Source organism: Vibrio sp. SCSIO 43140 (genome assembly GCF_023716585.1).
GTDB lineage: Bacteria > Pseudomonadota > Gammaproteobacteria > Enterobacterales > Vibrionaceae > Vibrio > Vibrio maritimus_B.
This window is the reverse complement of the sequence record NZ_CP071850.1, coordinates 2753505-2811175: the sequence shown is the minus strand read 5'-3', so window position 1 is coordinate 2811175 and position 57671 is coordinate 2753505. Positions and strand designations below refer to the sequence as shown.

Here is a 57671-nt window from a genome sequence, read left to right as displayed (position 1 = left end):
CTTCCTATTCGCACCTCAGTATCACGGTGGTGTGCGCCATGCGATGCCAGTGCGTCAAACGATGAAGACTCGCACCATCTTTAACATCTTAGGCCCTCTAATCAACCCAGCTCGCCCAAACATCGAATTGATGGGTGTTTATGATGCAAAACTGGTTCGTCCTATTGCAGAAACCATGCTACAAATGGGTATGAAGCGCGCGGCTGTGGTTCACGGTAGTGGTTTGGATGAGGTAGCTATTCATGGTGAAACTCTGGTAGCAGAAATCCAAGACGGCAAGATCACCGAATACACCCTAACACCAGCAGACTTCGGTTTAGAGTCTTACCCGCTAGAGGCGATCAAAGGTGGTGAGCCGGAAGAAAACCGCGCCATCATTACCAACATGCTAACGGGCAAAGGATCGGACGCGCAATTAGGCGCTGTAGCGGTAAACGTTGCTCTGCTAATGAAACTATTTGGTCATGAAGACCTCAAAGCTAACGCAGCACAAGCCATCGAGGCAATGAACTCCGGTAAAGCATACGAGCTCGTCCAAAAGCTGGCAGCACACGGCAAGTAACTCGGCGAATCAACAGGAAAAGACAATGGAAACAGTATTAGCAAAAATCGTCGATGATAAGAAGATTTGGGTTGAGGAGCGTAAGCAAACTCAACCACTAGAGAGCTTCAAAGCGGATCTCGTTCCATCCGATCGCAGCTTCTATGGTGCGCTCTCGACAGGTAAGACCGCGTTCATTTTAGAGTGTAAAAAAGCATCACCATCAAAAGGTCTTATCCGTGATGATTTTGACCTCGATTACATTGCCTCGGTTTACAACAATCACGCTAGCGCGATTTCTGTACTGACCGATGAAAAGTACTTCCAAGGAAACTTCGACTTCCTACCTCAAGTGCGCGGCCAAGTTAAGCAGCCAGTACTGTGTAAAGACTTCATGATTGATACCTATCAAGTGTATCTAGCTCGTCATTACAATGCAGATGCTATCTTGCTGATGCTATCAGTGCTTAATGATGAAGAATACCGTGAGCTCGCGGAAGTTGCAGAGTCTCTTGAGCTAGGCATTTTGACCGAAGTGAGCAACGAAGAAGAACTTGAGCGCGCGATTGCGCTTGGCGCAAAGGTAGTCGGGATCAACAACCGCAACCTTCGCGACCTATCGGTTAACCTAGATCGCACCAAGGAGTTGGCACCGAAACTGCCGGAAGGCACCATCATCATTTCGGAGTCTGGTATCTACAACCACCAGCAGGTTCGTGACCTTTGTGCCTATGCAAATGGCTTCCTGATCGGTAGCTCGCTCATGGCAGAAGACAACCTTGAGCTTGCGGTTCGTAAAGTTCTGCTGGGTGAGAACAAGGTCTGTGGTTTAACTCATGCTGACGACGCGGCGAAAGCTTATCAAGCGGGCGCAGTAAAAGGCGGACTGATCTTTGTTGAAAAATCGCCTCGCTTTGTTGATGCCGAATCGGCTCGCATGGTGATGAGCGGCGCACCTCTTGAGTTTGTGGGTGTGTTCCAAAACCACAACCCAGAGTTTGTGGCTAACACGGCTAACGAGTTAAAACTGTCAGCCGTACAGCTTCATGGTGACGAAGACCAAGCCTACATCGATACGCTGACCCCACTTCTGAATGATGACGTAAAAATCTGGAAAGCGCACGGCGTGACCGATGCCATTCCTGACCTCACTGCAATTAAAGCAGACCGTCACCTATTGGATGCCAAGGTTGGCGAGCAATCTGGCGGCACGGGTCAAAGCTTTGACTGGCAACTGTTAAACAACACAAGCGATGTGATGTTGGCAGGCGGCTTGTCTCCAGACAACATCAAGCAAGCCAGTACACTTGGCTGCATCGGACTAGACTTAAACTCAGGCGTTGAGTCAGCACCGGGTAAGAAAGACGCTGACAAGTTAAACCAAGCGTTCGCGCTAATCCGAGACTACTAACCGTCCAGATTAACGACACCCAATGAGTTAAGGTCATACACTAAGAATTATTAAAACTTGCTCGACAACGAATCATCGTTTGTAAAGGCTCGAGCAAGTGGATTATTGAGGAATTAACCATGTCTAAATTAGATGCCTACTTTGGTGAATACGGTGGACAGTTCGTACCACAGATCCTAGTGCCTGCACTGGATCAACTAGAGCAAGCCTTCATCGACGCTCAAGACGACGCTGAGTTCCGCTCAGAGTTCATGGAGCTATTGCAAGAATACGCTGGCCGCCCAACCGCGCTAACGCTGACTCGCAACCTAACAAAAGGCACCAAAACTAAGCTGTACCTAAAGCGTGAAGACCTCCTTCACGGCGGTGCGCACAAAACTAACCAAGTACTTGGTCAAGCACTGCTTGCTAAGCGCATGGGTAAAAAAGAGATCATCGCCGAAACTGGCGCTGGTCAGCACGGCGTAGCAACCGCTCTTGCGTGTGCTCTACTTGACCTTAAGTGTCGCGTTTACATGGGTGCGAAAGACGTTGAACGTCAAAGCCCTAACGTATTCCGTATGCGTCTGATGGGTGCAGAAGTGATTCCTGTACACTCTGGCTCTTCAACATTGAAAGATGCATGTAACGAAGCGCTACGTGACTGGTCAGCAAGCTACGAAGACGCGCACTACCTACTGGGTACTGCGGCAGGTCCTCACCCATTCCCAACTATCGTGCGTGAGTTCCAACGCATGATTGGCGAAGAAACCAAAAACCAAATACTGGCTCGTGAAGGCAAGCTTCCAGATGCCGTCATCGCTTGTGTAGGCGGTGGTTCTAACGCTATCGGTATGTTCGCAGACTTCATCGAAGAAGAATCAGTACGTCTAATTGGTGTGGAGCCAGCAGGTCTTGGTATTGATACTGATCAGCACGGTGCACCGCTAAAACACGGCACAACAGGTATTTTCTTTGGTATGAAAGCGCCATTGATGCAAGACCCTAACGGTCAGATTGAAGAGTCTTACTCTGTTTCGGCTGGTCTAGACTTCCCATCTGTGGGTCCTCAGCACGCACACCTTAACGCGATTGGTCGTGCAGAATACGGCGCAATTACCGATGACGAAGCACTCGATGCATTCCAAGAGCTAGCGAAGCATGAAGGTATTATCCCTGCGCTAGAGTCTTCTCACGCCCTAGCTTACGCGCTTAAAATGGCACGTGAAAACCCAGAAAAAGAGCAGCTTCTTGTCGTGAACCTATCAGGTCGCGGTGACAAAGATATCTTTACTGTACACGACATTCTAAAAGAAAAAGGAGTAATGTAATGAGCCTGAATCAAGATCGTTATAAAGAGATGTTCGCTCGTTTGGGCGAGAAGAATCAGGGCGCATTCGTTCCTTTCGTCACTATGGGTGATCCAAGCCCAGAGCTGTCGCTACAGATCATGGAAACCTTGATTGAGTCTGGTGCAGACGCACTAGAGCTAGGTATGCCGTTTTCAGATCCTCAAGCGGACGGTCCAACAATCCAAGGCGCTAATATCCGTGCGCTGGACGCAAAAACGACCCCTGCTATCTGCTTCGATATGCTCGCGAAGATTCGTGAAAAGTACCCAGAGACGCCTATTGGCCTGCTTATGTACGCTAACCTCGTTTACTCAAAGGGTGTCGATGCGTTTTATAAGCAATGTGCAGATGTCGGTGTGGATTCGGTGCTTATCGCAGACGTTCCAACCAACGAAAGCAAAGAATTCGTAGAAGCAGCACACAAGCACGGTGTACACCCAATCTTCATCGCTCCGCCAACAGCAAGTGAAGAGACCATCGAGCAAGTTGCAAAACTTGGCGGCGGTTACACTTACCTGCTTTCTCGCGCGGGTGTAACGGGTACTGAAACCAAGGCAAACATGCCGATGAACACACAGCTAGAAAAGTTGAACAAGTTCGATGCACCGCCTTCACTGCTTGGCTTTGGTATTTCTGAACCAGAGCAAGTGAAACAAGCTCTAGACGCTGGCGCTGCAGGCGCGATCTCAGGCTCAGCGGTTGTGAAAATCATCGAAAAAAATGTCGATGCACCAGAGACTATGCTGAACGAACTGTCTCAGTTTGTTAAATCTATGAAGGCAGCGACACAGCGTTAATCACTGCTTTACCATCCAAAAAGGTTGCACTTATCGTGCAACCTTTTTTTTACATCTCAATATTCCCCACACCCTAAATATCGATAACCCTGCCCAAAAATCGACCAATAACAATTCACCCGACCAATAGCAAACGTTTGCTTTCGAGTATTTGTTCACCATTCATTCGGTTTTTTCGCAGTTTTTTACATGATTTCGATTTCTGTTGTTGCGCCAAGTGCTAAATAAGTGTAAAAATTGCCACCGAAGATTAGTCTGTTATTTTCCGTTCAAGTAAACGACTATTCTAGGATTTGATAAATAAATAGCACAGGAGTTAAGGAAGTGTTAAAAGAAAAGTTGATGCTAAATAACATTGGCGTCCAAGTTGTGATTGCAATGATCCTCGGTACCCTTATTGGTGCCATGATGGGTGAATCTGCTTCTATGTTTGCTCCACTAGGTACCATCTTCATCAATCTTATCAAGATGTTGGTGATTCCTTTGGTTGCCGTTGCACTGATTTCTGGTGCTGCAGGTCTTGGCAACAGCAGTAACGCCGGTAAAGTTGGCGCGACAACACTCGCCTACTTCGGTCTGACTTCAGCACTTGCGGTTGCACTTGCTCTAGTTATGGGTGAAGTCTTCCAACCAGGCGTAAACATCGATACTGCGGGTATCGAAGGCATGTTCTCATCTGAATACGCTTCAAAAGGTGAACTACCCTCTTTCTGGGCGACCCTAACCGGTATGATCCCAACTAACGTTTTCCAGTCCCTAAATGAAGCAAACATTCTACAGATCCTTGTGTTCTGTCTGTTCTTCGGTATCGGTCTATCTAAGCTTGAGTCTACTCGTCGTGACCCACTACTAAACGGTGTAAACGCGATCGTTGACGTCATGGTATGGATGATCAACAAGGTGATGATCATCGCACCTATCGGTGTATTTGGCCTTATGGCTGAGGCTGTGGGTACATTCGGCTTTGGCGCACTGATGGTCGTGTTCAAGCTGTTCGTTGTCTACATCGCCGCAATCCTTATCTTCGGTTTCGTAGCTTACCCACTGATGATTCAACTGTTCACTAAGACCTCTGCGAAGAAGTTCATCAGTGCGATGAAAAAGCCTCAAGCAGTTGCACTATCAACCGCTTCATCAATGGCAACACTACCAGTGACAATGGACACGGTAGAGAAAGAGCTAGGCGTTAAAAACTCAACGGCATCATTCGTTCTGCCTCTGGGTGCGACGATCAACATGTCTGGTAACGCGATCTACTACGGCCTAGTTGCTATCTTCTTTGCACAGCTATTCAACATCGACCTTTCAATGGGTGCTTACATTGCTATCATCGTGACGTCTACCCTAGGCGCAGTTGGTCAAGCAGGTGTTCCTGGTCCTTCGTTCCTTGTTGTTGCAGTACTACTGGCGGCAGGTATTCCAATCGAAGGTCTACCACTACTGTTCGCTCTTGACCGTATCTTCGACATGATTCGTACAGCACTAAACATCACGGGTGATGCGGCTTGTGCAGTTATCGTTGACGCACTAGTTGAAGAAGAAGCAGCAGAAGAGCAAGCTGAGCTTCAAAAACAACAAGCATAATCTAACGCTTTCAATAGCAAAGGGCTGACACCTATAGGTGCAGCCCTTTTTTGTTGGCAATTGCTTTTCGAAGATAGTCGCTAGTTCAGTGACAGTGTGACACCCGAGTATTCGCGATAGCCTCGCAACATTACATGATAGGTCGTATTCGCTTCAGCGTTGATTGAGCACGTTTCAGAGTTACCGTTGCGATATGGTCGACAATCGTAGCTTGAAGTTGTCGGTTTACTGCCTTTCTTTACGTAGAGGTCGGCATCTCCTGCTCCACCTTCGATAGCAACCGTGACAGTTGCACTACTCTCTAGTTTGAAGGTGTAGTAGTCGGTACTGTTATATGCACCGCTAAGACCCGTAATTGATTGTCCAAGCTTAAGCTCATTGTCTGGCGTTGGCGTTGTTACCCCACAACTCGCATCCACGCCCACTTCAGCAAAGGCTTTTACAACATCGTCGCGTTTAAACGACAAGTCATCCGCAGCTTTTGCCACACCGCAACCACCTTGATCAAAGGTACTGTTCGCGCCCCAATACATTTGGTTAGCCAGAGTAAACACCTGAAAGCCAGATTTGATATCCCAGTTGTATTTGGTGCTCATCAAATAGAAAGCTCGATTGAAGACACCACTCGAATAGTGAACATTAATGCCATCATAGTATTGTGAAGCATCATCAATGCTCTTACCGTCCTTCGAAGGTTGGTCAAAGTAACGAAGACCACCATCGCCTTTGAAGATATCCGCACCCACTATCCAGTCGACGCTGCCACGCATGTAATATTCTGCCGCTTCACCCGCAATGTCCGAGTAAGCTTCATTCATACCGCCTGACATGTCTTTGTAAACCAAGCCTGAGTTCTGCTCGGTGAAGCCATGACTGACTTCATGGGCACTCACGTTAATATCCACCAATGGGTAGAAACGATTCTGGCCATCTCCGAAGGTCATCGATGAGCCATTCCAGAACGCATTCTCGTAGTTACTTCCGTAGTGAACGCGCATAGTCAGTTGAAAGGTCAAGGGGGCTGTTTGCATCCAGTCTTGGAACATATCAAACACCACATTACCGAAGTACTGAGCATCGTTTATTGGCGAGTAGGCACCATTAACTGTCTTGTAATCGTTGTAGTTGGTTGAATCGTTACAGGTATAGCTAAACGCCGTCGAGCCCGAGGTTGCGCCGTTAAGGTTGACCGTTTTTACGTTCTCATTCGACATCGTACAGGTGTTACCCGACTTACTCATTAAAATAGACGGGAAGTCCTGTCCGAAGTAATACGCGCCAGTTTTACTGTTTCCACCGGGTCCCGTTGCATGAGCGTGATTTATGCCATCCCAAGAGTCCAAGATCGCCCCAGACTCTGCATCGACAAACATAAACGGTCGCTCTGGCGACTCACCTGCCACAAAAAAATCGACCAGATACACCATACGTGCAACTTGGTCCTCTCCGACTCTCACCATGAGTTTCGAATGGCGATTTTCAATATCCGGTTTATCGCTGGTCACTGCGCTATGCAGTGTAAAGTGATGACGCTCTGCAAGCTCTAACGCTTCATCGCTTGAAATGTTTGATTTGACCACGGGTATATCACTTGCCAATCCTTGAGCCATCACACCGTATACTTCAGAGATACCCTGCTCTCCTTTGGTCGATGTAATTGTTGCATCATAGACCGGCACCCCCTGATAGAGCTGCTGATATTTCACCTTAGTCTTACCATTTGGCAGGGTGACACGTTTGATCTCTGTGTAAGCATCGGCTTGAGGGACGATACTAAACTGCGCGTCGATAAGCGCTAGTGCCTTAGTCGCATCGGTCATTTCAACAAGCTCTGCTGCATTTACCGACATAGCCATAGCTATACTCGTCACTCCAATAAGCCACCTAGTTTGACGTGTTACATTGTTCATTCTGAAGTCCTTGAATATTATTGATATGATTAATACTTATAATTCAATCAGTTAATCAAAGTCCGATTGAAGTAAAAACATATGCAACATATCTGTAACAAACAAGAATAGAGCAAAAACTCGGTTATTAACATTTCGTAAACATTTACAGGCGCTATTCTATCAATAGCTGCTGCATTCTGGTGCAATTGACGTGCTAGATAATAGTAATAATGAAAACTGTGTTACTGCTTCCAGCCTCCTATTACCGTTTTATGCTGCGAGGACTTTTCGATACACTACAGCGATATTCTATAAAAAGGCTTAGCTCAACCAATGAAGCAACTACTCGACTTTATCCCCCTGATTATTTTCTTCGTCTTGTACAAAATGCAGGATATTTACGTGGCGACAGGGGCGCTTATCGTAGCCACTGCCGTTCAAATAGGTGTGACCTACCTTCTATACAAGAAGGTAGAAAAAATGCAGCTCATTACGTTTGCTATGGTGGCAGTATTCGGCGGCATGACCATCTTCTTCCATGATGACAACTTCATTAAGTGGAAAGTGACCATTGTTTATGCGCTGTTCGCCATCGCACTCGCAGTGACTCATGCAATGGGGCGTGGCTTGATCAAAGGTATGTTAGGCAAAGAGCTAACCTTACCGGATAGTGTCTGGGCAAAAGTGAATTACGCATGGGTCGGCTTCTTCTCATTTTGCGCTGGTCTGAATATTTACGTCGCGTACTCATTGCCACTTGATGTGTGGGTCAACTTCAAAGTGTTTGGGCTGCTCATCGCGACTCTACTTTTTACTGTCTTTACTGGCATTTACATCTATAAGCACATGCCAAAAGAGCAAGCCGACGAAGACTCCAAAAATGAGAACCAAGATCATACGTCTTGATCAGCGCCGGATCTTTTGTATACTCCGCGAACGACTAAGAATCAGCGACCTACGGGTCGCTGTGCTGTTTCTGGAAGATTATAATCATGACAAATACAACATCGAACACTCCCAAAGGTCAACTAATCATTCGAACGTTGGCGATGCCGGAAAACACCAATGCCAATGGTGATATTTTCGGTGGTTGGATCATGTCTCAGCTCGACCTTGCTGGCGGTATCCTAGCGAAAGAGATTTCCCATGGACGTATCGTTACCGTTTCTGTTTCAGGCATCACCTTTAAGCACCCAGTCAAAGTGGGTGACGTAGTGTGCTGCTACGGCGAATGTACTCGCATCGGTAACACATCAATGTCCATCAATCTGGATGTTTGGGTGAAACCAGTCAGCGTAGAAGGTGTTGGTGAGCGCTATCAGGTCTGTGAAGCTACCTTCAATTACGTTGCGATCGATGCAGATGGGCGTCCACGTCCAATTAATCCAAATTAAGCGACACCTAACGATGACTTTTCATCGAAAAAATGACATCTTATAGAACGAATTAAGTTACTGAACTATTTGAAGGATACAAATATGTGGTACGTTATTTTTTCTCAAGATGTCGAGAACTCGCTAGAAAAGCGTCTGAGTGTACGCCCACAGCACCTAGAAAGACTTCAAGCACTACGAGATGAAGGTCGTCTTCTGACCGCAGGTCCAATGCCAGCTATTGATAGTGAGAACCCAGGTGAAGCGGGTTTCACTGGCTCAACCGTAATCGCAGAGTTTGAATCGCTTGCAGCGGCTCAAGCTTGGGCTGATGCTGATCCATACATTGAAGCTGGCGTTTACGAAAATGTCATCGTCAAACCATTCAAGAAAGTACTTTAATAGCGATAAATAGCACAATGAAAAATAAACTAAGTTGGCTAGCAATTGCCGCACTCACGGTGCTGGCGGGTTGTTCGAGCACAGGTGAAGACGAGCGCCGTAAACTCGAACTTTTAGCGCAAAGTCGCGCTAGTGTGATTTCTTCTGGTTTGCCTATTGAGCAAGGCCCGCTGTCAATCATGAAAGCATCAGCAAGCAAAGGCGTGGTTGAAATTATGATGCTCTACAATACTGATGCTAAAGGCGCTTTGTCATTAGATCAGCTTCTTCGCAACAGTATGAACTATTACTGTACAGACCGCGAAGTGAAAGCGAATCTCGATTTAGGGCTCGCTTACCGCATCATGATCCGCAACACACGTGGTCAGTTGATGATAGATCAAATGGTGACTCAACAGTACTGTAGTCAGCCGCTTCCTAACTAAAAGCCATAAGTAGACAAAAGAGGCTTGCATCTGCAAGCCTCTTTTTCCTCTCTAACTCTTCAAACCTGCTCAACTACAGTAAGCGTTCACGTAAATTTTTTGCCGCTTGCACTAGGTTAGTCAACGACGCCTCCGTTTCTTCCCAGTTACGGGTTTTAAGACCACAATCTGGATTCACCCATAGTCTTTCTACTGGAATGCGCTTTGCCGCTTTCTCAATAAGCTGCTCTATCCACTCCACTTTAGGAATGTTTGGTGAGTGGATGTCATACACACCAGGACCAATCTCATTTGGATAGTTAAACTCTTCAAACGCGTTCAGTAGCTCCATGTTTGAACGCGAGGTTTCGATGGTAATCACATCCGCATCCAGCTCAGCGACCGATTCAATAATCTCGTTGAACTCGCTGTAACACATATGAGTGTGGATCTGTGTTTCTGGTCGTGCACTCGCTGCCGATACTTTAAACGCGTTCACTGCCCAATCGAGGTACTCTTTGTGATCTCGTTGTTTTAGAGGCAGACCCTCACGAATCGCTGGCTCATCAATCTGGATGATATTGATGTTTGCGTTTTGCAGTGCATCTACTTCATCTTGCAGCGCGAGTGCCAACTGGTTCGCAATCGTCTCTCGGGTGACATCTTCTCGAGGGAAGGTCCAGCAAAGAATCGTCACGGGGCCTGTCAGCATCCCCTTCATTGGCTTATCAGTCAGAGATTGTGCATACGTCGACCAATCAACGGTAATCGGCTTATCTCGCTCAATATCTGCGACAACAATCGCTGGTTTCACGCAGCGTGAACCATAACTTTGTACCCAACCAAACTCCGTAGTTTGAAAGCCAGATAAGTTTTCAGCAAAGTACTCCACCATGTCGTTGCGCTCCGCTTCACCATGAACCAGCACATCAAGGCCGGTGGCTTCTTGGCGCTCAACAGTATCCTTGATAAAGCCTTTCATTAATGACTCATATTCAGCGACACCGATCTCACCACGCTTGAACGCCGCACGGCTCTTACGCACTTCAGCAGTTTGAGGGAACGAGCCAATAGTCGTCGTTGGCAGCTTAGGAAGTTTTAGCACCTCTTGTTGGTGATGAGCACGCTCAATGTAAGGGGCGCTGCGGTCGCCGCTCGTCGCAGTAAGTGCAGCCACTCGGTTTTGTACTTGCGGCTTGTTTACCCACGTAGAGCGAGCGCGGTCTAGAATTGGCTGACTATATTGGGCGCAGTATTCTATCGCTTCACGGTCACCATCTAGAGCTTTTGCTAGCCACGACACTTCCGATACTTTTTGCTTCGCAAACGAGAACCAGTTTTTCGTGCCTTCTGGAAGCTTAGTTTCATGCTCAACATTCACCGGGCTGTGAAGTAGTGAACAAGACGAAGCAACCCATAGCCTTTCACCCAACTGCTCCTTAATTGGCTTAAGTGTTTGCAGTGCGCTGTGCAGATTAGCACGCCATACATTACGACCATTAATGATACCCGCAGACAACACCCACTCACTTGGTAGCTGTTCCACGACGGAATCTAGCTGTGCTGGCGCTGCAGCGATATCGATATGAAGACCATCAACGTCGAGCTCAATAATCTTATCCAGTGAATCGACGACAGAATCAAAGTAGGTTGCCAGTAGTACTTTCACGTCACTTCGAATCACTTGATAAGCGAGTTTGAAGCTATCTAACCAGACTTTATCCAACTCCAATGCCAAGATAGGCTCATCAACCTGTACCCACTCGATACCCAGTTTTTCAAACTTAGCAAAAATTGCTTGGTAGGCAGTAAGCAGTCTTGGAAGCAGTGACAAACGGTCGAACCCCTCTTCCACCTCTTTGCCCAGATACAAGTAGCTCAGTGGACCTAGTAGAACTGGTTTTACTTTATGCCCTTGCTGCTGAGCCTCGTTAATTTCATCAAATAGCTGTGTCCAGCTCACTTTAAACTGATCATCAGATGAGAACTCAGGAACGATGTAGTGGTAGTTGGTGTTGAACCACTTCGTCATGTCCGACGCTGCTTCACCTGCACAGCCACAATTTGATTGGGACTGACCACGACCGATTCGGAACAGGGTATCTAGGTCCGGGAAACCCTTATTGTGGCGTTTAGGCACGTGACCGAGTAACAAACTCGTACCTAATACATGGTCATACCAAGCAAAGTCCCCTGCTGTTACAAAGTCGAGGCCATCTTGCTGTTGGCGTGCCCAGTTCTCGTTACGGATTGTCGCCGCGACTTCCTTTAAGCCGTTTTGGTCCAGCTCACCGCGCCAGTATTTCTCTAGGGCGAACTTAAGCTCACGTTTTTCACCAATGCGTGGGTAACCAAGAATGTGCGTTGCTGTCATAGTATTGTCCTTTTTTATTCGTTAGCAGTCTGGATGGCTAAAGCATCTCTCAATGGAACAACATGAACAATCGCAATTCATTCACCATAAATATGAAGAATTCTCATGGAAGAAGAATTCTTACTTGGACGTCTAGACGTTTACATATCTTTAAAAGCGCGGTAAGTTAATGAAAAGGGATTAAGGATGAGGGAATTTCATGATTGAGTTAAAGCACTTAAAAACACTCGCGTCGCTGCGGGACACGGGTTCATTAACAGCAACGGCGACTTCATTACACTTGACGCAATCAGCGCTGTCTCACCAATTAAAAGATCTTGAAGCTCGTATCGGCTCCCAACTTTTTATTCGCAAAACTCGTCCAGTGAAGTTTACTTCTGAGGGTGAGATCCTTCTTAACTTAGCCAATGAGGTTCTGCCTAGAATCGCTCAAGCAGAAGGCGACCTTGCGGGGTTAAAAGAGGATGTGAATGGCAGACTTCATATGGCGATAGACTGTCACTCCTGTTTTCAATGGCTCATGCCTGCCCTTAAGGAATACCAACTCGCATGGCCGCATGTCGAACTCGACTTTTCTTCTGGTTTTGGGTTTGAACCACTTCCGGCGTTAGTCGGAGGTGAGTTAGATCTCGTGATCACCTCAGACATCCAACCTCGCTCTGAAGTCCACTATGAGCCACTGTTTGATTTCGAGATGCGCTTGGTTACTTCCCTATCCCATCCATTAGCTGAAAAAGAATACATAGAGCCAGAAGACTTAGCGGACCAAACCCTACTTACCTACCCAGTGCAAAAGCAGCGCTTAGATGTGGTCAAACACTTTCTTACGCCAGCGGGAATTGAACCCAATAAATGGAAGCAAGCGGACAATACATTGATGCTGGTTCAGATGGTCTCCGCGGGTTTAGGGGTTGCAGCGCTGCCGAATTGGGCGGTGAATGAGTTTTCACGTCAGGGATTAATTACTAGTCGGCCGTTGGGTGATGGTTTGTGGCGACGCTTGTTCGCCGCGGTTCGCAATGGTGAAAAAGATAAGCACTATTTACAAGCGTTTTTTGGGACTGCGCGAGCACAGTGTCAGCAGCATTTGGAAGGGATTAAAGTGGCTTAGGCGGCGCGATAGCGAGCCTATCGCTCCTCCCCTTGTTAGCGGGGCGCGTAGCTGGGAGGGGTGAAATGCGGAGGCTGAATCTAGCTTCAGGCACTAACTGTTAGTCCGCTCTACCCCCTCTAGCTCCCCCTATATTAGGGGGAGAACACAAGGCTAGCTCCTATCGTCGCATCGCCTATTAATATGCTGCGCGATAGCGAGCACTGGCTCCCCCTTGTAAGCGGGGCGCGTAGCCGGGAGGCTGGGAGGGGTGGAAACGCGGAGCTTGAACCTAGCTTCAATCGCTAACTGTTAGTCCGCTTTACCCCCTCTAACTCCCCCTTATCAAGGGGGAGAACACAAGGCTAGCTCCTATCGTCGCATCGCCTTTTAATATGCTGCGCGATAGCAAGCGCTGGCTCCTCCCCTTACTAAGGGGAAGCTGGGAGGGGTGAAACGCGGAGGCTGAATCTAGCTTCAGACGCTAACTGTTAGTCCGCTTTACCCCCTCTAGCTCCCCCTATATTAGGGGGAGAACACAAGGCTAGCTCCTATCGTCGCATCGCCTTTTAATATGCTGCGCGATAGCGAGCACTGGCTCCTCCCCTTACTAAGGGGAGGCTGGGAGGGGTGAAACGCGGAGGCTGAATCTAGCTTCAGACGCTAACTGTTAGTCCGCTTTACCCCCTCTAACTCCCCCTTATCAAGGGGGAGAACACAAGGCTAGTTCCCACCTTCGCATCACCCAAACTACGGACTCACAACCCCAAAACAAACCAACACCTCTGGCTCTTCCGGACTATTCTTGTAAACCACTTCTTTCGTACTCTCTACCTCAAACTCTGGCCAGTGACTCGTAAAGTGCGAGAACGCATTCTCACTACACCCAGCACCTTCGGCACCGAGCAAAAATGCACCTTCCGCCTCGATTTGCTCCGCAGAGATATTGCGGTTGTAGATATTCGGCAGCGTCGCGTTATCCCAAGGGTTGGTTACCATAGGGTGAGGCGCGATATAGAAGGTCAGCCATTCCGCCAAACCAGAACCCCCAACCAATTTCAACGGTTTATCAGAATGCTCATACCAATACTGCTCAGCTTCATGGCTTAGTGTCTTAAAGCCCGAGAAATACTGACCCGCATTTCGCACATTAAACACCATCACCGAGCTATAACCGAAGATCATCAAAAGCCCCATAAAGAACAGAACCTTGAAAGCGCGAGACAGCGAGCCAATCACCTCTTTCTTTAAAAAAGCCACCAGCACGGCTGGCGCTGGCATAAAGAACGGGTGAAGCCATTCCACGAGTCGACCACCGGCATGGAACGAAAACCACGCCATAATCACTACAAGGGGTGCAAACAAAACAAAAGTCGTTAGCCACACCTTCTCTGGCACTTGTTTCGTAAAGCGCAAACCACGTTTGCCCAATAGCCCAGCCAAAAGAATCAGCGGATAGAATACCGAAAGCAATGCCAGCCAACTTCCCGGGCTAAGCTGAGCAGCAACTTGGCTCCCTACCCACTTCACCGAAGAAAAGTTGTTTGCAAACATCCAAAAGAAATTTGGAGTGACCAAAGCAAGGAACGCGACAATACCAATATAGAAGTTACGGTCACGCCAAAAACGACGAACACTCGGTACAGTCAGGCTTAAGATAAATACCATGGCTACGGGTGCAAACGTCGAGTACTTCGCCATGGCAGATAAGCCTGCTAATACCCCAAAAGCGATCCACCACCTTGAGTCGTCATACACCGCTTTGACAAACAGCAGCAAGATCCAAGACCAAGAGCCAAACAACAAAAAGTTGTCGTTGTAAGGAATCGCATCAAAGTTGATAACACCAGACAAGTTAAGCGTCAGCATACCAAGCCAGGCAAACGCGACGGAATCTGTTAGCTTGTAAGCAAGGCGATAGCAACCAAGCATGCCCGCTGCGACAACGACAAAGTGTCCAACATACCAATGCGCAGAAGAAAACTCGGGCGAAGGTGACAACAAAAGGATGCGCGCCACAACGCCAACCAACCAAGGGTTCTTTGGACTACCCAACTCACCATTGCTTGCCCAGTTTAATGCCTCGATGGCATCGTAAGGCACAGCAGGATCGAGATTATAGGACACCAACGACCACGCGATTGCGTAGACGAAACACCAGATGGCTGCCGCTCGATGTGAGCGTGCAACATCATTGGTTGACGTTGGATGTTGATCAAAGTGAAGAATGGTAGACAGCATAGACTCCCTTGGACTCGGTCAATTTCAGGGGTTTGGCGGCAAACTCTACTGAGGTTAAGCGGCGCAGAAAAGTCCGCTACGTCAATTCTCTGTAAAATCCCATATAATTCATAAGCTTGAATTATTAGTGCCGATATAGAAAGAAATAGTCTATATATTTAATCCGTCAAGGGGTGTAATGCTTTGTATCGAAAGTGGGGAGTTTGAAGGAGTTCGAGGGAGATGTGCCCCTCGAACTAGACAATCACTTATCGTTTTAGATAGTGCTTGTATGAATAAGTATTCGGTTTGAAGTAGAGTTTGGTGTACTCAAATATACTGCCGTCTTTCAGCTTACCCGTCGAGAGCAATCGAATGATCGGAACATCGGAAGGTATTTCAAATACCTCGCATAAATGGCTATCTGGCATCACGGCTTCAAAATCTTGTAGCGCGCCATCGATCTGTAGGCCGAGATCTTTTTCAAGATACTGATACTTAGAACCTTGTAGCGACATGATGTTCATTTGTGGGAACATCGCAACCGGCATATAGGAGTCTTCATAGATAGATGGCACACCATTAATCAGCTTAAAGCGGCGAATGAAATAGACCTTCTCATCCATACCAATCTTTAGCGCAGCAGCCACATCTTCATCAGGATCTGCCAGGGTAAACTCGACCACCTTGTACTCTAGCGTCGACCCTGCATCACTCATATATTCACTGGTACTGCGTAGGTTCGACATAGAACCTGTCATGGTTTTGCCGATAATTGTCGAGCCTGCGCCCTGACGTTTTTCGACCAAGCCGAGCTTAACCAATTCTTCGATGGCTTTTCGCACCGTGATGCGACTAACGGAATACGCATCGATAAGGTCTCGCTCGGTAGGAAGCGTGTCACCAATGGCAAACTCTTCCGAATCAATGCGGGACTTAAGGTCCTGCATTACCTTTTTATATAACATTTTCTCACCTCGTAGCTGCCAAGCTATCACCACCATAAATACAAATCAATAACCAATTAAGCCATATCCGTCACAACCTCCTCACCACAGACTATAAACATCCTATATAGGTATCTTTTTATGCCTCAAGTCACATATCTGGTGCTTTATTTGTACTCAATCACACTTTATTCATTATATATTTGTCATGTTTATTTTTCAGGCGTAACGTTAATGGTGTCGAAAGACAACGAGAAACAAAAAAGTTATTACATCAATAAATAACAACACCAATAACAAAAAGGACCCTTCCATGTTAAGTGCTATCCAACGCTTAGGTGGAGCAATGTTTACCCCAGTTTTGCTGTTCCCTTTTGTCGGGATTTTAGTGGGACTAACCATTGTTCTAAAAAACCCCATCTTTGTAGGCGACCTCGCCGATAAAGACGGTCTGTACTATCAAATTCTGCAAGTCATTGAAGAAGGTGGCTGGACGATCTTCCGCAACATGGCCCTTCTATTTGCAGTTGGCCTGCCAATCGGTCTTGCAAAAACCGCTCACGCTCGAGCTGTTATGGTCGTCATGGTCTCTTATCTCACCTTCAACTACTTTGTCGGTGCAATGGGTGGATTCTGGGGCCAGTTCTTTGGCGTTGACTTCTCTCAAGCCATTGGCGGTACCTCTGGACTGACTGAAATTGCAGGTATTAAGACACTAGATACCGGTATCTTTGGTGCCATCATTATCTCTGGCTTTGTTACCTGGATTCATAACCGCACGTTTGAAAAACAGCTACCAGCGTACTTAGGTATCTTCCAAGGTGCTTCATTCGTCGCGATGATCTCATTCTTCGCAATGCTACCAGCGGCTTGGCTAACACTTTACATCTGGCCTTCTATCCAGCATGGCATCTTAAACCTACAAGGCTTCTTGGTAAGCTCAGGCTCATTCGGTGTTTGGCTATACACATTCTTAGAACGAATTTTGATTCCAACGGGTCTGCACCACTTTGTTTACGCGCCATTTGTCTACGGTAACGTCGCGACACCAAACGGCATCGTTGTTGACTGGTTTACTAACCTAGAGACCTTTACTCAATCTGCGCAATCGATGAAAGATCTCTTCCCTGCTGGCGGCTTCGCTCTGCACGGCAACTCTAAGATCTTCGGCTGTACAGGTATTGCACTAGCGATGTACCACACTGCGAAACCTGAAAATCGTAAGAAAGTCGCAGCGCTACTTATTCCAGCAACACTTACTGCGGTATTGGTGGGTATTACAGAGCCACTAGAGTTTACCTTTCTATTCATTGCACCTTGGCTGTTCGCAATCCACGCTATTCTGGCAGGTACCATGGCAATGGTGATGTATACCTTTGGCGTTGTCGGCAACATGGGTGGCGGTCTGATTGAGTTCGCAACCGGCAACTGGATTCCACTGCTTGGCAACCACACCAGCATGGTCATTACACAAATTGCTATCGGCCTATGTTTCACAGCCATCTACTACGTAACCTTCAAGTATCTTATCGTCAAGTTCGATGTGCCAATCGCTGGTCGTGGCGAGGCTGAAATGAAGCTACACACCAAGAAAGACTTCAATGAAAAGCACGGTATTACAGGTAAAGGCGCGGCAGCAGGTGCAACACCTCTACAAATCCAAGCTGTAGAGACAATCGAAGGCTTGGGCGGCGTACACAACATCGAAGACCTAAGTAACTGCGCAACAAGACTTCGCGTCACGGTCAAAGACCCAAGCAAAGTGATGTCAGCAGAATACTTTATGGAAACCGGCGCCGTGAACATCGTGAAAAATGGCAAAGCGATTCAAGTGATTATCGGTCTGAATGTCCCACAGCTTAGAGAAGAGTGCGAAAAGATCTACAGCGCTTCAAAGACCGTGGACATGACACTCAGTCCAGCAACCTAAACAACTCCACAACTAACAACGTTTTTAATAATAAAGGGCGGAAAGTTTGCCGCCCTAGTCCAAGTGAGGCATATCATGAAACAAGAATTCTCAGTAGTTATCGCAGGCGGCGGCTCAACTTTCACTCCAGGTATCGTAATGATGCTGCTTGAAAACCAAGAGCGTTTTCCAATCCGCAAGCTGAAATTCTATGACAACTTTGCTCAGCGCCAAGAAACCATCGCTGAGGCATGCAGAATCTTACTGAAAGAACGCGCTCCTCATATCGAGTTCTCTTACACCACTGATCCAGAAGAAGCGTTCACTGACATCGACTTCTGTATGGCACACATTCGCGCAGGTCTTTATGCTATGCGTGAGCAAGACGAGAAAATCCCTCTACGCCATGGCTGTGTTGGTCAAGAAACCTGTGGCGCGGGTGGTGTGGCTTACGGCTTGCGCTCAATCCCTGCTGTGATAGAGATGATCGACTACATGGAGAAATACTCTCCAAACGCATGGATGCTGAACTACTCGAACCCTGCAGCTATCGTTGCTGAAGCGTGCCGTGTGATGCGTCCAAACTCTAAAGTACTAAACATCTGTGACATGCCAATCGGCATCGAGACTCGCATCGCTGAGATCCTTGGTTACGACGACCGCAAACAGTTCGACATTATGTACTACGGCCTAAACCACTTCGGTTGGTGGAAAGAGTTCAAAGATGCGAAGACGGGTGAAGACCTCATGCCACGCATCAAAGAGTACATCAAAGAGAACGGCTACCTACCACCAAGCGCGATGAATGGTGCTCAGCATACTGATGAGTCTTGGAAGGAAACCTTTATCAAGGTTCGCGATGTATACGCACTCGACCCAGAAACCATTCCAAACACGTATCTTAAGTACTACATGTACCCAGACTATGTGGTTGAGCACTCAAACAAAGAGTTCACCCGCGCGAACGAAGTCATGGAAGGTCGTGAGAAAGAAGTATTCACCGAGTGTCACCGCATTATCGCAGCAGGTACAGCCGTGGATACCACTATCGAAGTGGAAGAGCACGCCTCTTACATTGTTGACCTAGCCACTGCTATCGCCTTCAACACCAAAGAGCGCATGCTGCTTATCGTTCCAAACAACGGCGCTATCAGTAACTTCGACCCAACAGCCATGGTAGAAATCCCATGTATCGTTGACAACACAGGTGCGAAACCACTGCAAATCGGCGCGATCCCTGAGTTCCAAAAAGGCATGATGAACCAACAAGTATCGGTTGAGAAGCTTGTCGTGGAAGCACACGTAGAAGGCTCTTACCAAAAACTTTGGCAAGCACTGACTCTATCAGCAACCATTCCAAGCGCGACCGTTGCGAAAGCGATTTTGGATGACCTGATTGAAGCGAACAAAGAGTATTGGGTTGAAATGAAGTAATACGCTTCGCTCTAAATAGGCTAAGACAATGCCCTGTTTATTCAGGGCATTTTACGGAGCAACATCCATGTTGAGTATTACCACACTCGGCTACATCGCAGCGCTGTGCACAACGTGTTCCTTTGTTCCACAAGTGCTGCACATTCTTAAAACCCGTGATACACAATCGATATCACTCGCCATGTATTCCATCTTTGTCACCGGGGTCGCCCTTTGGTTAATCTATGGTCTGCTGGTTGTCGACTTGCCTATCATCATTGCCAATGCGATTACTCTGATACTTGCGTCAATCATCCTGATACTCAAAATCAAAGATGTCACCACCAGCAAACAAAACCGCCTCCCCAAACCCGCGCTTGATAAAGCGTGACCTCCAAGCCAAGCGCCCCCAGCTTGGCTTTTTCATTCTCAAACTCTTGAACTGTACAACAGTTTGTATAGGTCTCATGGCGCTATAGTTTCTGCAATTCAAACACTTATAAAAAACAAGGATACGTCATGTTGTCTTATTCTCTTCGTACCTCTATCTTAGCGATCTCTATCGCCGCCTCCTATAGTGCTATCGCATCTCAGAAAGCGCCCGTGACGCCAGAAGATACCTTTCCGAGCACACAAGCGTGGCTCACACACGCAAAGCAAGGTCTCGCTCCCTACTGGATGCATGAAGCAGCGCAAGGTGTGCCCGTTGGCAACTTTCCAACCTTTCGCTGCGATAACGGAGAGCTATTAGACGTATCCAATGTCTGTCCAGAGCTGCAACACGGCTGGATCACCCCTCACTTTGGACGCGAATACACGCGCATGAAATCACGCCAGACCTACGCTTATGGCGTTCTATTTCACCTTACCGGCAATGTTAAAGCACTCGAACTTGCCAAAGACGGGGCTTACTACCTCATCGACCAGCTTCAAGACACCGAGAACGGTGGGTTTATCTCGTTTACCGAAGACGATAAGCCGGGTCTAAAGTGGACGCAACGCACCTCTCAAGACCAAGCTTACGCCCTTGTGGGTCTTGCAATGTACTACTACCTAACCCGCGATCCTAAGGTAGAAAAAGCACTCATCGAGCAGCAAGCATTCATCTTTGATAAATACAAACTCAACAACGACGTCGGCTTAGCCTGGGTATTGGAAGATGGTGATGAGCAAAGCGCCAAGCAACACGAACTCGTCGCACAGCTTGATCAAATCAATGGCTATATGCTCCTTGTGGCTCCCCTACTTCCTGAGCCTCACAAAACCAAGTGGCTTGCGGACCTCGAGTGGCTAACGCAAGTCTTGGTCAATGATTACCACTCTGATGACGAGCAGAGATTCTACGGAGCCATACACCACAAAGCAGTGATGCAGCCTAACGCCAAACATAATGACTTCGGTCATACGATTAAAGCGTACTGGATGACCTACCTCACCGCTCAGCTACTCGATAAACCGGAATGGGAAACCTTCGCGAAGCAAGGTATGGAAGTGACGCTAGAAAGAGCCCAGTACAACATGCCATTTGAATATGTCGCCGATTACTTCCCCAAAGAGCAGCAAGAAGCGTTAAAAGGAACCACCATCCCAACATGGCAAAGCAGACCTAACAGTGGTGGCGCCTCTTCATGGGAGTGGGCGGAGCTTGACCAAGCGGCTATGACGCTCTCTATGGATGCAGGTAAAGTCAAAGAGCCACTTGGTTATACCACCATAGGCTTTATGGATGTGTGGGTTGACCATAAGTATGGCGGTGTGGGTCTAAACCCTAAGTCGACTAAAGCGTTCCATTGGGGGAATGGCTATCACCAATTTGAACACGCGCTCATTGGCACGTTGGCATCCGGCTCACTCAATCACAATCCAGTGACCCTTTATTACGCGGTTAACGATGAGTCACAACCAAGCTTCACGCCATACTATTACCAAGGTAAAGTGAACAAGACCACATCGCTAAATAATGGCAAGGTTCAGGCGGTGAGCTTCAGTGACATCACACCTTAGCTTTGACACATAAGAGTTGAAGTTATGTAAATAAGGTAAGAAAATCGAAGAAACGGGCAGGAATCACTTGGTTTCAAAGGCATAACCTGCGACAATCCGCCCGTTATTCACCCTTGATTACAGATGGTCAATTATGCAAATCTTAGTACGCAACCTATCTCGCGAAACCACAGAGCACGATGTACGTCTTCAGTTCCGTGAGTACGGTCGAGTTACCGAATGCACACTAGTACTAGACAAAGAGACAGGAAAGTCTAAGGGCTTCGCGTTTGTAACAATGCCAGAAGCAGAAGAAGCAAAGGTAGCAATTAAAGAGCTAAACCTAACCATGTTTGGTGGCAGCAAGATCCGCGTTAAGTTCGCCGGTCACTAATCTTCTAGGTCACGTCGCCTGATATAGCTAGCCAACTCGCCTAGCCATTAAGCTTGAAAACACCAACCATTGCGGTTGGTGTTTTAGCTTGTGGTTGTAGGAATTCAGCATATCTTCAGTGGCTATACGTGAACCGCTCTCTTCTCGCGAGCATCCGCATACGCTTTCTTGATCACATCCGCTACCTTCTCTGCAATCATAATCGTTGGCGCATTGGTATTACCCCCGACCAAGGTTGGCATCACCGACGCATCGACCACTCTTAGGTTTTCTAGTCCATAGACCGATAGTTCATTGTCCACCACAGCTAATGGGTCTTGCTCAGTGCCCATTTTACAGGTGCCAATTGGGTGGTACTGGGTATCAGCGCGATTGCGAATATCTTGCTCTATCGCCTCATCGTCATTTGGGTCGACAGGATAAAAGCAATCCCCGCGAACCTCATCAAACGCTGCGCTGTTGAGCATTAGATATTGCTTTTTCCATCCTTTAATCATGACCGCCATATCGTCAGGGTCTTTAAAGAAAGCGGGATCAATCTGAGGTGCATCATACGGGTCAGCGCTATTGAGCTTCACCGTCCCAGTACTTTTGGGTCTTAGCAAGGTGACATGGGAGCTAAAACCATGGCTGGCATGGATTTTTCGAGCGTGATCGTCCACAACCGCCACCACAAACACAAACTCTAAATCGGGTACCGACACGCTTTCATCTGAGCATAAAAAACCGATGCCCTCAGCAAAGTTACTACTCAGCTTGCCTTCACGCTGTCTGAGCCATTTCGGCAATGCTTTGGACATTTCTGCTGCCATCTGCAGCGAAACCCCAAACGTATCTCGCTTCGCGGTGCATTTATAGCTGTGCACCAAATCGATGTGGTCTTGCAGGTTCTCCCCAACGCCCGGTAGCTCGTGTACCTGCTCAATACCGTGCTCATCGAGTTCTGCTTTCGCGCCCACGCCAGAAAGCTTCAGGATCTGCGGCGAACCAAATGCGCCCGCACTTAAAATCACTTCTCGATCGCAGAAAATCTGAAAGCGCTGATCTTTTAATCCATACTCAACGCCCACTGCACGCTTGCCCTCAAACAAAACCTTGTGGGTGGTCGCTTTGGTCAGCACGGTTAGGTTAGGTCGGTGAAGATTCGGCGTCAGGTAAGCCTTTGCTGCGCTGCATCGCTCGCCATTTCTCTGCGTGACTTGCGTTTGCATCGCACCAAGTTGCTCTGCTCCATTCACATCAGGGTTTCTCGGTACGCCAATAGATTCGCAAGCTTCGAGATAGCGCTCGACCATTTCACTAGGTGAGCGCAGGTTCGCTACATTGAGCGGCCCACCTTGACCGTGATACTCGTCGTTAAAGACTTCGTTGTTCTCAGCCTTTTTAAAATAAGGTAGACATTGCTCATAGTCCCAGCCGCTGTTTCCTAATGACGCCCAAAGGTCATAATCGTAACGGTGCCCACGCGCATACATCATGGCATTGATTGAACTCGAGCCACCAAGTGTTTTGCCTCGCGGTTGATAGCCCTTACGACCATTCAATCCAGGCTGAGGTACGGTCTCAAAACCCCAGTTGTTTATCTTGGTTGGCATCATGACCACACAGCCAACAGGCGTGTGAATAAACGGGCTTGAGTCTTTGCCACCCGCCTCTAGTAAGCAGACTGAAACAGACGGGTCTTCGGATAGACGTGAGGCAAGCACACACCCAGCAGAGCCGCCACCAACAATAATAAAATCATAGCGATCCATTGCTGATCTCCTCTGCAACGGTTTTGACGATATCCAGAGGATGCAACTCTCGCTTGAGGATCTTGCCTGTTGCTGTCATCGGAAGCGATGGGCGAATGAATACGCGACGCGGATATTTGTAGTCTGCTAGTTGGCTTTTACACCATGCGACCAGAGTTTTCCCATCGCAGCTTGAGGTCTCATGGAGCACCACATGCGCGTGTATCTCTTCCCCTAGCCTTTCATCATGCTCCCCGACCACCGCAACCATCTCGACATCGGGATGACACATCAGCACCTCTTCGATTTCTCGCGGATAGACGTTGTAGCCGCCGCGAATGATCATGTCATTGACGCGATCGACAATGAACAAATTACCGTGCTCATCCAAACGTCCAATATCACCCGTTAAAAACCAACCGTCTCGAATCGACTCCACAGTTGCTTCAGCGCGTCCATAGTAGCCCTTCATGACACTTGGACTCTTAATGCAAACCTCTCCTAGCTCACCGCAACCCAACGTGTTGCCCTGCACATCGGTTATCTTGATCATATGACCACACAAAGGCTGTCCAACACTGCCCGGCAGCCTATCGCCATCGATATGATTAAAGGTGGCGACAGGTGCGGTTTCCGACAATCCATAGCCTTCCAAAACAGGCAGTTCAAATCGTGATTCAAACTGGCGAATCACTTCCACTGGCATAGACGCGCCACCCGAAACACCAAGCCTCAAGCTGTGTTTGACCTGCTCAGATTGCTCTGGTGACTGCTCGCCAGCGGTAAGCAGTGCAATGTACATGGTTGGCACCCCAGCAAAGACACTCACCTTATGCGAGATGATCTGCTCGATGACGAACTTGGGCTCAAAGCGCGGGATCAGCACCATAGTCGAGCCGGTTAACACGCTGGCGTTCATCATCACGGTTTGACCAAAACTGTGGAATAAAGGTAGGGTCAACATCGTGGTGTCGCTGTACTCAAGACGCATCAAATACTGTGACGCCATGGCATTGGTCAGCATATTGGTATGAGAAAGCTCTGCCCCCTTGGGTTGCCCTGTGGTACCAGAGGTATAGAGAATAACGGCGGTGTCATCGCCTTGCCTTGCGACGGATTCAAAAGGCTGCGGTGATGCCTCAAGCCAGGTCTCGAGTGCATGCTCAGCATTGGTTGATGCCAGCATGGAAATAAAGTGCTCACAGTGCGGTGCCTGAGCAAAGCCAATGCTTCCATACTGCTCCTCGGCACTGGTTTGCGGCGCTTCAAAACAGAAATACGCTTTGGCATCAGAGTCATTCAAGTGATAAGCAGTTTCTCGACTCTTGAATAAGGTGTTGAGTGGAACCACCACGCATCCAGCTTTCAAAATGCCGTAATACGCAATGGGGAAATAGGTCATATTGGGGCACGATAGCGCCACTTTATCACCCGGTACTAAGCCAAGTTTTACTAAGTGGTGAGCCACAATGTTCGCGTAGTCGTCCAACTGCTGATAACTCACGTCATCGGTGCCCATTTTAAGTGCGGCTTTGGTAGGGAAAAGCGCAGCACTTCGCTCTAGATTAACGGCGAGGTTGTGCATCTTAGGTCTCCTTTTGGGGTGTACGACGCCAGCCCTCGCTGGCGTCTCGAAGATTCTTGTAAGACGAAGGTTTGAATGTGTTATTGGATAAAACTGAGCTGTCGCTAACTGCGTTTGTTCAGACTCGGATCTGGCTTGCCGACAAAGACGCGTACGACCAGCTTCTGAACCCAGGTGCCGTAAGGGGGAGAGAACAGTTGAATCGGGAACCAGCCGCGCATCTGCAATACTGAGCGGGCATGACTTAGCTCTCGAAAGCCCTCTTCGCCATGATAGTTACCGATACCCGAGTTACCCACGCCGCCAAACGGCACCGAGTGGTTAAGCACATGCCAGCCCCAATCATTGATAGTGACACCGCCGCTATGAGTCTGCTCTAACACATGCTCACGCAACGCTTTATCGTGACTAAACAGGTAGCAAGCGAGCGGTCTTGGGCGCTCCGTGATGTACTCAATCACATCATCGATGTCTCGATAGCCATGGACAGGCAGTAGCGGACCAAATATCTCTTCCTGACAAATACGCATGTTGGGCGTTAGATTGGTCGCCACATAAAGCGGTGTTTTGCGCCCTTCACCATCCGGTAAACATTGAGTGATGGTTGCGCCTTTTAGCTTGGCGTCTTCGAGCAGTTCATTGAATCTTTGATGCTGAGCCTCATCCACTAGCGAGGTGTAGTCAGCATTTCCCTTGATGTCACCATACATCGCGACATGGCTCTGCTTTAACGCCTCAACAAACTCGGTCACTTTAGACTCGGGAACAAACGCGTAATCAGGCGCAATACAGATCTGCCCAGAGTTAAAGCCTTTGCCATGAGCAATGCGGCTCGCTACTGTTTGAATATCGTAATCATCAAACACAATAACCGGAGATTTACCGCCGAGCTCAAGCGTGACCGGCGTTAGATTCGCAGCCGCATTGGCCATGATGAGTTTTCCACTGGCTGGTGAGCCAGTGAAAACCAGATGATCGAAAGGAAGGTGCGAGATCTCCATGGCCTCAGGATGAGTACCATCGACGATTCGAACCAGATCCGTTGGGTAGACCTCTGCCAACATGCGTTTCAGCACCTTAGTAGTTGCCGGGCAGTTTGGAGGCATCTTGATCATGCATCGATTACCCGCCGCCAAAGCGGTGATCATAGGACCGAGGGATAGGTAGAGTGGGAAGTTCCAAGGGCAGATAATGCCAACCACGCCTTTAGGCTGATAACGGACCTCTAGCTTGTTACCCTTGAAGAGCCATTCCGTCGGGCGACGCTGCGATTTCATCCAGCCTTTAAGGTGGCTTAGTACGTGTTTGATGTCGAGAACCGGCGCTAACACATCCGCCATGATGGATTCTGTATGGCTGCGTCCGCCAAAATCGTCACTCATTGCCTCTGCCAACACATCTTGATAGCGAGTCAGTTGCGTTTTCAGAGCTTGTAAACGCTGCTTTCTTATCGCAAGACTTGGGTTTGTCTCTTGTTGATATGCCTGTTTAAGCTCGGAAAACCACGTCGATAATTCACTCAACTCTGGAGCATCACATTCAACCAAGTTACTTTTTGACCAATCAATCATTTCGCTCATTTATTTTTCCCGCATGCCATTTTGCTCAATTACAACATTCTGATAACATCAATCACAGGTTGCATAGAGACAAAAAACGGTGATATTCGGACATTCGTCAGACATGACGTGTCCGATTTTGAGCTATGTTGACGCTAACTTATTGAAACTAGGTCAGTTCAGAACGGGAGAATCAGCAATGCAGTACACGGCCGTCTACGAGCCCGATTTACAAGCGTGTGGGATTTTAGATCTTCAGCTTATGACTCGATACCTTGAGGGTAAAATGCCGTGCGAATCCTTGTTTGAAGGTACCCCACTGACCGCCGACCAACTCTACCAACCCGACACTAAGGTGACGATGGCGCAAAAGATGGCGATTTTCAGCAACGCCCTCTCCCACGTTCATGAACCCGGTCTCGGTTTAAAGGTGGGTCAACAAGCAAGATTTAGCGACTTCGGCGTATTGGGTTACGCGGTGTTTAGCAGCAACACCATGTTAGATGCCCTAATGATGGGCTTTAAATACTTACGGCTAGCGGGACCTGTTTTAAAAAAGCAGATGTGGGTTGAAAACAACTTGGGGTATTTTCGAGCAGAGCAGCTCGTCGACCTCAGAGACTTACTGCCCTTCTTTTGCGAATACTGGTTTACTGCAATTCAAAACCTCTGTGAAGAAGTGATGCAGCAACCGTTCTCATCCAAGCTGATCCGGTTTCCTTACCCAGAGCCAGAACACAGCGACCTCTACAAAGAGATATTCCACTGCCCTGTTGAGTTCAATGCCGATTACCTTGAATGGCAGTTTGACGCCACGACACTCTATGACCCACTCCCAGCCGCCAACACCATGACACTGCAAATGTGCCTTAAGTCATGTGATGAGCTGCTCGCGACGGTTCAGGGCTCCACCAGCCTCAATGAGAAGATCACTCAGTTGTTTGTCGAACGACTTGGCAACTATCCATCCATTGAAGCGCTCTCGTCAGAGCTCGGCATGTCATCGCGCACACTGCGCCGCCACCTAAAGAACGAAGGTACCAGCTACCAACAACTGCTTGATGATGTCCGTTATCGCCTAGCAAGGCACTATCTTCTGAACACGCAGATTACGATTGAAGAGATTTCCGATCGTGTCGGCTTTTCTGATAGTGCCAACTTTCGACACGCATTCAAAAAATGGAGTGGCCACTCGCCAAAAGGGTTTAGGAACAATCAAGACATCAGCAGTTAATGAGCGCCTACAGACAATCGCCAAAAGCCATCATCTAACCCACTCATTTTCAAGTGATATCGCCTGTAATCTGAACAATTTGGCTTTGTTCTATGCGATACCGTACAAAACTCACTTTTTTGTATTGCAACGAAGTATTTGCCGTTCTAGCCTATAAACAGTTCAATACACTCAAAAGGAATTCTAGTGTCCCTTCTTCGTACAACTTTTGCACTATCGCTCCTTATGACCGCGACCGCTCACGCAAGCAATGTTCAGTTTCTTGTTGGTGTCGACAACAACAAAGGCTTTACCGGCGGCATCGAAGCCTTGGTCTATGACAACTTCATCATCGGCGGACAAGCCAACCTCGGCTCAACCGATGAAACCCAAACCCAAGGCGGCTCACTCCCGGATGTCGCTGACGCAACATTCACCCAGAAGAAGTCATCCCAAGCCTACTCGCTTTACACTGGCTATCGATTTAAAGAAAACATGCTCGACGGGTTAACCGTAAAACTGGGCATCAGCAAAACCAGCATCAACCTTAACGAAGACGCATACAATTCCTCTGGCGATTCCGCCGTGGTCTATGACATCAACGAAAGCAAATACCAACCTTTCGTCGGTCTTGGCTACCACATCAGCGAGCGCATTTCACTTAATGTGCACGCAAACTTAGCGGGTATTGATACGATTGAGGTCGAAGGTGAGACGGTTAAATCAGGGTTTGAGAGGACGACGTTGAGTTTTTTGGTTGGGTTTACGTTTTAGGTCAATATCTAACGCTCTTTTGCACCAGTAATTGAGCAAAGTATTCTTCAGGCGCAGCCCTAGATTGCTTGGCTCTATTATTATAAAATACGACATACCGTTTATTTATAGGAGAGAAATGCTGATGCTAACCCAAGGCGACCTGTGTCCACATTGTGGTTTAATTATCATGATGCCAACTGACCTAGAACCTATTTGTCTCGGCTGTGGAAAAAGAATCAATGACGCTGAGGAAGATGAATAGCGACTAAGCAAACCATTTCTGCACCTTTACTCCTACAACAATCCCCAGAACAATAAAGCCGATAGCAACGAAACCAGCTAAAGAAAGCGCAGGCAATGCGACAAGCAATTGTGTGTCGTTACCTCCACCAGCTAATACAGCGCCCACTCCCATAAACAAGCCAGCTGCAAAATGCTTAAATAACGACACTAATCGAACCATTTCGAGCTGAAATGATTTGGTGACCAGTGCAGTAACAATCATAGCTAGTACCAAGGCAGCGAATAGCATGAAGCGCTCTATTCTTGGCCACTGCGCATTGTCGGCATCCCAGAACGACAATCCCATAGATTTGAATAAGCCACTGGGTGTCCAGTGAGGCTCATAGATAAATACCAGTCCTCCCATAAACCCAATCGTCAGCATAGAGAACCAGAGCTTTTTAGTCGCTTGTTCACTTCTTACTGCAATAATTATGAGCGGTATTGAGACTAGACCTAAAAACACCAACTGCTGAAATTTCGTGACTTCATAGGACTCACCAGCACTACCACTAAACAAGTTAGAAAAAGCAAACCAAGAAACCAGCCACCCCAAAATGGTGGCGAGCATCACCAGTTGTCCTCTGGCAAGCCTACTGATAGTAGAGACACCACATCCGCTGTTAAATGCAGCCCCTAATCCAAAGATTAAGCCACCCAACGCCGTTATGTATGTAGGGTAATAGGAAGGCATATTAATGGGATGGCCGAACGCGCTTGATACTAGTAGTGCTCCCCAGACAAAGGTTCCACTGAACAGTATCGAAACCAAAAATATTGGCTTCCCTGCTAGCATCTCTTTGACTCCACGCACCATGCAAAGCCCGGTGGTTTGGGCTAAACATCCAAGTATCGCAATGAAGATTATTGAGAGAAGCAACATGAAAGCACCTAAAACTCGTTGAAAGCCACGTTACTAAACTATAGTGCCTACTATTATTAAATTTACATAAGAAAATTCTAGCCTCAGGCTTCAAAGTACCTAGGCATCGTTTGTATCTATCTCTCTAGAATACGATACCCTGATAGTTTCTTATTGTTGTCCTTCAAAATTTGGTCAAAAGTAGCCCTATGTATAATAACTTCCCTGTCGAAGACTATACCGCAAAGCTTAGCTAATCGTTTATCAAAGCTAAGCTGCTTACTGTAAGACTCTTCACTTTCACTCATCAACAGGTGCTTATTCAGCAAAGGCGGCTGTCTGCCCTCATCTATATAATCAAAAAAGTCAATATCCTGATCCGCCATCTTAATTTTGATACGTTCCACTAGTTTAGGAACACTACTAGAGAAATCGTCATAACACATCAAGCTCAGCTTTCCCGACGTAGTATGTACCTTAATTAAATCAACGTTGTCATCAATCTCACCATACATCTGTAGAGCAGACCCAACATAAACTCGAAGTAACAAAGGCAGCTCGTTAATGTAAGATTTGTGGAAAATTAAAGAATGCCCTTCATTAAAAATTGACGCAGGTAACTGCTTACCTGCTTTCGCACTCTGTTGTTCAATTAACTCTGTATCTGCAATGGTAAACAACAACTCTGTAGCTAAGGATAATGCCGCGTTATAGTCACTAAACAGTGCTTTTATATCCCGCTTTAATGTTTCTGGTTGTTGGGTGTACGGCTTACGTTTTTCAAACAACCCCATAGAAAAGAATAAAAGTAGATCTTCTTTTCGTTCTTTCTCTGCAGCTTCAAACATTTTTGTGTCGTACATTTCACTTAATAGACTGAACGTCTTTTTATGAGAACCGACAAGTGAACGAACCTCTTCACTGCGAGAGAACTCATCATTTGCAGGAAGCCGCCCAAGGTCCAAGCATCTATTCCAGAAACCCTCGAACAACTCGGAATTCTGCGAAATCACGAGTTTTGCTTTATCTTTAGCTTCAATAGGTGCGGGAGAAGTAAGCTGCTGCCAAGCATGAGACCTTTTGTATTTATTTTGAAGATAGCTCTGCTCTTCTAGTTTATCCTTAAACACATAGAATATTCCCGGCCCTGCTGCGATTGCATCTTCCTGCAATGAGTGTTCAACATATGCTTTGATTTCAGATTGAGCATAATATTTCTGAAAGGTGTTACGAGAGGTTATCACTCCATCTTTGTATGGCTTGAACTGCGATATATAACTCTCATTTGCAAGCATCACCGAGACCACAAGTACTTTGTCCGCTAAATCCCAAGCTCTAAGCAGTGCTTCTAGCCGTTCGTCGCGGTCTTCAATAACGTTAAGGACAAAACCGAGATTGACAACGTCTGAACGCACTTTTTCATTATCAGGCTGAAAGTTAGGGTCCCAGCCAAGAGCATCAAGTCCATGAGCTTCTAGCTCCCTAAGGTCATCGCCTCGTCCACATCCATAATCGAAGATGGAATAACGTCCATCAAGAAATCCCGACTTAGCCAAAAGCTTCATCGGTGCCGATAACTCATGCCTTACAATTGCTGTACGATGCCGGTCTATTCCTATTTCGTCCAGACTATCGTCCGTTGTAGTAGCAGGATGTAAGCGTCCATCAATGAGCTCATACCCTTTTTTAGCGATCAAGTTTAACCAAGAACGCTTGAATCCTATTGTGCGAGTGTTTTCATAGAGTCCCGCTCGCTCACCTTCCTCGGTTATATTGCGAAAAAGTCCAACATACTCATTGTCTTCAGGTAGCATCGTTTCTTTGCGATGTAATATTGGTGGGTTGTCAGAAGTTCGGTAGCAGGTCACTTTATGGCTAAGTTTAGCGAGATCAACGTTGAGACTTTGCTCCAACGCTGGGTATGAGTCACTGTAAAAGTCTGGGTAATATAAAAGCGATAGGCGGAACTCGTTCTTAAATAGCTTTACAAGGTTCCATTGTTCATCTGGTAGGTTAACGGCTTTGGCGACAGCCGGAATGAACTTTTGTAACACTAGTGGGATTGATGCAATCGCATCTCGATGGAAATATACGGCATCAGGAAGTTGCTTACCTACCGATACCTTTTTTACCTGTAACTTAAACTCTTGAAAATCCATAAACTAACAACGATACCATCTATAAGTGCTCACTAGATAGTATCGTAGTTAGAAGTTGATCGCGTGACAAGGGATTGAGTCCTAATTCATGACCTTGAATGGAGGTAAACTTATGCGGTAGCTTCGACGAGCTTCTTCTTCTGATAAACCTATAGCGCTGAGGACATGAGAAGGTGTGTTGGACATCGCGTTGCAGGCAGAGCCTTGAGAGATGAGCCAATCTTGTTCTTTGATGAATCGCTTTACTTCATCGTCAGTATCAAACGTAATGTTCCAAGTAGTTGCTAGAGCATTGCATCCACCATTGCGTCTAAAGTGATAACCACTGAGAACCTCCTCAAGATGTATTTGTTGCATATCTGCCTGAGAGGGAAAGCTTGCTACTGCCGTACCTAAACCCACAATTAGGGGGGTAGGTGAAGTTCCTCCCCGCAAACCTAATTCCTGACCACCACCGTGAATTAGTGGAACAATACTGGAATCGCGAGCATCCCTGACATAGAGCGCGCCAATACCCTTCGGGCCATAGATCTTATGCCCTGACAAGGAGAGCATGTCTAGATTCATATCATCGACATCGATGTCAAGTTTACAAAAGCTTTGCGCAGCATCTGTGTGGAATGGCACGTTATGGTCAAACGCTACCGCTCCTATCTTTTCAATCGGCTGAACAGTCCCAAGCTCGTTGTTTACATGGTGAATTGTAATAAGTAACGTGTCTGACCTGATTGCATCTTCGACTTGCGCTGGTGATATTAAGCCATTCGCATCGGGTTTGAGGTAGGTTACTTTGAAACCTATTTCTTCTAAATATGCACAAGTGTTCAAGATACATTTATGTTCAATTGTAGAAGTAATCAAGTGCCCTTTTTCGTTCAAGTGCCTAAATGCTAGACCTTTGATCGCTAAATTGTTTGACTCACTCGCACCACTTGTAAAAATAATCTCACTTGGCATAGCTCCAAGTTTTTCAGCAATCAGTATTCGAGACTCTCTAATTGCAGCTTTCGCGGACTCGCCCTCTATATGGGCGGCAGAAGGGTTGGCAAAACTCTCGTTTTGCCATTGAGACATAGAATCTAATACTAGTTGTGAAACTGGTGTAGAGGCTGCGTAATCAAAATAGTTAGTCATTCTCAATTAAAAATTCCAAAGTTTGATTAAACAAGGTGTTAGTAACCAAAGGTTCGCTTATATTTTTCATCAGCCAAGAGTCGATGTATTTTAATCCACCATTACAGTATGCCTCAAAGATACCAATCGCCTTGCGAAGTTGTTCGTTCTTCAATATATCCAGCGAAGGCTCTTTAGCTAACGCGATCAAGTAGATGTAAGAGTCTTTGTCTGTGCTTGCATATGTCTCAAGTAGAATTGAAGAACCTGAGGATTTATCTGTAAGCGGTTCGAACTTGTCAAGTTGATAACCAACAAGAGCAGCAAATACCATTAAGTCTTTAATTGCTCCAAAGGCGTTTGGATCCGTTGAACCTTTGTTCGTGCAAAGTTTAGACTCCAAAGACTCAAAGCATGAATCTCGATAAACTTGAAGTTTACGCCAATCTGTCAATTCAGCCATCAACCGATACCTCTTCAATTGTTACTTTATCAAAATCACTACCGAACCTAACTACATCGTAGGATTTACCCTGAACTGAAAGCTTTGTAGGATAAGACCCTTTGAACTCATCTTCTGTCAAAACAGTATGCTGAACTAAGTTATACTCTTTTCCTACACGGGATCTGATACCCTGATCTGTATGAGACTCAGTCCACTGAGCTTGCGAGAACATAAATATTGCTTGATCAACTTTATCAGCAATATAGCGCACAAGTTCTCGCCCATTATCTGGACCAATGAATGCTAGAATCGAATCGGCAATAAATGGAGCTACGGTTCCCGGCGTAAGAAGGTGTTGCTTGTCACCTGCTCTTTCTTTTGAAAACTCAATTAGAGCGACGATAAACGAAATAGAGAGCATAGCCTGATAGCCGTTTCCAGCGGCGACTCGCTTGCCCTCCTTGTCGACAATTGCCCATGTAAAAGAGTTATTTTTAGCCCCTGTAGTATCTTTTTTAACTGTATATCCATTAAACGCTACTTTGCTAAACAAAGAACGCATCTTCGTCAAAAGCACAACGTCCACACCCTTTTGTGAAGATGAAATAGCTTCTTCGTAAAGCTTAATAATTTCTTGAGTGGCAACAATGAGATTACGAATCTTCTCTGCTCTAGGCTGTGATGAAGATGCCTTAGAGATTTTCAAATCGAAACCATCAATATCTATTTTTCTTTTTCTAATGTTATTTTCTAGTATGGGTATTCTTCGGTTAATAGATTCGAGTACAGTCCACGCTCTATTTTTTTCACTTTCAATATCTTTGATATCATCAATATCTGATTCAACAATCGTAATGCTTAGCTCTTTTATATCTTTATTCAAAGCAAGCAAGTTATCTTCGCAATCATCAAGTTGATCCAAAAGCTCTTGCATCTCTTTTTTCGGAGAGCTTAGTGCACGAAGTGACTTACTTAGAGCTACCACCTGTCGCCAACGTCTCTTTAAATCAGGGTCTACTGCATGCTTTCCAAGCTCTTCGATTAGCGCTGCAGCTTGGCTACTAGCACTAATGTTCGTCCCACAAATACACTCTTGGTTATGTAGTATCTCTTGAAGCAACTGCTTATCTACAGAATATCTCAAAGACTTGTTCAGTTCTTCAGTGTTTATAGCACTAGGATCAAACAATGATAACCTAGAGCTAAAGCAATCGTTCGCGAACTTCAACGTTTCTTTAGATTTTTGTATTTTGAGCTGTTTGAGCTTCCTTTCAAAATCACTTTTAAGCCGTGTTTTCTGACCTCGGAGCTTTATCTTGTCCTCAATAGCAGTCTTATCAAATCGCGCTAACTTAGCTACTTGCTCATCATAAACAACTTGAGCCTCTGATAAAGCTAATCTCTTTTGTTCTAGCTCGGTTTGTTCCTTTAGCATAAGTTCTTGTAATGTTTCTTTGTTAGCTATATGAGTATCAATCTCATTGCTAGTATCAAACTGTCTCAAATCCCTTTGATAATCAGTTTTTATTTTCTCGAGGTGAGAAACTGTTTTGTTCGCTACAGTTAACCCTAAAACTTTATCGATCGCACTTTTAATATGTGAAAAGTCATTTTGACTACTGAGAGTACCAGTCCCCTCACCTTGATAAAAGAAGTACTGCGACATCTCTTTAGGTAAAAATGTGTTAATCAAAGTGTTCGGTGAGTCTTCTTGCTTGTCTGAATAACAACCATCAACGATCTCAAATACTTTTAAATCACTCTTGCTATTGGACTTAGATTGTACTCTTCGAACTTCAAGCAATCGGTTGTCGTGCTCCAACTGAAGAAAAACACTAAAGGTACTAGAACCTTCAGCCTCGGCATGTTTATTCAATAGCTTTTTGGGATCAAGCAGGTTGTCCGTTGTTTCTTCATATAGACACCAACGTAGAGCATTCAGCAAAGCGGTTTTACCACCATTATTTTCGCCATGTATTAGCGTAACGCCTCTTTCCTGCTCAACCGAAAAGTTGATTACTTGCTTTCCATAGAACTGACGAAAGTTATTAACTTCTAACTTAATTAGCTTCATTGACGATATCTTCCGCGTTAATTTCAATTATTTCTTTAATCTTAACGATATGCCGACTTTGAGATACATCACCATAGTAAAGCTCTTTCTCAAACTGCATGACTTGCAGAGCTGCTTTATGAGCTGCCGATTTTTTTGAGTAATCGTCATGAGACACTTTTGTCTCCTCGATCATTTCTTTTAATGAGTCTTTGAATGACTGAAAAATACTCGGATCCATTATATGATACCTAATTCAAATGCTCTTTCTTCCACTTCCCTTGAGTTAAGAGCGGTTAGTTTAAAGTCGTTAACTCGTTCCAGTTCAGCTTTACGTAAATTATCACTAAATGAGCTTCTACTTCCAGGTAATGGAAGTACAACAAAATCAACAATCGAAGCTTGCTCTTTGCCTTCAGACTTACGAAGTACGCGCCCTCGCCTTTGCACATACTGCCTAGGGTTTCTTGTACTTGCTAGTATGTAAGCACTCTTACATACTGGAACGTCAATTCCTTCGTCCAATACCTTCATAGCAACAAGAGCATCTATACTCTTATCTTTAAAGTTGTTCATTATCGTTGCGCGTTCCTTACTCGTTTCAACCGATGTAAATTTCGCTACTTTACAACCTATGCTATGCAGAGCATCAGTAACTTCCGAAATGTAATAGTTGTCACTATCAGACTTACCTTCTCCTACATATATTAATGAGTGGGATAACGTTACTTTCTGTTTGGATTGAAGATAGTTTAATAGCGATGGAAGTTTACCCGAGCAAGTCGCTAGTAACCTCGCTCTAAAACCACACCACTTTGTCAGCGCTCCCCTCTCTTCTCCACTTAAACCACTAGATTTTGCTTTTAGAATAAGCTTTTGAATCTTTAGAGAATAGTCTTCATATTTTTCCTGCTCGTCATCGGTAAGGTAAACAGGTACTAGCTCATACCTGTAAGGAGCAAGAATTTCATCTCTAATCGCGTCACTCAATGAGTATTCAGCCACAATGCCGTTAAAGTAAGATAACAAGTTCTGCTTAGCGGTATCAGGAAACGGAGTCCCCTCGACCTCATCTTCATCGCTTCTAAAAGGAGTAGCAGAAAGACCTATCCTATACTGGGCACATGGGAGAGCTTCATAATAGCCCTGGCTTCCTAAATTATGGCACTCATCTCCAATGACCATTAAACTCGAGACGGGAATTTTACTAATACGCTGCTGAAAAGGCGAATCTGACAAAGTGCGATTTACAACAACCACACATACGAATGGGAGAGAACCTCCTAAAAAGCGGAGAATTTTTTTATCGAGCAATGAAGCCCAAGACTCAAAGCCATCGTAGCACCTAATCGGAGAGACATTGAAGGCAGTTAACTCCTCAACCCACTGATTTGCAAGCTCAATATATGGCACGCTAATCATTACGAATGTGGATTCATTGTTACGCCTACGTTCCTCATATAATTCAACCATCGCACATATTGATGTAAATGTCTTTCCTGACCCTGTCGCGAGTTTGAAAAGTCCCTGATGATCAGCACTCTTCCAACTATTGATTGCTTCGCGTTGATGTGCAAAAAGCTGGAAGGGCTTCCCTTTTATATTTAATGGCGTTCTTGGTAGCATAGACTTAATGTCTATCGCGGAAACTTTTTGGGCCGACTTGGGGAAACTATACGCAAAAAATGGTGAGTGTCTTTCACACTTATCTTCATTAACTTGGTTTATTTCTTCAGGAAATAGTTCACGGTATAAGCTTTCTGGCTCAACACTAGTTTGAATCCTGGCGTATGACTCCGAGTCAAGTTCGATAACTTTCGTCCTCTTACTTGAATCAGACCATAGCTCTTCGAACTTAGTGACTTCATATTTGCCATATTTATCAAAGTGCTCTTTCTCCCAACTAAAATAAGCCGTTATTTCTTCAGCGTTATATTTGGTCAGTCCTCTAATTGTCTCATTTGCCGAACCATTAAAGGTGACCATTTCGTCACCTTTATAAAAAACACCTATTTTTTTATGGAACATTCCTTGGTGAGTAAAAGCAAACTTAATTTCCAAGTGCTTTGTGGCTATTAAGTACTTGAGTATTTTTAAGTTTCTATTATAGGTGTCGTTTAATATCCTTTCTAATGTCTCTGAACGAGAAGCTATTGGATTGATTTTACCCTCCATCACAGCCTCATATTCGCTGTCAGATAGTGGATCACCAATAATTAATCTCATCTGTCCATTAGCTCGAATAAAATGATCCAGGCCTTCACAGACTGATACTAAAACCTCCGATGAGAAATAACCTACAGCTCTATCGTACCTTTCGGCAACGGAAAGCAAAGGATTGTGGAAAGACTCCAAAATGTCATCTTCATCTGAGTCATACTTTCCCTTTAGCTGTAGGTCAGATAACTTCATTACGCTTCCCAATCAAGCCATTCAGTCAGATTCAACCAAGCATTTTTTAACAGAATCTCTGTTCGTTCTTCGATAGCTGTTTTGTTCCAAGATTCAGCCCAAGTTATCTCCAAGAATTTCTTCTCTAGCATTAGCAGCGAAGCGTTCTTTACTGCTTCGGCGGATAACTCCGATTCTGAGTTCAATATCGTCTCAATCTCATCGATAGAATCATTGGAAAGCGCCTCTAACATATGCTGCTTGAGGTCATACCACGATTCTTGAGTTTTCGAAGAAATGCTATTTCTAGCATCCACCAGAACATTACCAAGTTTGTTATATACATCCGGGCTCGATATATCACTATCTCCCCATTTCTTAAACGCACTTTGGGAGCTTCCCTCATAGACCTTTTTAATGCGATCTTTGCTAGACAGTAACTCCCACATCATAGTTGTGAAGTAATCGGTACCATTACTACTCACTCGGTTGAAGCCACCATCTACTAGTTCCAAGTTATGGAATCCGGCTAACAACAAAAACTTAGTATTTTTTGGTTTGTCAAGAAGTTGCTGCTTTGAACATATATCTAGCCACTGTTCAAACTCTAAATTCTGAGGAGAGCCTTTACTTCTAATTTTATCTTTTAGTTCTTCTCTGAAAAACGCCTTAACTTTGTCCACATTTGGGTGCTCAGATGTCAGGTCACTAGATCGGAGCTGATATGGGATACCATCAATACCTTTCTCATGCAGCTTTCGATAAACAGCATCAATACCATCAGCACCACCGCTCATTGCTCGCCAAAGGACACTAAATGCAGTTACCGCCTTCAAAGCAGGTTCAAAGCTTGAAAACTGAGTACCAGTATCTCCACATTTCTTATCTTGTAGAATAAATTGGATCAATAGGCTTTGTGCTATGTCATGTTTTATATCCGCTAGATACCGCAAACAAACATTCGATACTTCCTTACTTTCTGTTGGTACCAGCTCTTTAACGTCAGAGGCAGGTAGCTGCCAATGTTCAAATAAAAAGTCAGCTGAGGTTGCTAAATACTCTAGATATTCATCCTTACGATGGAAACTACAGTCCTCATAGCTCTTCAGCATTGCATCTCTCTGATCTCGAAGAGTGGTAACTTTAACCTTTCCAACGTAAGCTCTAACAAATGCCAGGATCAGTGCTTTCGTTTTGTCATTTTTTTCTTTGTTTTTAATGATATTTTCAAAACGCTCTGTGACACCGTTGAGCAAACTCATCAGTCCTTCAAGGTCTTCTTCCGCCGCACCGTCCTTCCGCTTTCTACCGATGTGCTCAATGACTTTTGGTACAAACGTTTCTATTGCAGTGAGTGGCTCACCAGTGGTGTTTAAAGCTTCAAACATGTCAAACGCATAAGACTCATTATCAACTTGTACAAATGTCAAACATACTCTGTGCAATAAGAACTTTGAGAAAGCTACTAGGTATACTATTTGATCGATCTTATCATTTGCTCTCGAGGCATTGAGAAGATGCTCATCTACCGGAAAATCTAAGCATTTGTCTAACGTTTCGACACCTACAAAGTCTTCAACAGAAAGAGGCTCTTCAACATCCCCCCCAGGTAGCTTGAACTTAAACCCCTTTTCAACGCAATCTAATTGCTTTCGAATTTCTTTGATATTACTTACTACACGCTTTGAACCTTCATCAAAAGAAGAGAGTTCTAAGGGTTTGAAAATAGAACTACTCTCCTGCTCTAGAGTGTGCCTTTGATAGGAGCTCAATAACTGCGAAATTGGGCTCTCATAAATGGCCTTGCGTTCATCTTTACCCCAGCGATCTACTTGGGACCGAATGATTTTTGGTAGAAACTTGTAAAGCTCATGGTCCGCTGTCGTTTCTACTGAATAGTTTGATGTATCTCGTATGAGCTCAGAAACCACTTCACGAAGTTGTTCTAGAGCATCTAGTGATTCCTCATTCTCTTCCTTCTTGATGGCCTTTTTTAATTGAGGTAGTAGTATTCTTAACCTTTCGTTCAAGCACAAAATGATTAACATCAGAGTCGACAGTCTTTGCTGCCCATCAATGATTAGCTTAATCGTTGTTGGTGTATGCCTTTTAGCAATTGGGTAAACGGTGTTACCTTCACTGTCATCGACGCTAAGAACCGAACCAAGGAAAATAATGGCATCTGATGATTCTAATAAGTTTCTAAAAACATTTTCACAATCAGAGAACAAATCTCTAATATGCGTTTCTTCCCAAGAGTAAGGCCGTTGATACGCAGGCATATAAAAGCCTGTTGTTTTCCGATCGCATATGACGTCAAAAACTGACTGAGGCTCTGCCTTGAATATGTCTAAGGACTTTTGCATTTAGATTTCCTAGGTAACTGATACGCCGAATAATTGTCCTTTTATAACATTAAAGCTATTTTATTTCTACCATGTTTAGTATGGTGTACCGTAAATTTCGAATAGATACTATTTTGCTTCTCAAAGGAAGTTTTGCTCCTATGTTGCAAGGCATCTATCTGATACACTCTCAGTTCTGTTTGGATAAAATCTCCAATTACAAATGCAAGGTAAACACATTGAGTATTGAATCTAGCACCCTCAAGTTCTCGGGGCATCAAACCTTCCCTATCCGGTACGGCTGGATTTACAAGATAATTCAAGAAGTTATTCAAGGCAATTCTCTGTCTAGTAAAGAAAACATCGAAGATCAGATGACATCTATGGGTATGGGTAAGAACATGGTGCTATCCGTAAGACACTGGATACGCGCACTTAATCTCGTTGAATGTACTGACAAAAAGAAGCAGACCTACGAACTAACTAAGCTCGCAGAAAAACTCTTTATCGGGAAAGATGCCTTAGATGAATACTTGGATAACATTGGCACTGTGTGGTTACTTCACTGGTTAATGCAATCAATAGATACTCAAAAAGCAGAACTTAATACTGCGCGTTGGTTCTTCAATTACTTCAATGGCGTCAGGATCGATAAGCTTCAACTGGCGAAGGATATTCAATTGTCATTAGAGAATCATGAGAAAGATCTAACGGACGCTACGCTGAAGAAAGATATCGACTGTTTGTTTCAGATGTACGCCGTTAAAACATCGATTTCCGGCAAAGTAAACGAAGATAGCTTTACGTCACCTTTCACTGAGTTAGGCCTCATTACTCAAGAGTCAGCTAAAGACTACAGAGCAGAATTGTCGTTACAAAAATCCTTACCTACACCTGTGTTTGGATATGCTTTAATCGACTATATGCAACGTCACAATATCGACGCAGACGGAAATAAAATAAATAATATCAACACTCTATCTTTCGAATCACTGCTTAACGATGTGGGTTCTCCTGGACGTGTGTTCCGTTTAACAACAAGTGGCCTGAGTGAGAAGCTTGATGAACTGGAAATTCTTAGTGGCGGAAAGATTGCTTGGACGGATACGCAAGGTTTGAGGCAAGTTCAACACAGTTTTGAAGATTTACAAAATGTAGATCCTGCGATGTTCCTAGAAAACTACTATCACGGGGAATAAGACGTGACGCTTAACAAACAATACTCTATTGCAACAAGACAACAACGTTCTACACGTATTGATAGCGATCTTAGCTCGGAATTCTTTCAAGGATTAGTGTATCACGGTACAGCGCAGTCCTCACTAGAAACACTATTTCGCCAATATTCTCAAACAGGTCAACAAGCTTACACTTTGACCGGACCTTATGGATCGGGCAAGTCCACTATCGCTCTGTTGTTGACAGGCTTGTTACACGAGAATTCTGAGTTGCGTGAATCTGCATTAAATGCAATCAATGACGAAAGCAAAAAGCTACTATCGGCGAGCCTCCCATATAACAAAGGGTGGCTTCAAATCCGTGCGGTTGGTGGTGTTCACGGACCTATAGAAACATTTTGGTCCGCAACTATGGTTGCTTTATTAGAGCACCCGAGTACAACCGAGCTGCACCATAAATATCATAAAGTAAACATCAGCAGTGAGTCTCATCTTATCGAAGTATGGGAAGCCTTGTTTGAAGAAGTAGAAAATCTTGTTGATGGCGTTATTATTCTTGCAGACGAGATGGGGAAAAGCCTAGAATTCATTAATAAAAACCGAGGCGAGCTGCACCTGTTTCAAGATTTAGCTGAAGTGCTAAGCCGTATCGATACGCCCGTAATTTTCTTAGGTTTACTGCACCAAGCATTCAGTGAATATGCGAAAGACCGTGGAACAAAGCTTCAAGAAGAATGGGCAAAGATTCAGGGCCGTTATAATGATATTTTATATAACGTTTCAACAGATGAGACAGTTGCCCTGATCGGAAAGTCCATTAATCATGCTGAGTCTATCGACAATTCGGGTGACCGTATCGTTGAGCAAGTACTTGAGGCATTAGGCAACGAAGAATCAGACCGAAAGAAGCAACTAAAACAACGACTCGAGCAGTGTATACCTTTACACCCTTTGACGGCGCTAATGCTCGGCCCTATTTCGAAGCGTCGATTCAGCCAGAATGAACGTAGCACATTTAGTTTTCTAAACTCTCATGAACAGAATAGCTTCCAAATGTTCCTGAAAGAGAATGTGAATCGCGATTCCCGTTATACATTAAAGAACCTTTGGGATTACTTAGAAGTAAACCTAGAGCATGCTATCCTTGGTTCGCCTGATGGTCACGGTTGGGCAGCTGCCACGGAATCCATACGTCAAGCTACTAAAAAACAAGTACCAGAGAAGGCTATAGAAATTCTCAAAGCAATCGCGCTGATAACTTTGTTTGGTAAGCCCGCAAATCTATACGCAACTGAAGACATGTTGCTTGCAGCCTCAGGTATAAACGATAAAGAAGAGCTGGATGAATACCTTCTCGGCCTTAAAAATGCATCGTGCGTCATTTACCGCAAACATCTATCTTCATGGGTCGTTTTCGAAGGCTCAGATTTAGATATACCAAGTTTGATCGAAGAAAAAATTGAACAACAAGGCTCGAGCAAAGAAGCGATTAACCACATTGTCTTCTCGAACCAGATTATAGCAAAAGGTTACTACCATAGAGTGGGCACCTTGCGCTGGGCCGAACAATCTATTTCTCATCATTTCGACAACGACTTTGCAGAGCAGCTTATTACTCAGCGCAAAGGTGAGTTTGCAAATATGGTTTTACTACTAAACCAAACGGATGAAACAAAACTACGAGAAGTCTCTAAACAGCACCCTACCCTCATCTTGGCGAACGCAAAGAGTTCTGATGAGATTATTGCTCTTGCAAAGGAGCTTTATGCTCTAGAGCTAATAAAATCAGACAAAGAGATAGGTGCTACGTTGCAACACGATAATGTTGCTCAAAAGGAGTATAGCGGCCGACTAACGAACGCTGAAATTGCCTTAAATGGCGCGATCGCTGAAGCATTTAGTAATGCTGATTGGTATTGCCTCGGTCAAAAAAGTAAAGCTAATACACTGAGTGCAATAGTAAGCGATACAGCCGATAAGGTGTTTAATGCAACACCAGTAGTAATGAACGAACTTGTAAACCGCAATAAGCTATCAGGGACTGCTGTTTCTGCCCTGAAGAAATTGCTGGAAGCAATGTTAGACCAGGAAGACGAAGAAAACCTTGGTATTACTGGTCACCCACCTGAAATGTCAATGTACATTAGTTGTCTAAAGAACACAGCGATACATACGCCTGAAGCAGAAAATGATCGCCACTGGCATCACGATGCAAACATTGATCCGAAGTTAAAAGCTCTATTTGATGCTGCAAGCAATTACTTAGTAGACAATGCTGGACGCAATGTTCGCTTGTCAGAAATAGTGGCTCTATGGAACAAAGCCCCTTATGGTATTACACAGGGTGTTACACCGATCTTCTTACTGGCATTCTTGAAGTCTCTAGGTCATAACATTGCTTTTTATGAAAAAGACCTTGGCGGTGAATATGCATTTATTGCAGAACCTGATGTTGATTACGTACACAAGCTAATTAAGTCCCCGCAAGATCTTGCAGTTAAGTACATTGTTTTAGATAAGAAAGAACAAGATTGGCTGCACTTTTTAGCGTCATTTACCGCAGCTCAAACCAATAGGAACGTAACAAACAATATTCTGTCTGTTGCTAGCCCACTTGTTACAACAATGCATAACCTACCGAACTGGGTCAAAAATGCACATAACTTTGACGCAGACCTAAATGAGAACAAGAAAATCATTGCTGTTCGAGATCTGTTCCTACAAGCTAATGACCCACACGCTTTGTTGATCGTGGATCTACCTAAGTACCTAGATCCTGAGGGTGAATACACTTTCACACAGAAAATTGATGTGTTGGAACGTCACTTCAAGGTACTTCGGAGCAAGCATGAATTAATGCTTAAGAGTATAAAACAAAAGGTGAAATCGCTCTTCCCTGAAAGCGGTGAAGAACTTACATCAATGTGTCAACTTGTAGAACACAAGGCAGGAGACATTCGCTTAAAAGCGTTTGCCCGTGAGCTCGGGAAAAGTGAAGACGGTCTACTTGAGTGGTTGGAAAGCATGATCCAGATCGTTGTCGGCCGTGGAAAACAAAGCTGGAATGAAGGCTTACTACTTACCGCTTCAACAAAGATCAGTGAATTTGCTCAAGACTTCTTAAGCGTCGTAAAATCATCAGATACTACTCAGAACAAGCATGTTGCTGACGTTAAGACTAAATTAGTCTCCTTAGTGTTAGAAGATAACGACGGTCAACTGAAGTCATATAAAAAAGAAGTCCGTATTATAAAACAGGACAAAGCAGATAAAAAAGTTAAAGATGTGGAGCGCACTCTAACAGAGTTAGAAATGGATGAGTTCGAGCGCATACATGTATTACAGACACTATTGAAACAAGCACTGGAAGCTCAAGGTTAAGTGAATAGGTATTAATCATGAGTCAAACACGAAAAGTTAAACACGTTCTGGGGTTATCTGGTGGTAAGGACAGCGCTGCCCTTGCCGTTTACATGGCAAGAAACTACCCTGAAATAGATATCGACTATTTTTTTACTGACACAGGTAAAGAGCTACCAGAAGTCTATGAGTATTTGGAACAGCTAGAAATTGTATTGGGTAAACCAATTCTTCATATTAATGACAAAAAAGGTTTTGATTACTGGCTAGAGCAGCACAATAACTTTCTGCCAGCAGGACAGCAACGTTGGTGCACTATTCGAATGAAATTGGAACCATTCGAAAAATGGATCAAGCCTTACTTAGATGAAGGATATGAAGTTGTTTCGTATGTAGGTATTCGTGCAGATGAGCCTTGGCGTGATGGCTATCGACCAAATGAAAGTCAAAAATACCTCAAGATTAAGATGCCATTTGCTGATGATGGCATTAAGAAACAAGGTGTTCTCGATATTCTTGATAGCGCGGGCCTTGGTTTGCCAAAGTATTATGAGTGGCGTTCTCGCTCAGGATGCACCTTTTGCTTTTTCCAACGCAAGATAGAATGGGTTCGCTTGATGGAGCGACACCCAGAAGCCTTTGCGGAAGCAAAGTCTTATGAAAAGCGAGCAGAGACTAGTGCAAACGGTGAAACATTCTTCTGGATGGGGCCAAATGAGCCACTAGAGTCTCTAGAAAACCCTGAACGTATTGCTCAGATTAAAGCAAATCACGAAAAGGTTCAGAAACGTTTCGAGAAGAAAAAAGCACGCGAGCGTAAGCGTCGCTTAGGTATGCACGCTATGGTCGATGAAAGCATGCTAATCGATACCCTAGACATGGATGCGATGTACGACCTAGATGAAGGTGGTGGTGCATGTGTAACTTGTTATAAATAAGGGGCTTCAATGTCATCAAACTCATATTTGCAGATGGATGTACCCTTCAACTCAAGGTACATATGTTGGTTTTGTGGCGAACCCTCAATTGGTTACGTTGATTTCCCACAGTCAGCGGAATCTGTTAGTAAACTAGAGCACTCACCAATCGCTATTCCAATGTGCGATGAGTGCTCCAAAGTGAATTATCATAGTGACGTTCATTCTATATGGGCTTTACGCGATCTAGTTAAACATTCGCTGATAACGAAATATGCTAAACATCTGGGCATCGGTGAAAACTGGATAGAGCAAGAACTCAAGGAATCTGAATTTTCAGGTTCCGTTCTTGGTGGATTCGGACAAAGCGCTTGGGAAATGTATGAGATTGCAAAAAGCCGGGTAGCATTCAAAGGCTGGAATGTTTCAATCGATGAAGTACCGTTTGAGGGTTATGATGATACTTCAGGCTTTAGTTATGATGGCGTTCGCTTCCTATCGCTAAATACTTGCATCGATTACTATGTCAAAGCCACTAGCATTGACCGTGAACTAATGGTTCGTTTAATAGATATTCTAACAACTGAGCGCTTCGGGTATGCACTTCGAATTGCACTACTAAACAAAAATATCTCACACTTAGAGCGAGATGAAATTCTAAATGAAATCTCAACTCAAGAATATGAACAGAAAGAAGTTGAATATTTAACGGCTGAAGCCTCATCCAATACATCTTCTCTAGAGGATGTAGCTATTTCTGGCACAATCGCTCCCGCTTTCGCTATTCAGTGGGCAATAAGCAAGAAGATCAAAGATCTTGATGACTTGTGTTCGTTTGAAGATAATTACTTTGATGATTTCGAACACCTTGGAGGTCCGGCTGCATTCTCCTCTTATAACGGCTTGCAGCTTTACCTTGAGGCTCGAGAAGATCCTAATTGGATTGCATCCAATGATCCTAACAAAGCTGCATGGTCAGACTAATGAATGAGCACTTCGATTTTCTATATACAAAACGCGACAATCAACCCTGAGATTGTCGTGCAATTAGAAACTAAGCGGTTGAAGTAATGAAGTCTTGTATTCAGCATCTAGGTTTCTTTGAATGTAATGATAAGCCCGCCAATAATTAAAAATCCCCCCAAGAAAGAACAGAAAGCTCCCAACCAGAAACTGCCAAGTCAGATAATTAGCAAGCTGAATCGACGAGTCAGGCACTCCGCCTTCCCAAAGCCCTGGAAATGAACCAACAGCAAATAGCACACTGCCCACTATAAACGTCACCGCTGTCAAGTTGGTAAGCAGCCCCTCAGTACCACCAGCACTACTGGTATCAGCAACGATGTTGACGCTGGCACCGATAACAAAAAGCGTACTGCCAATAATGAACATTAATGCGCTGAGTGCAGAGTAGCTATCATCGATAAACAAAAACACTCGACCTGCGACAAACATCAACGTGCCAAACAAGTAGATGTAGGAGGCGGTGTATTCCAGCTGTTTTCTCGATACGTCAGAGGATATTTTGCGCCAATAACGGTGGACGTCATAAAGGTCGTGGACATTAACGATCAGGTAACAGAGCGAACCGGCAAAGAAGATCCATTGTCCGAGCATCGAGTAGCTTTGAAAGCTTGGGAACAGTAATACGCTACCAGCTAGGAAGAATAATCCACCAAACTTGTAAAAGACTGCATTCAGCGTTTCCCATTTAAACTGGGTTTTAGCGCTAGCGTCGTTATCCGTCAGATGATGAATTCGTTTGCGGTTGGTGAAAAGGTGCGCCATGTCGTTAGCCAAGTGGTGAGTGTCATACTAATAAGAAGGGTATCACGGCGCTGCATTTCAACTTTATCGGGTTTGTATGATCACTTCCTCAGTTGTGAGGACACGTATAGCGCCAGCTTCGGCTAGTCCTGCCTGCAAGTGAAGGCTTATTCGACTTAAACAAAGAGTGTCTAAACCCGACACGACTACCAATGGAAATTCCCCCCAAACAAGGTACAATCCGTGCTCAATTTTCTATGACCCTACGGCCTTTAATATGCACTCACCCCAACACTGCTTTAACCAATTTGATGTTGCTATCGAAGGCTACGAGTTACCTGAACAATTTACGTTTCCGTTCTACTACACTCCGCACCCACTGTGTGTACTAGCAGCAAACCAGCTCCAGCAGTATCTGCAATCACAAACCGACTTCACTCATGATTTTGGAATAGACGATGAAAGCCAAGGTCGAGGAAAGATGTTCGGTGTTTTATTGGTGCAAAACCCGCAAGGCGAAATCGGATTTTTGAGTGCCTTTTCCGGCAAGATTGCAGACCAGAATCTCTTACCTGGATTTGTGCCACCTGTTTTCGACATGCTCACCGAAGACGGTTTTTTCCGAGAAGAAACTAACGCCATCACCAAAGCACTTGCGAACTACAAAACCTTTGCTAACGCGCCAGAAATCGCAATTCTCAAAGAGCAAATCGCTACCGAGCGCGCAGCTTACCAACAAGAAGAGCAAGCACATCGCGAGATCATGATTCAAGGTCGTGCGATTCGTAAGCAACAGCGAAAAGAAGCGCAGCAAACTCTAAGTGGCGAAGAGCTTCAGACCTTGTTAGAAGAACTTGGCAAGCAAAGCGTCGCAGAAAAAAACACGCTCAAATACCTAAAGCTTAAATGGGAAGATAAACTCGCCGTAAAAGAGCAACGACTAGAAGAGCTTGAGACTAATCTTGCGCAGCTTAGAGAGCACCATAGAGTGCTATCAAACGCTCTACAACACAAACTTCACAAGCAGTATCGCTTTTTAAATCAACATGGCGAGACGCGCGACTTGGTTGATATCTTCGCAGCAACCACAACCCCGATTCCACCAGCCGGTGCAGGCGAATGTGCGGCGCCAAAACTGCTTCAGTATGCCTACAAGCACGGTTTTAGGCCCTTGGCTCTGGCGGAGTTTTGGTGGGGCGCATCGCCAAAGTCAGAGATCCGAAAACACAGCAGTTTTTACCCATCATGCAATAACAAGTGCCAACCTATCTTAGGGCACATGTTGCAAGGTCTAAACGTCGAGCCTAACCCACTTGAACAGAACTGGGCAGAAGACAAAGAACTGGAAATTGTGTTCCAAGATGAAGCTATGGTGGTCATCAATAAACCATCTGGCCTACTTTCAGTGCCAGGCAAGACCATTAAAGACTCAGCCAATACGCGTTTACAAGCTCTATTCCCCGATGTTGAAGGTCCATATGTCATTCACCGCCTAGACATGGCCACATCCGGCTTACTCGTATTCGCCTTAACCAAACGCGCCAACAAGAGCCTGCAAAAGCAGTTCATTACCCGTGGTGTCCAAAAGCGCTATGTCGCAATGTTAGAAGGTGAACTGACTCAGACTGAAGGTGATATTTCACTCCCAATGCGAGGCGATCCTGATGATCGCCCAAGACAACTGGTCTGTTACCAACATGGCAAGCCAGCAGAGACCCATTGGGAGTTGATTGAAGTGCGTGATGGCCGAAGCAAGGTGTACATGTACCCGCGAACAGGTCGAACTCATCAACTACGCGTTCACAGTGCTCATCATCTTGGCTTGAATATGCCAATGGTTGGCGACACGCTTTATGGAGAGAAGGCTGGCCGTTTGCATTTGCATGCTGAGAGATTGGAGCTTGACCATCCTTATACTAAAGAGCGATTGGTGTTTCAGGTTGATAGTGAGTTTTAAGGTGGGTTAGCTATTCTGCCCTAACGATGTGCCTTACATCTTTAGGGCAGCCATTTTGAAGTAAAGACTATACAACGAAAAAGCCCCAGCATTTCTGCTAGGGCTTAAAATTTGGCGGTGAGTGAGATAGCTGTAAAGCCGTTGTAAACCACTAATTTTAAAAAAGAATAATTAACATTAAACTACCGGTATTGCTCTTAGTATTACTTCATTAGTAACAAGCTAATAGTTATTAATTTTTCATTTCAACAAACAACGTATTTGTAGTGTTCAACAAATGCCGGACACTAATTTAAGCCGATTTTCGGCAGTAACTGGCGATAGCCCATCATTTGCTTGATGAGGCCGTTGCCCATTGTAGTAATCCATCAAGTAATAGCTGATATCCCTCTTTGCTTGATTTTGGGTCAGGTATCCCGTTGCTGGTATCCACTCGGTTTTTAGGCTTCTAAATAACCTCTCCATAGGAGCATTGTCCCAGCAGTTACCTCGGCGACTCATGCTCTGAGTGAAGCGATACCGCCAAAGCCTTTGACGGTATTTTAGGCTGCTGTATTGGCTTCCTTGGTCTGAGTGGAACATCACGTCGCTAGGTCGGTCTCGTTGTTCCCAAGCCATATCCAAGGCTTTGCAGGTCAACTCTGCATTGGGTTTGTCTGATAGCGCCCAACCCACGACTCGACGACTCGACGACTCGACGACTAAACAAGTCGAGTACAACCGCTAGATAACTCCACTTTGAACCGGACCAGATGTAAGTAATATCGCCACGCCAAACTTCATTTGGAGTGGAAACAGAAAACTTACGCTTCAACCTATCAGGGATATCTGGTCGCTCTAGCATAGCCTGCTTAAAGCGATGCGAACCTGGTTGTTTGCTTACCAGCTTGGCTTCGTGCATAAGCTTGCGTACTTTGAAGCGTCCGACATCGAAGCCTTCAGACTGCAGCATAGAAGCAAAAGTTCTACTACCAGCAGCGCCACGACTCATGTTAAAAAGCTGCTTAACTCGGCGGACCAACCGAATGCGATTGGCATCCGGCTTTCGTTGTTTAAACTCGTAGTGGCAGGAAGACGAGACATCGAACAGCTCACAAAGAACTTTGACCGGTTTTTGCTCCCTCAACTGGTCGATTAGCGAGAACGTTCGAGTTCGTCCGACATTAAGAGAGCTGTAGCTTTTTTTAGTATGGATTTTTCTCTTTCTGAGCGATTAATCCTAGCTTCTAGCTCCTGGATCTTCTGTTGATCTGGCGTTAGAGCTTTAACCGTTGGAGTTTCTCCGCCACGCTCAATCTTTAGTTGATCGACCCAGCGTCGTAAGGCCGTATCACCGATATCTAGAGAACATGCCGCTTCAGATATCGAGTAACCTTGATCAAGAACCAAGCTTGCGGCATCTACTTTGAACTCTGAAGAAAATGTACGTCGTTGTCGTTTTGTCATTGAACACCTTATTTGTGGTGGAGACTTTACCACCTAATTTGGTGTCCGGGATCATTAAACCACTACAACATGATGAATCGAAATGAGTAATGTATTGTCTCTTATCGCTGACTCAACGAAACTAGCCTCTATAATACCGCTAGAGTTGGACGCTAGATAAGTCACCTCGAAGCCAATCGCCTCCAGAAAAGCACAAGTGTTTAAGATGCACTTGTGTTCAATTGCTGAAGTGATGATATGGCCTTTGTCTGCTAAGTGTTGAAATACAATTCCCTTCATGGCTAGGTTATTAGCCTCGCTTGCACCACTAGTAAAAATTATTTCACTTGGCATCGAACCGATTTTGTCAGCAATAATTTCTCGCACCTGCTCTATTGCCTTGGCAGCTTTCTCTGCTTCATGATGAGCGGCAGATGGGTTTGCAAAGCTCTCGCTTTGCCAGTTGCATAGCCTCCAGTACGGCATCAGAGACTGGAGTGGATGCAGCATAATCGAAGTATTCATTCATTGTTTAAACATCTTTTAATCGTATGACCTGGGACCGAGCCCCAGGTTTGACAATTTCAAAAGTATCAGAAGCAAACAATTCGAGAAAGAGCAGTAAGTTAACTTGTATATCTTTTACTTGCTTACGATACGGTGAAGGATCATCTGCTATTGCATTATGAAGAAGCTTTGCTAGTTCACCAAAGCGAACCTCTCCCCTAAACTCAGAAAAAACGACATTGTATAGCCATTTATAACACTTAGAACGTTTAAATGCAGCTGAACCAGACGATGGGGATAGTGTCATAGCTTTGTATACCAGTGCGAAATCTGAGTCTGGATTAGTTTCATAACTTTCACACGTTTCATAGGGGGGACTGAGAGGAAGATCGACCACAAACAATTCGGTGTATTTCACATCGAACTCCCAATCTGGTATGTCCTCTCCCTCATTACTCTCAATCAAATGCTCATCAAGAATCTTATTCATTCTTTTAATGAGGTCTGAATCAATAACTAATGAATCACGGAAAAACTTATCGATAAATGCTTGATTTTGAGGAGTGCATGGAAGTTCTACAGCAACTTCAGAGTTTGGTGTTGAGCATAACCCAAATCCTTTCGACGTTAAGTTAGCACTTCCTGAAAAAATTGTAGTTCTATCCAACTCATAAACTTTAGCATGCAAGTTTTCCAACATAAAAACTTCATAACCATGTTGAATAGCCATCTCTATGGCTTGCACATTACTGGCACCAGATAAAAAGTCTCGAGGAGCAAACCTACCTATAATTTTTACATTTGAATGTTGTACATTGTCATTCAGCCACTTGATTGCTGGCGAAGTTACGTATGCTGAGACAATTCGTATTTGTTCTGTTTCTCTAAGAAGAGCTGACATCTTTTTTGCCAACTCTTCTCCACTAAAAAGCTGATTATAACTCAAGGAAACTCATGTCCTCTTCAACGGGGCCATCAATAAATTCAGTAACGACTTTACCCCAAGCACGACGAATGTTGTTTAAGAATTGCAAACGTCCTTCTGAATGGCCTTCTTCATTCATTACCCTCGCAAATCCAGCCATTGCTATTTCTAAAATTTGACGTTCTTGTTCAGATACCTTTGCCATGACTTCTTGGTAAAAAACATGGTTAGTGTTAAATAGTACCAGAGTAAGACCAGCTCGAGATGAAACGTCAAAAAAAGCTTCCGAATCCATAGCTTTTGAGTCAATGTGGAATCTTAGTTTCTTTTCAAAAATTTCATCAGCAACTTCTGGAGGCAATCCTATATCATCTATAACTTTTTTAACTTCATCTTTGTTTAGTGGTTCTTCATATCCTTTAGTAGAATTGCCATGTGTTTCACGATAATTTGATCCAACTGTCGCTTTTGCTGCGGGTGAATCCGTGCCGGAGTGATTGTTAGCCGACTTTCTAGGTTCAATACTAATGTTCTTTAAAGCCGCCTCTAGCGCGGACACCATGTCTTTTATTCGGTCTGTTACATGGAAAACAATGGCTAAAGAATCTTCGTTTTCTTCTAGGTCGCGCATATAGTCTGAAAGCAACGGAAAGCCCAATTCATCTGCCATTTTTTCTTTATCATAGGGAATTAAGTTAATTGCATCTTGTTTGTTATTTGTAACACCAAATAGTTCATCAAGACTTGGTGGAAAGCTAACCTCCACGCCCATAAATCGTCCCTTTGACTCTCTTAAACTCTGTGTAAGAAAGCTATCCCTAAGTACCAATTCACGTTTAGCTCTTACGATTGATACCCCAGTGTTTTTCTGGCAATCTTTGCCCCATACAGTCGAACCTAGCCTAGTTGTACTTTCCAATAAAATAGCATTTGATATAGATTTCTTAACAATGGAACCACGAATTAAAACTGTTCCTTTAATTGACTCCCCCTCGTTATTTACGTACTCGATATCAATAGTATCCTCATCAAATAGCTCAAAAAATGCCTCATCTACATACTCACCCGGCAGTGTCGGCAAAGATGTGTTTTTTAACAAATACATCGGGTCATTGGCTTGAAAATCTTTTTTATCCACCTGAGTAAAGGCATTTGAGCCATGGGGTTGGTATGTCCGACTCTCTATTTTGATTTCCTCAGTATGAATGAAATTTCGATACATACGCCCAACAATTTTATCGCAATGAGTAAATATAGATTTCCCAGTTTTCCAATTCAAGCGGTCAAGTTTGCTCCATAAAATAAATGTTCCGGAAGCTGGAAAAGAACTAAAATGAGACTTTTTATACTTTTCTGGTATATCTTGAACCTCTGGCTCTGGAACTTCTTCAAGCTCACCATTAGCCATTTGATCAACGTCTAGGTATGTGTGGTAAGGCGTTTCACCGTTCTGCCATGACCAAATATCAACACGTTTGCACTGAGAAATAGAACTATTTGGTAGGCCCATACCAAACTTGCCCATCCCATCTAAATCATGCCTATGTTCACCACCACCGAATTGCATTGCTGTTCGGAGTGTTTCTGGTGACATCCCAACTCCGTTATCCCATAGGGATATTTCTGAAACTACGAAGTTTTTTCTTTTGCCATTTTTAGCTTGCTCTTCAATGAATCCTAGCTCAACACGAGTAGCTTTAGCCTGAAGACTATTATCAATTAACTCTGCTAGTGCATAAGCCGTATTAGTGTAACCATTATCCCTTAGGGAAGTTATAACAGTTTGAGCGTGTAAAAATCTATTTGATAACATATTATTAACCAACCTCTGCCCACATTTGATCCCAGTGTTCAAATGCTAAATTTATACTTTGAAATTCAGGGATATCATCATGTACGTTATAAATCCAACATTCTTTATTCCCTCCGCTTTTTGTACCTCTCATTGCCCGCCCTGCCATTTGAAGATATTCCACTAATGAATTGGTTGGCTTAGCAATGACAGTTACGCTTGTTTGAGGTGCATCAAAACCAGCAGTTAGCACGTTAAAGTTGGTTAGTACCTGGATATCTCCTTTCTTATATTGAGATATTTTAAATCGTCTGGATTCACTAGTATCTAGTTTGCTGTCAATTGAAGCGCTTGTAATTCCGAGACAGTTCAATGCTGTAGATAAATGCTGAGCATGTGAGACCGAACAAGCAAAAACAATCACTTGCTTACCCGAATCAGCTTCTTTTTTAATAGTTTCTAAGAGAACTTTGTTACGAGACTGGTTATCTGCAAGAGCCTGAAAAGTGCTCCTCGCCCCCTCTCCTTGCAGATTATAGCCAGTTACTTTTGAATGTAAGTAATTCAATGATACAAAATTAGCTTTTGCTAGATAGCCATTGCTAACTAGATAATCAATAGGAGAAACAAACCCAGATACAGCCATCGATATCTTATTAAAATGAAAGAACTTAGCTAACTTATAGTTTTCACTTTCAATAGACTCGCACCCAAACGTACGTCCGGGTGTCGCGGTCAGCCCAATCAACCTTGCATTAAACTTATCACTCTCAACAAAATCCTCAGTAACTGCTTGATAAGTATTTGCAATCGCTTTATGAGCTTCGTCAAAAATAACTAATGTCACCTTTTTTCGTAATTCTTCATAGAGCAGTTGCAGTTTACGCGAGTCCTTATCTCTAATCGAATTTAAAGTATGGAGACCCGCAACGATGAACCCACTATCAATACCGCCTAAGCTCTCACTGCTGGAAGAATAAAAACCATACACAGTAGTATCTCTAACACCACAAAGCCTCCAGGCGTTACCAAACTCATCAAATGCTTGTTGACACAGTTCTTCACGGTCTGCTAGCCACAGTACAAGATTGTTTGGAGAACATCTAAGATGCTCTACTGCTATATTCATAGCTGTTCGAGTTTTCCCAGCCCCTGTAGGTAGATGAATTAATAGACGTTTTTCCGTTTTAAGTTGGGACAACGCTTTATCAGAGATTTTTTTCTGATAAGGGTACATTTTATACTTTGGACTGATTCGACATATACTGCGAACTTTGGTATTCGTCGATTGCATTGCAATCAATTCATCTAATATCCCTAGTTTCTCAGCAAAAAGTAATTGGTTTTCGGGAGTATTTGTCCATTCTATGGCATGCTTATAGTGTTCACTACCTATTTCCCTCTTAGGATTGTCATAACTAGGAAAAATCTTCTTTAACATCTTGGGGGATAGAGTGTTTATCAACTCTTCACGCATTACCTTTTCAGTTACGAAGCGACTAGCACTTGACAGAGCAACTGCATTCACTATCTTATCTCTTAAAAAAGTCTCAGAATCTATCAGACCATCGACAAACTCTGCAGATCCAGGTGGAAGCATTGAGATTAATTGCTCTTCTGACATCTCTTTCAAACATTCAACTAATAATTCCATTTCAAACTAATTCCGCCTAGTTAGTGTTTCGATTTACATAAAGACTACAGTTACATGGCTAATTATCAATTGATTAGTGGCTTAGTTTATTGATGTAGCTCACTATTCGGTAACACATACGAACAGATTGACACTCACGCCCCCTAGACCTTGACTAGATACCCTATAGAATAGCCGTTTGGATAAAATCTCAGATTTAGCAAACAAGGTAACTACATTGAGCATTGAATCGAGTGTAGTGGTCAACAAATGCCGGACACTAATTTAAGCCGATTTTCGGCAGTAACTGGCGATAGCCCATCATTTGCTTGATGAGGCCGTTGCCTATTGTAGTAATCCATCAAGTAATAGCTGATATCCCTCTTTGCTTGATTTTGGGTCAGGTATCCCGTTGCTGGTATCCACTCGGTTTTTAGGCTTCTAAATAACCTCTCCATAGGAGCATTGTCCCAGCAGTTACCTCGGCGACTCATGCTCTGAGTGAAGCGATACCGCCAAAGCCTTTGACGGTATTTTAGGCTGCTGTATTGGCTTCCTTGGTCTGAGTGGAACATCACGTCGCTAGGTCGGTCTTGTTGTTCCCAAGCCATATCCAAGGCTTTGCAGGTCAACTCTGCATTGGGTTTGTCTGATAGCGCCCAACCCACGACTCGACGACTAAACAAGTCGAGTACAACCGCTAGATAACTCCACTTTGAACCGGACCAGATGTAAGTAATATCGCCACGCCAAACTTCATTTGGAGTGGAAACAGAAAACTCACGCTTCAACCTATCAGGGATATCTGGTTGCTCTAGCATAGCCTGCTTAAAGCGATGCGAACCTGGTTGTTTGCTTACCAGCTTGGCTTCGTACATAAGCTTGCGTACTTTGAAGCGTCCGACATCGAAGCCTTCAGACTGCAGCATAGAAGCAAATGTTCTACTACCAGCAGCGCCACGACTCATGTTAAAAAGCTGCTTAACTCGGCGGACCAACCGAATGCGACTGGCATCCGGCTTTCGTTGTTTAAACTCGTAGTGGCAGGAAGACGAGACATCGAACAGCTCACAAAGAACTTTGACCGGTTTATGCTCCCTCAACTGGTCAATTAGCGAGAACGTTCGAGTTCGTCCGACATTAAGAGAGCTGTAGCTTTTTTTAGTATGGATTTTTCTCTTTCTGAGCGATTAATCCTAGCTTCTAGCTCCTGGATCTTGTGTTGCTCTGGCGTTAGAGCTTTAACCGTTGGAGTTTCTCCGCCACGCTCAATCTTTAGTTGATCGACCCAGCGTCGTAAGGCCGTATCACCGATATCTAGAGAACATGCCGCTTCAGATATCGAGTAACCTTGATCAAGAACCAAGCTTGCGGCATCTACTTTGAACTCTGAAGAAAATGTACGTCGTTGTCGTTTTGTCATTGAACACCTCATTTGTGGTGGAGACTTTACCACCTAATTTGGTGTCCGGGATCATTAAACCACTATAAACCGACCTTAAGCTATTGCTATAACTGCTAATTTGCGCTTTCATATCCAGACTAAAATCTATTCTATAAATAATAATTAAGGCTAGTTATGGACGTAAATTTTGACGTTTGGGTGGATAGTGGAAAGGACTTCTCTATTGATATGAACTCTGGGCTGG

Annotated in this window: 45 protein-coding genes and 1 pseudogene (2 of these 46 cut by a window edge); 24 read left to right on the top strand and 22 right to left on the bottom strand. The window is 44.7% G+C overall.

Annotated elements, in window-relative coordinates; translation table 11 throughout:
* From trpD to J4N45_RS13445, 5 genes are all read left to right on the top strand, one after another.
* A protein-coding gene (trpD, locus tag J4N45_RS13465; protein ID WP_234495637.1) for an anthranilate phosphoribosyltransferase crosses the window boundary here: on the top strand, window positions 1–562 show its 3' portion. Its footprint begins 440 nt before the window's first position; only the last 562 of its 1002 coding nucleotides appear in the window; the start codon falls outside the window, past its left edge; its stop codon occupies window positions 560–562.
* Between the two features lie 25 nt (window positions 563–587).
* Window positions 588–1952, top strand: coding sequence for a bifunctional indole-3-glycerol-phosphate synthase TrpC/phosphoribosylanthranilate isomerase TrpF (gene trpCF, locus J4N45_RS13460; RefSeq protein ID WP_252011832.1), 1365 nt, complete (start codon window positions 588–590; stop codon window positions 1950–1952).
* 119 nt (window positions 1953–2071) lie between these two features.
* Window positions 2072–3262 (top strand): tryptophan synthase subunit beta, encoded by a 1191-nt coding sequence (gene trpB / locus J4N45_RS13455; RefSeq protein ID WP_252011830.1) that lies wholly within the window; start codon window positions 2072–2074, stop codon window positions 3260–3262.
* The gene (trpA, locus tag J4N45_RS13450; RefSeq protein WP_252011828.1) at window positions 3262–4080 is read left to right on the top strand and encodes a tryptophan synthase subunit alpha; all 819 of its coding nucleotides are present in this window, start codon (window positions 3262–3264) and stop codon (window positions 4078–4080) included. The genes trpB and trpA overlap by 1 nt, the downstream gene beginning before the upstream one ends.
* A gap of 342 nt (window positions 4081–4422) precedes the next feature.
* A complete protein-coding gene (locus J4N45_RS13445) occupies window positions 4423–5664 on the top strand; it encodes a dicarboxylate/amino acid:cation symporter (protein ID WP_252011826.1) in 1242 nt (413 codons plus the stop codon).
* A gap of 80 nt (window positions 5665–5744) precedes the next feature.
* Here J4N45_RS13445 and J4N45_RS13440 read toward each other — a convergent pair whose 3' ends face one another.
* A complete protein-coding gene (locus J4N45_RS13440; protein ID WP_252011823.1) occupies window positions 5745–7574 on the bottom strand; it encodes a M4 family metallopeptidase in 1830 nt (609 codons plus the stop codon).
* 315 nt (window positions 7575–7889) lie between these two features.
* Between J4N45_RS13440 and J4N45_RS13435 the strand changes: the two genes are divergently transcribed.
* The 4 genes from J4N45_RS13435 to J4N45_RS13420 all read left to right on the top strand — a co-directional run bounded on the left by J4N45_RS13435 (window position 7890) and on the right by J4N45_RS13420 (window position 9756).
* A complete protein-coding gene (locus J4N45_RS13435; RefSeq protein ID WP_252011820.1) occupies window positions 7890–8462 on the top strand; it encodes a septation protein A in 573 nt (190 codons plus the stop codon).
* Window positions 8463–8548: 86 nt separating this feature from the next.
* Complete coding sequence (gene yciA, locus J4N45_RS13430) at window positions 8549–8950, top strand: acyl-CoA thioester hydrolase YciA (protein WP_252011819.1); 402 nt, start codon at window positions 8549–8551, stop codon at window positions 8948–8950.
* 84 nt (window positions 8951–9034) lie between these two features.
* A complete protein-coding gene (locus J4N45_RS13425; RefSeq protein WP_234495630.1) occupies window positions 9035–9331 on the top strand; it encodes a YciI family protein in 297 nt (98 codons plus the stop codon).
* Between the two features lie 17 nt (window positions 9332–9348).
* Window positions 9349–9756, top strand: a complete 408-nt coding sequence (locus tag J4N45_RS13420) for a GspS/AspS pilotin family protein (protein WP_252011817.1) — start codon at window positions 9349–9351, stop codon at window positions 9754–9756.
* A gap of 73 nt (window positions 9757–9829) precedes the next feature.
* Here J4N45_RS13420 and metE read toward each other — a convergent pair whose 3' ends face one another.
* Window positions 9830–12109, bottom strand: a complete 2280-nt coding sequence (gene metE, locus J4N45_RS13415) for a 5-methyltetrahydropteroyltriglutamate--homocysteine S-methyltransferase (RefSeq protein WP_252011816.1) — start codon at window positions 12107–12109, stop codon at window positions 9830–9832.
* A gap of 199 nt (window positions 12110–12308) precedes the next feature.
* Here metE and metR point away from each other — a divergent pair, with 199 nt between their 5' ends.
* A complete protein-coding gene (gene metR, locus J4N45_RS13410; protein WP_252011815.1) occupies window positions 12309–13220 on the top strand; it encodes an HTH-type transcriptional regulator MetR in 912 nt (303 codons plus the stop codon).
* Window positions 13221–13949: 729 nt separating this feature from the next.
* On the opposite strand, the gene J4N45_RS13405 is transcribed toward metR, so the two are convergent.
* Together J4N45_RS13405 and J4N45_RS13400 are read right to left on the bottom strand one after the other, a co-directional pair.
* The gene (locus J4N45_RS13405; protein WP_252011814.1) at window positions 13950–15440 is read right to left on the bottom strand and encodes an ArnT family glycosyltransferase; all 1491 of its coding nucleotides are present in this window, start codon (window positions 15438–15440) and stop codon (window positions 13950–13952) included.
* A 248-nt stretch (window positions 15441–15688) separates the two neighbouring features.
* Entirely contained in the window at window positions 15689–16387 is a 699-nt protein-coding gene (locus tag J4N45_RS13400; RefSeq protein WP_234495624.1) for a GntR family transcriptional regulator, read from the bottom strand.
* Window positions 16388–16679: 292 nt separating this feature from the next.
* Between J4N45_RS13400 and J4N45_RS13395 the strand changes: the two genes are divergently transcribed.
* From J4N45_RS13395 to J4N45_RS13375, 5 genes are all read left to right on the top strand, one after another.
* Complete coding sequence (locus J4N45_RS13395; protein ID WP_252011813.1) at window positions 16680–18296, top strand: alpha-glucoside-specific PTS transporter subunit IIBC; 1617 nt, start codon at window positions 16680–16682, stop codon at window positions 18294–18296.
* Between the two features lie 75 nt (window positions 18297–18371).
* Window positions 18372–19709, top strand: a complete 1338-nt coding sequence (locus J4N45_RS13390; protein ID WP_042472166.1) for a 6-phospho-alpha-glucosidase — start codon at window positions 18372–18374, stop codon at window positions 19707–19709.
* A 67-nt stretch (window positions 19710–19776) separates the two neighbouring features.
* Window positions 19777–20079, top strand: a complete 303-nt coding sequence (locus J4N45_RS13385; RefSeq protein ID WP_252011811.1) for a SemiSWEET transporter — start codon at window positions 19777–19779, stop codon at window positions 20077–20079.
* Between the two features lie 128 nt (window positions 20080–20207).
* Window positions 20208–21692, top strand: coding sequence for an AGE family epimerase/isomerase (locus J4N45_RS13380; protein ID WP_503055301.1), 1485 nt, complete (start codon window positions 20208–20210; stop codon window positions 21690–21692).
* 133 nt (window positions 21693–21825) lie between these two features.
* Window positions 21826–22065 (top strand): RNA recognition motif domain-containing protein, encoded by a 240-nt coding sequence (locus tag J4N45_RS13375; RefSeq protein ID WP_252011809.1) that lies wholly within the window; start codon window positions 21826–21828, stop codon window positions 22063–22065.
* 122 nt (window positions 22066–22187) lie between these two features.
* Here J4N45_RS13375 and J4N45_RS13370 read toward each other — a convergent pair whose 3' ends face one another.
* The 3 genes from J4N45_RS13370 to J4N45_RS13360 all read right to left on the bottom strand — a co-directional run bounded on the left by J4N45_RS13370 (window position 22188) and on the right by J4N45_RS13360 (window position 26963).
* Window positions 22188–23819 (bottom strand): GMC family oxidoreductase, encoded by a 1632-nt coding sequence (locus J4N45_RS13370; protein WP_252011807.1) that lies wholly within the window; start codon window positions 23817–23819, stop codon window positions 22188–22190.
* The gene (locus J4N45_RS13365; RefSeq protein WP_252011806.1) at window positions 23806–25383 is read right to left on the bottom strand and encodes a long-chain-fatty-acid--CoA ligase; all 1578 of its coding nucleotides are present in this window, start codon (window positions 25381–25383) and stop codon (window positions 23806–23808) included. Before J4N45_RS13365 ends, J4N45_RS13370 begins: the two co-directional genes overlap by 14 nt.
* 104 nt (window positions 25384–25487) lie before the next feature.
* Window positions 25488–26963, bottom strand: coding sequence for a coniferyl aldehyde dehydrogenase (locus J4N45_RS13360; protein ID WP_252011805.1), 1476 nt, complete (start codon window positions 26961–26963; stop codon window positions 25488–25490).
* A gap of 178 nt (window positions 26964–27141) precedes the next feature.
* Here J4N45_RS13360 and J4N45_RS13355 point away from each other — a divergent pair, with 178 nt between their 5' ends.
* From J4N45_RS13355 to J4N45_RS27220, 3 genes are all read left to right on the top strand, one after another.
* Window positions 27142–28176, top strand: a complete 1035-nt coding sequence (locus tag J4N45_RS13355) for an AraC family transcriptional regulator (protein ID WP_252014693.1) — start codon at window positions 27142–27144, stop codon at window positions 28174–28176.
* A gap of 186 nt (window positions 28177–28362) precedes the next feature.
* Window positions 28363–28929: an outer membrane beta-barrel protein gene (locus J4N45_RS13350; protein WP_252011804.1), complete on the top strand. Its 567-nt coding sequence runs from the start codon at window positions 28363–28365 to the stop codon at window positions 28927–28929.
* Window positions 28930–29047: 118 nt separating this feature from the next.
* Window positions 29048–29173: a hypothetical protein gene (locus tag J4N45_RS27220; RefSeq protein WP_286036907.1), complete on the top strand. Its 126-nt coding sequence runs from the start codon at window positions 29048–29050 to the stop codon at window positions 29171–29173.
* A 3-nt stretch (window positions 29174–29176) separates the two neighbouring features.
* On the opposite strand, the gene J4N45_RS13345 is transcribed toward J4N45_RS27220, so the two are convergent.
* From J4N45_RS13345 to J4N45_RS13310, 8 genes are all read right to left on the bottom strand, one after another.
* Window positions 29177–30076, bottom strand: coding sequence for a YeeE/YedE thiosulfate transporter family protein (locus J4N45_RS13345; protein ID WP_252011803.1), 900 nt, complete (start codon window positions 30074–30076; stop codon window positions 29177–29179).
* A gap of 116 nt (window positions 30077–30192) precedes the next feature.
* On the bottom strand, window positions 30193–32214 hold the full coding sequence (locus J4N45_RS13340; protein WP_252011802.1) for a DNA phosphorothioation-associated putative methyltransferase: 2022 nt from the start codon (window positions 32212–32214) through the stop codon (window positions 30193–30195).
* A gap of 81 nt (window positions 32215–32295) precedes the next feature.
* Window positions 32296–33348 carry a cysteine desulfurase family protein gene (locus J4N45_RS13335; protein WP_252011801.1) on the bottom strand — a complete coding sequence of 351 codons (1053 nt, stop codon included), beginning with the start codon at window positions 33346–33348 and terminating at the stop codon, window positions 32296–32298.
* Window positions 33341–33790, bottom strand: coding sequence for a DNA phosphorothioation-associated 4-like protein (locus J4N45_RS13330; protein ID WP_252011800.1), 450 nt, complete (start codon window positions 33788–33790; stop codon window positions 33341–33343). The genes J4N45_RS13335 and J4N45_RS13330 overlap by 8 nt, the downstream gene beginning before the upstream one ends.
* Window positions 33783–35846 carry an AAA family ATPase gene (locus J4N45_RS13325; protein WP_252011799.1) on the bottom strand — a complete coding sequence of 688 codons (2064 nt, stop codon included), beginning with the start codon at window positions 35844–35846 and terminating at the stop codon, window positions 33783–33785. The genes J4N45_RS13330 and J4N45_RS13325 overlap by 8 nt, the downstream gene beginning before the upstream one ends.
* Window positions 35833–36066 (bottom strand): CxC ATPase DNA modification system associated small protein, encoded by a 234-nt coding sequence (locus J4N45_RS13320; protein ID WP_252011797.1) that lies wholly within the window; start codon window positions 36064–36066, stop codon window positions 35833–35835. The genes J4N45_RS13325 and J4N45_RS13320 overlap by 14 nt, the downstream gene beginning before the upstream one ends.
* On the bottom strand, window positions 36066–38237 hold the full coding sequence (locus tag J4N45_RS13315) for a DEAD/DEAH box helicase family protein (RefSeq protein ID WP_252011795.1): 2172 nt from the start codon (window positions 38235–38237) through the stop codon (window positions 36066–36068). Before J4N45_RS13315 ends, J4N45_RS13320 begins: the two co-directional genes overlap by 1 nt.
* Window positions 38237–40582: a DUF262 domain-containing protein gene (locus J4N45_RS13310; RefSeq protein WP_252011792.1), complete on the bottom strand. Its 2346-nt coding sequence runs from the start codon at window positions 40580–40582 to the stop codon at window positions 38237–38239. Before J4N45_RS13310 ends, J4N45_RS13315 begins: the two co-directional genes overlap by 1 nt.
* Before the next feature lie 218 nt (window positions 40583–40800).
* On the opposite strand from J4N45_RS13310, the gene J4N45_RS13305 reads away from it, so the two are divergent.
* From J4N45_RS13305 to J4N45_RS13290, 4 genes are read left to right on the top strand one after another with little or no spacing between them, the layout of a single operon-like run.
* Window positions 40801–41760: a DUF4007 family protein gene (locus J4N45_RS13305; RefSeq protein WP_252011790.1), complete on the top strand. Its 960-nt coding sequence runs from the start codon at window positions 40801–40803 to the stop codon at window positions 41758–41760.
* A gap of 3 nt (window positions 41761–41763) precedes the next feature.
* Entirely contained in the window at window positions 41764–45120 is a 3357-nt protein-coding gene (locus J4N45_RS13300) for a hypothetical protein (RefSeq protein ID WP_252011787.1), read from the top strand.
* 17 nt (window positions 45121–45137) lie between these two features.
* Window positions 45138–46037 (top strand): phosphoadenosine phosphosulfate reductase family protein, encoded by a 900-nt coding sequence (locus tag J4N45_RS13295; protein WP_252011785.1) that lies wholly within the window; start codon window positions 45138–45140, stop codon window positions 46035–46037.
* Between the two features lie 9 nt (window positions 46038–46046).
* Window positions 46047–47000 carry a hypothetical protein gene (locus J4N45_RS13290; RefSeq protein ID WP_252011783.1) on the top strand — a complete coding sequence of 318 codons (954 nt, stop codon included), beginning with the start codon at window positions 46047–46049 and terminating at the stop codon, window positions 46998–47000.
* 63 nt (window positions 47001–47063) lie between these two features.
* Here the strand turns inward: J4N45_RS13290 and J4N45_RS13285 are convergent, their stop codons facing one another.
* Window positions 47064–47804 carry a YrhK family protein gene (locus J4N45_RS13285; RefSeq protein ID WP_252011781.1) on the bottom strand — a complete coding sequence of 247 codons (741 nt, stop codon included), beginning with the start codon at window positions 47802–47804 and terminating at the stop codon, window positions 47064–47066.
* 256 nt (window positions 47805–48060) lie between these two features.
* Between J4N45_RS13285 and J4N45_RS13280 the strand changes: the two genes are divergently transcribed.
* Window positions 48061–49740: an RluA family pseudouridine synthase gene (locus tag J4N45_RS13280; protein WP_252011779.1), complete on the top strand. Its 1680-nt coding sequence runs from the start codon at window positions 48061–48063 to the stop codon at window positions 49738–49740.
* Between the two features lie 270 nt (window positions 49741–50010).
* On the opposite strand, the pseudogene J4N45_RS13275 reads toward J4N45_RS13280, so the two are convergent.
* From J4N45_RS13275 to J4N45_RS13250, 6 genes and pseudogenes are all read right to left on the bottom strand, one after another.
* A pseudogene (locus J4N45_RS13275) lies at window positions 50011–51186 on the bottom strand (IS3 family transposase).
* A 54-nt stretch (window positions 51187–51240) separates the two neighbouring features.
* Window positions 51241–51690, bottom strand: coding sequence for an aminotransferase class V-fold PLP-dependent enzyme (locus tag J4N45_RS13270; protein WP_252011776.1), 450 nt, complete (start codon window positions 51688–51690; stop codon window positions 51241–51243).
* Between the two features lie 7 nt (window positions 51691–51697).
* Window positions 51698–52618, bottom strand: coding sequence for a phospholipase D-like domain-containing protein (locus tag J4N45_RS13265; RefSeq protein ID WP_252011774.1), 921 nt, complete (start codon window positions 52616–52618; stop codon window positions 51698–51700).
* Entirely contained in the window at window positions 52608–54410 is a 1803-nt protein-coding gene (locus J4N45_RS13260) for an ATP-binding protein (protein ID WP_252011772.1), read from the bottom strand. The genes J4N45_RS13265 and J4N45_RS13260 overlap by 11 nt, the downstream gene beginning before the upstream one ends.
* A 4-nt stretch (window positions 54411–54414) precedes the next feature.
* Window positions 54415–56043 (bottom strand): DEAD/DEAH box helicase, encoded by a 1629-nt coding sequence (locus tag J4N45_RS13255; RefSeq protein ID WP_252011770.1) that lies wholly within the window; start codon window positions 56041–56043, stop codon window positions 54415–54417.
* Between the two features lie 242 nt (window positions 56044–56285).
* Window positions 56286–57445 (bottom strand): IS3 family transposase gene (locus J4N45_RS13250; protein WP_252011768.1). Its coding sequence is split into 2 segments (ribosomal slippage): window positions 56286–57178 and window positions 57178–57445, totalling 1161 coding nucleotides; the frame shifts between segments, so codons are not numbered across the junction.
* Between the two features lie 156 nt (window positions 57446–57601).
* Between J4N45_RS13250 and J4N45_RS13245 the strand changes: the two genes are divergently transcribed.
* Window positions 57602–57671: the 5' end (the start) of a hypothetical protein gene (locus J4N45_RS13245; protein WP_252011766.1), read on the top strand. It continues 782 nt past the right edge of the window; 70 of the gene's 852 nt are visible here — the first part of the coding sequence; its start codon is at window positions 57602–57604; the stop codon falls past the right edge of the window.

Excerpts from the sequence above, each read along its gene's own strand:
- trpCF (WP_252011832.1), top strand. The coding sequence starts at position 588 with ATGGAAACAGTATTAGCAAAAATCGTCGATGATAAGAAGATTTGGGTT.
- trpB (WP_252011830.1), top strand. The coding sequence starts at position 2,072 with ATGTCTAAATTAGATGCCTACTTTGGTGAATACGGTGGACAGTTCGTA.
- trpA (WP_252011828.1), top strand. The coding sequence starts at position 3,262 with ATGAGCCTGAATCAAGATCGTTATAAAGAGATGTTCGCTCGTTTGGGC.
- J4N45_RS13445 (WP_252011826.1), top strand. The coding sequence starts at position 4,423 with ATGCTAAATAACATTGGCGTCCAAGTTGTGATTGCAATGATCCTCGGT.
- J4N45_RS13440 (WP_252011823.1), bottom strand. The coding sequence starts at position 7,574 with ATGAACAATGTAACACGTCAAACTAGGTGGCTTATTGGAGTGACGAGT.
- J4N45_RS13435 (WP_252011820.1), top strand. The coding sequence starts at position 7,890 with ATGAAGCAACTACTCGACTTTATCCCCCTGATTATTTTCTTCGTCTTG.
- yciA (WP_252011819.1), top strand. The coding sequence starts at position 8,549 with ATGACAAATACAACATCGAACACTCCCAAAGGTCAACTAATCATTCGA.
- J4N45_RS13425 (WP_234495630.1), top strand. The coding sequence starts at position 9,035 with ATGTGGTACGTTATTTTTTCTCAAGATGTCGAGAACTCGCTAGAAAAG.
- J4N45_RS13420 (WP_252011817.1), top strand. The coding sequence starts at position 9,349 with ATGAAAAATAAACTAAGTTGGCTAGCAATTGCCGCACTCACGGTGCTG.
- metE (WP_252011816.1), bottom strand. The coding sequence starts at position 12,109 with ATGACAGCAACGCACATTCTTGGTTACCCACGCATTGGTGAAAAACGT.
- metR (WP_252011815.1), top strand. The coding sequence starts at position 12,309 with ATGATTGAGTTAAAGCACTTAAAAACACTCGCGTCGCTGCGGGACACG.
- J4N45_RS13405 (WP_252011814.1), bottom strand. The coding sequence starts at position 15,440 with ATGCTGTCTACCATTCTTCACTTTGATCAACATCCAACGTCAACCAAT.
- J4N45_RS13400 (WP_234495624.1), bottom strand. The coding sequence starts at position 16,387 with ATGTTATATAAAAAGGTAATGCAGGACCTTAAGTCCCGCATTGATTCG.
- J4N45_RS13395 (WP_252011813.1), top strand. The coding sequence starts at position 16,680 with ATGTTAAGTGCTATCCAACGCTTAGGTGGAGCAATGTTTACCCCAGTT.
- J4N45_RS13390 (WP_042472166.1), top strand. The coding sequence starts at position 18,372 with ATGAAACAAGAATTCTCAGTAGTTATCGCAGGCGGCGGCTCAACTTTC.
- J4N45_RS13385 (WP_252011811.1), top strand. The coding sequence starts at position 19,777 with ATGTTGAGTATTACCACACTCGGCTACATCGCAGCGCTGTGCACAACG.
- J4N45_RS13380 (WP_503055301.1), top strand. The coding sequence starts at position 20,208 with ATGTTGTCTTATTCTCTTCGTACCTCTATCTTAGCGATCTCTATCGCC.
- J4N45_RS13375 (WP_252011809.1), top strand. The coding sequence starts at position 21,826 with ATGCAAATCTTAGTACGCAACCTATCTCGCGAAACCACAGAGCACGAT.
- J4N45_RS13370 (WP_252011807.1), bottom strand. The coding sequence starts at position 23,819 with ATGGATCGCTATGATTTTATTATTGTTGGTGGCGGCTCTGCTGGGTGT.
- J4N45_RS13365 (WP_252011806.1), bottom strand. The coding sequence starts at position 25,383 with ATGCACAACCTCGCCGTTAATCTAGAGCGAAGTGCTGCGCTTTTCCCT.
- J4N45_RS13360 (WP_252011805.1), bottom strand. The coding sequence starts at position 26,963 with ATGAGCGAAATGATTGATTGGTCAAAAAGTAACTTGGTTGAATGTGAT.
- J4N45_RS13355 (WP_252014693.1), top strand. The coding sequence starts at position 27,142 with ATGCAGTACACGGCCGTCTACGAGCCCGATTTACAAGCGTGTGGGATT.
- J4N45_RS27220 (WP_286036907.1), top strand. The coding sequence starts at position 29,048 with ATGCTGATGCTAACCCAAGGCGACCTGTGTCCACATTGTGGTTTAATT.
- J4N45_RS13345 (WP_252011803.1), bottom strand. The coding sequence starts at position 30,076 with ATGTTGCTTCTCTCAATAATCTTCATTGCGATACTTGGATGTTTAGCC.
- J4N45_RS13340 (WP_252011802.1), bottom strand. The coding sequence starts at position 32,214 with ATGGATTTTCAAGAGTTTAAGTTACAGGTAAAAAAGGTATCGGTAGGT.
- J4N45_RS13335 (WP_252011801.1), bottom strand. The coding sequence starts at position 33,348 with ATGACTAACTATTTTGATTACGCAGCCTCTACACCAGTTTCACAACTA.
- J4N45_RS13330 (WP_252011800.1), bottom strand. The coding sequence starts at position 33,790 with ATGGCTGAATTGACAGATTGGCGTAAACTTCAAGTTTATCGAGATTCA.
- J4N45_RS13325 (WP_252011799.1), bottom strand. The coding sequence starts at position 35,846 with ATGAAGCTAATTAAGTTAGAAGTTAATAACTTTCGTCAGTTCTATGGA.
- J4N45_RS13320 (WP_252011797.1), bottom strand. The coding sequence starts at position 36,066 with ATGGATCCGAGTATTTTTCAGTCATTCAAAGACTCATTAAAAGAAATG.
- J4N45_RS13315 (WP_252011795.1), bottom strand. The coding sequence starts at position 38,237 with ATGAAGTTATCTGACCTACAGCTAAAGGGAAAGTATGACTCAGATGAA.
- J4N45_RS13310 (WP_252011792.1), bottom strand. The coding sequence starts at position 40,582 with ATGCAAAAGTCCTTAGACATATTCAAGGCAGAGCCTCAGTCAGTTTTT.
- J4N45_RS13295 (WP_252011785.1), top strand. The coding sequence starts at position 45,138 with ATGAGTCAAACACGAAAAGTTAAACACGTTCTGGGGTTATCTGGTGGT.
- J4N45_RS13290 (WP_252011783.1), top strand. The coding sequence starts at position 46,047 with ATGTCATCAAACTCATATTTGCAGATGGATGTACCCTTCAACTCAAGG.
- J4N45_RS13285 (WP_252011781.1), bottom strand. The coding sequence starts at position 47,804 with ATGGCGCACCTTTTCACCAACCGCAAACGAATTCATCATCTGACGGAT.
- J4N45_RS13280 (WP_252011779.1), top strand. The coding sequence starts at position 48,061 with ATGCACTCACCCCAACACTGCTTTAACCAATTTGATGTTGCTATCGAA.
- J4N45_RS13270 (WP_252011776.1), bottom strand. The coding sequence starts at position 51,690 with ATGAATACTTCGATTATGCTGCATCCACTCCAGTCTCTGATGCCGTAC.
- J4N45_RS13260 (WP_252011772.1), bottom strand. The coding sequence starts at position 54,410 with ATGTTATCAAATAGATTTTTACACGCTCAAACTGTTATAACTTCCCTA.
- J4N45_RS13255 (WP_252011770.1), bottom strand. The coding sequence starts at position 56,043 with ATGGAATTATTAGTTGAATGTTTGAAAGAGATGTCAGAAGAGCAATTA.